This window comes from Flavobacterium erigeronis (genome assembly GCF_054075165.1).
Genome location: NZ_JBSKGP010000003.1, coordinates 1 through 57,671, shown reverse-complemented (window position 1 = coordinate 57,671; position 57,671 = coordinate 1). Strand labels below are relative to the sequence as shown.

The following is a 57,671-nucleotide window of genomic DNA, read 5'->3' as shown; positions in this document are numbered from 1 at the left end:
TTTATTTTGCTGTGCTTTTGCTTACAAAGCGGATATGCGCAGGTAGATCAGAATAAAAAAGAGCCAAAAACCAAAAAAGACAGTACGGAGATTTATACCAAAATTAGAAATTACTCTAAGAAAAATAAATTTACGCAGACCATGCATAAATTGTTTTTCAGATCTAAAAAGTCTAAGAAAAAAGAAGAATTGCTTGTTAAGATTGATTCAACCAATTACGAAGGAAAAATTATTCGAAAAATCAATATTATTACGTTAGATCCTTTTGGACATTCGGTTGCCGATACCACTCAAATGCCTAAAAATTGGGGAGAAAGAATGGGTAACCGACTTCACTTAAAAACAAAAAAAATAGCGATTTATAATTTGTTGCTTTTTAAGAAAAATACACCTTATAATACCTATAAAGTTCTGGAGTCTGAACGTTTGATTCGTGCACAGCGCTATGTTACGGCAGTTCGAATTTCGAATCAGAGCGTTGGACAAGCTTCAGATTCAGTAGATGTTACAATTCGTGTTTTGGATTCTTGGAGTACGATTCCGAGGTTTTCTATTTCGAGTAATCGAGTTTCCGTGGGTTTTAAAGAAAAAGATTTTTTTGGATCTGGCCAGCAATTAGAATATCGTTTTACAAATCGCTTTGATGATGGACGAACTGCTAATGAAGTTACTTATACGGTTCCGAATATTAAAAACACTTATATTGGAACTGTTCTCCATTATAATATGGACTTAGACAATAATTATATTAAAAGTATAAATGTTGAGCGAGACTTCTACTCTCCTCTGACCAAATGGGCTGGTGGTGTATATGTTGATGAATATTTTCGTAAAGATACCCTTCAAGCTCCCGATCTTACTTATGCTTACCAACCTGTAAAATATACGTCTCAAGATCTCTGGGCGGGACGCGCTTTTAAAGTTTTTGAAGATCCTCATAAAGCCATTACCAATCTTATTGCGACGGCAAGATTTATGAATAAAAATTTTAGTGAAACACCAACTGAAGAGTACGATCCTGATCATTTTTTTTCTGACGAAAAGCTGATTTTAAGTGGAATAGGTTTAAATACACGAAAATTTATTCAGGATAGTTATATTTTTAGAAATGGGCAGACCGAAGACGTCGCTACGGGAAGAATCTACGGAATTACTTTTGGCTATCAGTACAAAAACACTTACTGGAGGCCATATATTGGAGCGCAATATTCTTTTGGAAATTACTATCGTTTGGGTTTCTTAAGTATGAATTTTGAGGCAGGAACTTTTTTCCATCAGTCCAAAACCTATCAGACGGCATTTTTATTAGAATCGAATTATTTTACCAAATTATACACTATTGGAAATTGGAAATTGAGACAATTCGTTAATCCAAAATTTGTTATTGGTATTAATAGAGATAATATTATTGCAGATGAATTAAATATAAATGAAATTAATGGTATTCCTGGATTCAACAGTGCAGTTTACGGAACCAGTAAAGCAGTTTTATCCCTTCAAACCCAAACCTATTCGCCTCATTCTTTGTTAGGTTTTCGTTTAAACCCATTTTTTAATTATTCAGTTGCCGTATTAGGAAGTCCAGAAGTGGCTATGACCAAAAGCAAACCCTATTCTAAAATTACCGTAGGACTGCTTATCAACAATGACTATTTGGTTTTCAGTTCGTTCCAGCTATCTCTTTCCTATTACCCAAGTATTCCGCAGCAAGGCGATAATGTTTTCAAAACCAATACTTTTGAAACCACCGATTACAAATTGCAAAATTTTGAACTCGCAAAACCTAGAATTGTCGATTACAGATAATTTTTTTACTTTTTTCTTCGAATAATTAAAGTTTTAAAATTCAAACAATTACATCTTTTCGGGTTATTCTAAATTCGATAAAATGCATTTTTATTCGACGAAAAACATCTGTTTTTATTTTTTGGCACAGTATGTGAATATCCCTATTCAAGAATAACATTTAAAAAAATAAAAAAGATGAAAACGATAAAATTAGCAATCGCCGGATTATTTCTAATGGTTGCAAACGCCACGCAAGCCCAAGTATCGGTAAACGTTAACATTGGATCTCCACCGGCTTGGGGACCAGCAGGATATACAGAAATGGAATATTACTATCTTCCAGATGTTGAGGCTTACTATGATGTTCGTGCATCTCAATTCATCTATTTTGGAGGAGGAAAATGGGTAAGAGCAAGATACTTGCCTAGACAATATAGAAACTATGATTTGTATGGAGGTTACAAAGTAGTATTGACAGATTATCATGGTAGAACTCCGTACACCTACTTTGACCGTCATAAAGTAAAATACTATAGAGGTTACCACGGAGCGCCGCAAAGACCTTACAAACCAAGACCGGTTTATGGTTACAGTGAGCGTCGTCATTACGATCGTAAAGACTACAAACATTACGACAAACACGATAAACACCACGGAAGACATGACCATGACGACCACGATCATGACCATGATCACGGAAGAGGAAGAAGATAATGCTAAATTACTAGTAATCAACACAAGAGAGTATCAAAAAAATGATACTCTCTTTTTTTTATGATTTGTTTAATCTGATGTTTTGTTAAAATGTTGTATATTTAATATAAATGACTGTATAACAATAAGTTTCTCTATTAAAACCCTTGTTCAATTCATTTAAACTATATATTTGCGCCGAATTTTAAAACCCAAAAAAGAAATTTATGAAAAAGAATGTTTATTTGCTTTCATTTTTATCAATGTCACTGTTAATAGGCTGTGACGATAACAATGACAGCAATAACGGTGGACAATCGTCAGATAACATTACTATTACCTCAGATCAATCTACTTTAAACAAAAGGCTTGACCTAACTAATTCTGGGGTAATCTCGATCGAAAACGGTTCTTTGACAGGAAAAGCTGCTGAAACAGCGACTACGACTTTTCCTTTAGTTCAAATTGCCGAAGTTAAACCGCCAGTTGATGCAAGCGGTAGAACATTACAAGCTAGTCACGTAACAGTAAACGGAAATTATGCTTATGTTTCTTATATTATGAGAGGCGATGCTTATTCTGGAGCTATTGACGTTATTGATGTTTCGGATCCTTACAAACCTAAATTGGTCACTTCTGCCCTAATTCCAAATACTGATATTACTTCTCTAACTTTTTCAGGATCAAATTTAATTATTGGAGCTGCAAAAGATGTGGATAAAGATGCTCAGCTTGCAGGAAATCCGGCAATTGTATTTAATATGCCATTAAGCTCAGGATTATTGACTAGCAATTTAACTACAAATTATTTAGAAAGCAGAGTGACAACAGATGTTGCGGCTAATGCTTCTAACTATTTTGCGGTAACAGGAGACAACGGAAGTTTGTATAAAGTAAGCAGTTCTACAAAAGTAATTGCAGGAAAAGCTGCTGTAACAGATTTGCGTTCTGTTGCTCTAACAAGTGATAAAGTTGTTACTTTAAGCGGAAATAAAGGAGTTAACATCTATAATCAGTCAAATCTAGCTTTGCAAAAAAGCTTTACAACTTCTACAGATGTAAGCGGTGCAAAAAGAACGATGGATGTTGACGGAACAAAACTTTTTGTTTCTGAAGGTCCAAACGGTCTTGGCGTTTACGACATCAACAGCGGATCTAAATTGCAGACTATCGGAATTGCAACTGCTGGTGAAGACAATGTAACCAATGCCGTTTCTTACAATGACGGTTATGCATTTGTTGCAAACGGAGCTTTAGGACTTAATGTGTATCAATCTGCAACACAGCTTAATTTGTTAGGTTCTGTAGGAATCGCAGGTTCTTCAAACTACGTAAAATCAAGTGGTAACTATATTTATGTGGCAAGCGGAACAGGCGGTTTGAAAATCATTAAAATGGAAAAGCTAAATACTACTTTTGCAAGCTGTTTAACTTATGGTTTGTATAATCAAGGAAGAGATTTGATTTTAAATTCTAATGAAGTAAAATCGTACCAAGGAGCAACGGCTATTAATTCAGCAATTATTAATAATGGTGCAACTTTAACACATTGCGGTTCGATTGCCGTTTTAAGCAATTTGACTTTAAACAGCGGTGGTACATTTAATATGAGAGGAAGTTTATCTCAAGGTAAATACCAGCAATCGTCTCCAACAGAATTGATTATCAACGATAAAGCTACATTGCAAGTTGAGGGATCTGTTGTAATTTGGGGAGATTTAAGATTGAACAGCGGTGCTAAAATCAACTTTATTGGCAACACTTCTACAATTACTATTTATGGAAAAGTGACCAAAGGAAGCAATGTTACCATTACTGGAAACTACGTTGATACAGAGAACAAATTGAAATAAGCGATAAAGGCTCAAATATATATTTTCAAAAAGCTGTCAGAATTAAACTGGCAGCTTTTTTTGTTTTTATTTTCAAATAACTGTCAAATAACTGTCAAATAACGATCATTAACATTTCATTTAAATACTGTTCCATAAAATAATTAGTATTTTTGAAGCACTTTCAAAAAAAACAATTAACCAGAATATGCGAAAAATACAGATTCAAATCATTCTTCTATTTTTTATAGGTTTTCAAATTTCATTTGCACAGCAGCCACAAAAACCAAATTCAGTTGAAATTTACAATCAAATCAAAAAATTAAACTTTTTAGGTTCAGTATTGTATCTTGCCGCGCATCCAGATGATGAAAACACTAGAATGATTTCGTATTTAGCCAATGATATGAATGCCAGAACAGCTTATTTATCGCTTACTCGCGGTGATGGCGGGCAAAACTTAATTGGTCCGCAATTGCGCGAATTACTTGGTGTTATTAGAACTCAAGAATTAATTGAAGCTCGAAAAATAGATGGAGGCGAACAATTCTTTTCGAGGGCGAATGATTTTGGTTTTTCAAAAAATCCATCAGAAACTTTAGATATCTGGGACAAAGATAAAGTCTTAGCCGATGTAGTTTGGACTATCAGAAAATTTCAGCCAGACATTATTATTAATAGATTTGATCACCGTTCGCCAGGCACAACGCACGGGCATCACACTTCCTCTGCTATGTTGAGTGTTGAAAGTTTTAAATTAACGAATGATCCGAAAGTTTATCCTGAACAATTAAAATATGTTACGCCTTGGCAGGTAAAACGCCAGTTTTTTAATCCTTCTTGGTGGTTTTACGGAAGCCAAGAAAAATTTGATGCTGCCAATAAATCTAAATTTACAAAACTTGAAACCGGCGTTTACTACACAGGAATTGGTAAATCAAACCAAGAAATCGCAGCTTTAAGCCGAAGCCGTCACCAATCGCAAGGATTTGGAAGCACTGGAGTTCGCGGTGAAGAAACAGAATATCTGGAACTAATTAATGGTGAAACCCCAAAAGAACGCGATAATTTATTTGACGGAATTGACACAAGCTGGAATCGCGTTAAAAACGGAAAACCAGTTGGTGATTTGATTGCTTCTATTATCTCAAAATACGATTTCAGCAATCCTTCTGCCAGTATTCCAGATTTAGTTAAAGCCTATTCTATGATTCAAGCTTTAGACGATACACACTGGAAAAATATTAAATCTGCTGCTATAAAAAACATAATCGCCTCTTGTTCTGGCTTATACCTTGAAGCCGTTGCCAATGAACAAGAAGCAACTCCAGGAAGCACAATTAAATTAAGTATTGAAGCGATTAACAGATGTGCAGTTCGAATGCAGTTAGTTAGCGTAACAACACTTCCAGACAATCAGACTACAGCTCAAAACATTATTTTAAAAAACAATAACGATCAAAAAATCAACCTGTCGCTACAGCTTCCAAGCAATATGGAATATACGCAGCCTTATTGGTTAAAAGAAAAAGCTACTGTTGGAATGTATACCGTTTCTAATCAGGAAATTATTGGAATTCCAGATATTATTAGAGAGACAAAAGTTGTTTTTAATGTAAAAATCAATGATATCGAAATTCCGTTTGAACGTACGGTTGTGTACAAATACAACGACGGCGTAAAAGGCGAAATGTATAATTTTCTAGATATAGTTCCAGAAGTTACTACTTCAATTTTAGAAAGAGTTTTGCTTTTTAGAGATACCAAAAGCAAAATGATTCCGGTGAAAGTACGCGCAGGAAAAGACAATATTAAAGGAAATCTACAATTAGAATTGCCAAAAAGCTGGAGTATTTCTCCAAAAGAAATTCCGTTTGCTTTAGAGAAGAAAGGCACTGAACAAATCTTTTATTTTGAAGTGACACCGCCTGTTAATCCAGAAGAAGTTACAGCAAAAAGCGTTGCAATTGTTGACAATAAACGTTTTGACAAAGATCAGACTATTATAGAATTCAGTCATATTACCAAACAAATGGTTTTAAAACCGGCTGAATCAAAATTTATTAGAATGGATTTAAGAACTTCTGGCGATGCTATTGCTTACATCATGGGCGCAGGAGACGAAGTTCCTGAAAGTTTAGCGCAAATGGGATACAAAGTTTCTGTTATAAAACCTGATGAAATTACGCCAGAAAAACTAGATTCTTTCAGCACTGTAATTACCGGAATCCGTGCTTACAATACCGTAAATGCTTTGGCCAACAAGCAAAACATTCTTTTTAATTTTGTAAAAAGCGGTAAAAATATGATTGTGCAGTACAATACAAACGGAAAATTGGTAACCGATAAAATTGCTCCGTATCCGTTAAAATTATCAAATGATCGCGTAACCGAAGAAAATGCAAAAATTACTTTTCTAGCACCAAATCATCCTGTTTTAAATACGCCAAATAAAATCTCAGAAAATGATTTTAAAGGCTGGACACAAGAACAAGGTTTGTATTATCCAAATGAATACGATCCTGCCTTCACTCCTATTATTTCGTCGCACGACAAAGGAGAATCTGCTAAAGACGGAGCTTTGCTTGTTGCGCCATACGGAAAAGGATATTACATCTATACAGGTTTGAGTTTCTTTAGAGAATTGCCAGAAGGCGTTTCTGGTGCCTATCGATTATTATCGAATATTATTTCTCTAAAACAGCCAATTGAAGCTCCTAAACAAGATTTAAAGCAATAAAATATGGAAGCTAAAAAAACAAAAAAATGGAAAAAAAGCTACACTTATGTTCTGGTAGCCAATGCAATTTATATTGCTATTTTCTTTTTAATCATGCAATTATACTCATAACCTATGCAGCTATTTGACTGGATCGTACTTATTGTCACCTTATTATTTATCGTTGGATATGGCTCTTGGAAAACCCGAGGCAGTAAAAACGTAGAGGATTTCATTTTAGGAAATAATGAAACGCCTTGGTATACTGTCGGACTTTCTGTAATGGCCACACAAGCAAGTGCGATTACCTTTTTATCTACGCCTGGACAAGCCTATCATGACGGTATGGGTTTTGTGCAATTCTATTTTGGACTTCCAATTGCGATGATTGTCATTTGTGTGACTTTTATTCCGCTATATCATAAAAGCAAAGTTTTTACGGCTTACGAATTTTTAGAAAAAAGATTTGATGTTAAAACACGTTCTCTTGCCGCTATTTTGTTTTTAGTGCAAAGAGGTTTAGGAACTGGATTAACGATTTACGCGCCAGCTATTATTTTATCTGCTCTTTTGGGTTGGAATTTGACTGTAATGAATATCATTATTGGAGTAATGGTAATTATCTATACTTTTTCAGGAGGAACAAAAGCAGTAAACGTGACGCAAAAACAGCAGATGTTTGTCATTATGTCTGGAATGTTTATCACCTTTTTTCTGATTCTCCATTATCTTCCAAACGATATGACTTTTACCAGTGCGCTACATATTGCTGGTGCAAATGACAAAATGAATATTGTTGATTTTTCTTTTAATCCTGAAGAAAAATATACTTTTTGGAGTGGTATTACGGGAGGTTTCTTTTTGGCTCTTGCCTATTTTGGAACAGACCAATCTCAAGTTGGACGCTATTTATCTGGGAAATCAGTTCGCGAAAGTCAGATGGGATTAATCATGAACGGACTTCTAAAAGTACCAATGCAGTTCTTTATTCTTTTGACAGGAGTTATGGTTTTTGTGTTTTTTCAATTCAATCCGGTTCCTTTAAATTTCAATCCGAATAACAAGATTGCAATTGAAAAATCAGCTTTTAAAGAAGAATACCATGCTTTAGAACAAAAATTGGTCAAACTTTCAGAAGATAAAAAAGTGATCAATTTATTGTATATCGATCAGTTAAATCAAGATTACGACAATCCGATTTTGCGTAAAGAATTGGTTGCATTGTCTAATAAAGAAAAAGATCTTCGCGATAAAGCCAAAGACATTATTTCGAGAGCCGATAGCAATACCGAAACTAATGATAAAGATTATGTCTTTTTCCATTTTATCCTGCATTATCTGCCAAAAGGCTTGATCGGATTGCTATTAGCCGTTATTCTTTCAGCAGCAATGTCTTCTACCGCTTCTGGATTAACTGCATTGGCTTCTACAACCGCAATTGACATTTACAAACGAAATCAGAAAGAAGAAAAATCAGAAAAGCATTATTTGAATGTTACTAAGTTTTTTACTCTATTTTGGGGAGTTGTAGCGATACTTTTTGCGTGCGTGGGAACTTTATTTGAAAATCTTATTCAGCTTGTAAACATTATCGGTTCAATTTTCTACGGAACCGTTTTAGGAATATTTCTTGTTGCTTTTTATTCTAAACGAGTTAAAGCAAAACCGATGTTCATTAGCGCAATTATCAGTCAGCTGACTATTTTTGTAATTTATTATTTTATGATTTACAGCCAGGAAAAACTGGGTTATTTATGGCTGAACTTTATCGGAGCTATTTTGACAATCGTATTATCTGAAATATTGCAGTTTTTATTTTTCAGAGGAAAATCTGATCATGATAATGAAATAATTTTAGATTAAAATGAATCAGAAAGTGTTCTTATTGCTGTCATTCTTTTCATTTTTTTTGGCTGAAAGTCAAAATCTTGATGATTCTAGTACAGCTGAAGACACTTCGATTTCTGCTCAATTGTACACGAAATGCTTTGATAATTTAAATCAAGGAAATGAAATATTAATGAATTACGGATTTAAAAGTTCCAAATTTTGCTCTTTAATCAATTGTTCTTTTCTTTTATCTTGTAAAGAAATTGATTTACAAATGGCTGGCGAACAAAGACTAATAGGAATAACTACACAATTGTTTAATGAAGGAAATCCTGTTTATTTATTTAGTGGCATGGAAAGTTACTTAACTCAACAGCAAAAAAATGAAAATTTAAAAGATGATAATCATATTGTTTACATTAGCTATGGAGATTGTGTATCTCCAAATTTTCTTCATAAAGCAGCAGATATCGTTAATAAACAAACTTCATCACTAATTAAAAAATCTCTCAAGTAACACCGATACCCTAGCCCTGATGGTAGCGACATCCTTTTGTCTCGTTTCTTTAACGAGACAAAAGATATAGCGGACAGCAGGAAACAGCTCCTTAAAATTCACAAAACTATTTTCTTCAAATACAATTCTTCAATTTTTGTAAGTAAAAAAAGATTATTTTAGTGTGATATAATACTACCACTAAAACCAAACTAATTTTAAACTAAAGAAATGAAGATTTCAGACGATTTAGAAAAGCTATTGCCTTTCGGATATCTCTTCCTAATTATGATGGGAATACTTAAAGACAGCATTTATTATTATCAATTCGGAATTAATATATTAAGATATTCTACTATAATGGATGTTTTAATAAGTCCAATCGCTGAATTTACTTCAAACCCTATAATTCTGGGAGCGATAATCGTGCTCTTTGTAATTCATTTTTACCTTCCATCTTTTTTGGCTAAGTATAAAAATGTGGCGTATGTAAAAAGATCTTTTGAGTTAAAATCAACTGACGAATTAACTCCTGCAGAAACCAAAAGTTATTATAATTCTATTGCTATAAAATCTCTTGTACTTTTCTTGTTGTCTTTTTTTCTAGGTTACGGATTTGCTGGTGGTTATTTTACCACAAAAAAGTTAAAAGAAAACAGATTAGATTACAGCTATCAGATTGATTTTAATGAGGGAGAATCTAAAAATGTTTATGTTATTGGAAATAACAGTTTGTACTATTTCTATTTTGTTAAAGGGAATAAAAAGATCAAGATTACTCCTTTGGCATCTATAAAAAATATAGAGCTTATTGAAAACAAAATGATTGATTAAAGTTTTAGTAATCTAAAAAAAAGCGTTATGAAAGACCAAAAAAAATACAGCAATAAAACCAAAGCCGCTTTTATTCTGTTAGTTGTAATGCTGATTATTTTACTAGGCAATTTTAATACGCTTCGAAATTCCAAAAATGTAAATGATAATATCAATGCGATTTACAAAGATCGATTGGTTGTAGCGCATTATATTTTTCAATATTCCAAGCAACTTCATTTTATAAAAGCCGAAGCTGAAAAACTGAATTTAAGCGATAATATTAAAAAAGATGAAATTATTCATACGCTCGATATTATTCATAATATTGACGATCTGTATGCTAAAACAGTTTTAACCAATAAAGAAAAACAGTATTTTGACGCTTTTTTAAGTTCTTGCAAAGAAATCAATAAACAAGTTGAAAGTAAAAACTGGGACAAAATAGCCAATTCTAGTGCCGAAGCTTTAAAAACGTTGGAATCTCTTTCTCAAATTCAAATTAAAGAAGGAAAAGCAAAACTTGAAGCGGCAAATGCCATGTATAATAAAAACAATGTCCTTGGCCAGCTTCAAATTGCGCTGCTCATAATTCTAGGAGGAATTACTTTTTATCTTTTGATAAAGAAAATCAAAAAAACAATCAAGATTCCTGAACCGCCCTCTATGAATTAAATTCCAATATCTAAAATTCCAAATTCCAAGTTTTACTTCAAAACCATTACTTAAATTTTCTGTCTTCTTCAGAAATTTGAAGATCGTTTATACTGGCAAATCTTTTCTGCATTAAACCATTTGCATCAAATTCCCAGTTTTCATTTCCGTAAGCACGAAACCATTTTCCATCATTATCTTGGTATTCATACTCAAATCTTACTGCAATTCTGTTATCGGTATGAGCCCAATATTCTTTTTTTAACTTGTAGTTTTTCTCTTTTTTCCACTTTTCAGTCAAAAAAGGAACGATTTCATCTCGTCCGTTTACAAATTTATCTCTGTTTCTCCATTCGCTATCAATGGTATACGCTTTTGAAACTCTTTCAGGATCTTGACTATTCCAAGCATCTTCTGCCAATTGAATTTTTTCTAATGCCGTTTCTAAAGTGAAAGGAGGCAATGGTAATTTCTGTTCCATACTATTTAAATTAAAGTTTGAATTATTTTTTTTGATTGTTCTATTAACTGATCTGACTTAAATAACTGACTTTCGATAATACAGCTTTCAAATAGCAGATATACGTGATCTGATAGTAAATCATCGTTTAAAATATCTCTAAAATAAGTCCGTAAATCACTTTTATGATTCTGGATAACGCTAAGTATCTTTACATTATCTGACGGAATTTCTGAAAGTATATTTAAAAAACTGCAGCCTCTGAAGTCCTCTTTTTTATTCATAAAAATCAAAAAGTCAAAAGACATTGTAATCTTCGAATTCGAATCTTCAGCATTTACAGTAAATTTTAGTAGCTGATCAAACCAAAAAGAATGGCGCTTTTCTAAAAAAGCAACACATAAATCTTCTTTTGATTTGAAATGCTGATAAAAACTAGCCTTTGCTACTTTGGCCTCTTCAATAATCTGATTTATCCCCGTAGCGTTATAACCTTGTTTATGAAACAAGTTAAAAGTCTTTTCTAAAATTCTTTCTTTTGGTTGCATATCAAATTATTTACTCTGCAAATATAATACTTTTTAAAACAAACAGACAAGTCTGTCTATATTTATTTTTAAAAACACAAAGCTTTGCGAACTTTGCGTTATTATTACGTTCTATATTAAAAAAAACCTTGCGCCCTTTGCGTTTAAAAAAAGCAAAAAAAAATTCCAAAACCCGAAAGCTTTGGAATTTGATATTTTAAAATTGGAATTTAATAATCCGCAGCATTATTATCTGCTCCACTCTGCGATACTGTCTTTGTTCAATTTTACGTAGTCAGCGTTGTTTGCCGCTTCAGCAGATGCTAAAGAAGCTTTTGCCGTTTCTACTGCACCTTTTTTGTCACCTTGTTTTGCTTGTATTTGAGATTTTAATCTTAATACATAGTATGGTTTGTCTGAACTCATATCTAAAGCTTTGTCTACGTAAGTTCTAGCAGTTTCGATATTTCCGTTTGCTTGAAATAAATATTGAGATGCTGCAAAATAATCGTTCCAAGTTGGACCAGCCAGAGCTTTGTCGATACTTGCTGTAGCGATTTTAGCAGTTGGCACTTCAAATTTTAAAGCTACATGAGAGTTTTCCCAAGCAATATCTAAATATCCAAAATTTGGATCTAAACCGTTAATCCCAATTGTAAATGTTTCAACAGGAGTTGGCAATGCCTCTTCTTTTACCGTAGTTTTTAAAGCTACATAAGAATCGCTCCAGTTTTCTGGCAATCCCCAGTTGTCTGTAGAAAGATAGAAAATGATATCCCAGCTTTCGATTCTAGGAACGGTATAAATCGCGTATTTTCCTTTCTTTAGCGTTTTTCCATCGATTATTACATCGTCGCTAAAATTGATGATGGTATTTTCGTTAGCTCCTGTTCTCCATAGTTTCCCAAACGGAACCAAATTTCCGAACACAGCTCTTCCTCTTGCTCCCGGTCTTGAATACGTAACTTCAACATCAGTTAAACCAACAGTTTGTTTAATATATCCTTTTGGACTTGCTTGCGGTGTTTTTACTTGTGCTTCTGATGCTAATGGAGCTAGGATCAGGGCTAAAGCAATAAGTAGTTTCTTCATTATTTTAAGTTTTATTTTTTATCAAATTTACAAATTCAATCAGCTAACAAATGTTAAATTTTATATAATTCAAGCCTTTAACTGTGATATTTTTTCTGCATTTAATTCGTTAAAATGATCGATAACTAAGTCCGCTTCTGATAAATCCTGATGGTGCGAATGCTCGCTCTTGTATCCTACACAGTAAATCCCTGCTCCTTTTGCTGCTTTGATGCCATTTGTGCTGTCTTCGATAATGATGCATTCTTCTTTTGGAGCCACAGACAAGGAAGCCGCATGAATAAATATCGCCGGGTTTGGTTTTGACTGAGGGAAATCTTCTCCGCTCACAATATGGGTAAAATATTGGTGCAGATTAAATCTTGTAAAAACACGATCGATAGTTACTTTAGAAGCCGAAGAAGCTAAAATTAATTGGATTCCGTTCTTATACAAATCTTTAATTAAATCTTCAACACCATCTAGAAGATATAAATCTTCTTTAGTATCAAAAGCATCATTAAAAATAGTTCTCTTTCTCTGAATCAAATCTTCTACTTCCTGCTCAACACTCGGAAAATAACTTTTCAAAGTTTGAAACGTATTTCGAGTCGAGAATCCTGTAAATGTGGTGTACATTTCCTCAGGAACTTCGATATTCAATTCTGAAAATTGCAAATAATAAGCATAACGATGAACAGGCTCTGTGTCAACAATTACGCCGTCCATATCAAAAATTACTGTTTTAATCATTTTTTTTAAGTTGCTAAGAGGCAAAGTGACAAAGGGGCAAAGCTTGAAGTACTGAAACGAATCACATTTTGGTTACTTTGTCTCTTTGTCACTTTGAATCTTTGTTCCTATTTAGATAATAAATAACGAATCACTGTTTCAGCAGCATGCAAACCAAATAATCCAGGCATATAGCTGTTTGTTCCGTAGAATGACTTTTTGAAGTTTTTTCCGTCTGTTAATTTTAAGCTTTTTTCATCCTGAATTTCAGAAGAAAAAACCACTTTCAATTTGTTGATTTTTAACTCTCTAAGACGTTTACGAATTGTTTTAGAGAAATAACAGTTTATGGTTTTAGAAATATCCGCCACTTTTACTTTAGAAGCCAACATTTTTCCGCCAGCGCCCATACTGCTGATGATTTTGACTCTATTGCGTTTGGCACCCATAATTAAATTTAATTTTGGCGTAATGCTGTCAATACAATCTAAAACATAATCAAATTCTGGAGAAACTATTTCGAAAGCGCGTTCTGGAGATAGAAATTCTTGAACACGAGTTAAATTTAATTCTGGATTAATATCCATCAAACGATCTCCCACAATTTTAATTTTAGGCTCACCAACTGTAGAATGCAAAGCTGGCAATTGACGGTTAATATTGGTAATATCTACAACGTCTCCGTCTACAATTGTCATATTCCCTACTCCTGCTCTTGCTAAAAATTCTGCTGCAAAAGATCCAACACCTCCAAGTCCAACGACTAAAACGTTAGCTTTTTTTAAATTTTCTAATCCTTCTTTAGTAAACAAAAGCTCAGCTCTTTCTGTCCATTCTGCCATATATTCTTTCTTTGTTGTTTTTTTATTATTGTTTATTTTTTTGTTTCATGTTTCATGTTTCAAGTTTTGTCACCCTGAGCGGAGTCGAAGGGCGTTCCAATTGTTAGTTGGCTTCGACTCCGCTCAGCCTGACAAACTACATTTGACTTTTCACATTACTCAAAGACACTTTTATAATTACTTGAAATAATCTCTTGCAATTCTTTTATATCTAAATCTTTATATTCGGCCGCCAATTCATAAATCTGTACAATTGATTCTTCAATTGTATCGGTTTCTAAGAAAAAACGATCGTTTGGAACATTCTGAAAAACCATTTTTAAATCTGGATTCTTCAATAGATATTTTCCAAACGAAAGATAAAATCCAGCTGTAATTAATTGTTGTGCCAACTGATTGTTCTTTGCAAAACCATGAATAATCATTGGAACTTTTATATTCCTTTTTTTCTTAATCGCCATGATTTCCTGGAATGCGGCAACGCAATGTATAACGACTGGTTTCTTATATTCTTCTGCCAATTCTAATTGCTTTTCAAACACGGAAATCTGCAGATCAAACGGCACTTCAATTCTTTTATCTAAACCGCACTCGCCTATTGCAAGACAATTTTGCGTTTGCAGTTTTTCTTTTATAATTTTCAAATCTTCATCAATTCGATTTTCCTCAATATACCACGGATGAATTCCGATAGAATAAAACGGAATTGTAGCATCAAAATCTTTTGGATACTGGTTAACCAGCTCTAAAACATTAGATTTATTGGTAAATTGATGGGTATGAAAATTAAAATATTCCATTAATGAAAAGCTTTTACGCCTGCTTTGATTTCAATTTTTAAATCATTTTCTTGAGGCACAAGCGGACAAGAATACTTATAGTTGTAAGCACAATACGGATTATAAGCTTGGTTGAAATCAATTGCAATGGTATTTCCTTTTGGAACTTCCAAATCAATATATCGGCCTCCAATGTAGCTTTGTTTTCCGCTTGTTAAATCTGAAAAAGGCAAAAAGAGATGGTTTTTATATTTTTCCTGCACCAAAAGTTCGAGACTTTGGTAAACGGCAAGTGAAAATGATTTTCCGTTTATTTTGAAGTTTAAAGTTCCATATTTAGTATACTTTGATGTACGGGCTCCAGAAGTTTTCATGTCAAAAGCTTTTCCGCCTTTAGCTTTCACGAGCGTCGCATTCACAAAATAAGTTTCAGAAATTGGAAAAAAATCTAAGCTTTTGAAAGTCTTCAAATCTTCAGCCATTAACGGACTTGTCTTAGGATCAGCGTATTCTGAGTTGATTTTCTTTTGAAATTTTTGAGCATCAGCTTTGCTAAACTTTTTTTGAGCAAAGCCAAAATTAAAAACCAACAATAAAGCTAGGGCGTTTATAGTTTTCATCTTAGAAATTTTATGCAAAAATAGTTCAAAAGTAACAAAACGACAACCACTTAACGAGACAAAGTTTCCTAACTTTGTGACGATAATTTATCACACAAAATGCTTAAAAACGCCGTAACCCACTACATTAACAACTTTAGAGGTTTTACCCGAGAAGTTTGGATTCTTGCTATCATTACTTTTATTAACCGCGCCGGAACAATGGTTCTTCCTTTTTTATCCAAATATTTAAAAGAAGATCTTCATTTTTCGTACAATCAAGTTGGGTGGATTATGGTCGCGTTTGGTTTAGGCTCTATGTTGGGTTCTTGGCTTGGCGGTAAATTATCAGATAAAATCGGGTTTTATAAAATCATGATTTTTAGTTTATTCACCAGCGGAGTTTCTCTTTTCTTTGTACAATATATTACCACTTTCTGGTCGCTTTGCGCAGCGATGTTTGTTCTTATGACGATTGCAGATATGTTTCGCCCGGCTATGTTTGTGTCTCTTGGGGCTTATGCAAAACCCGAAAATAGAACTCGAGCACTTACACTGGTACGTCTTGCTGTAAATCTTGGTTTCGCTGCTGGTCCCGCTCTTGGAGGCTTAATTATTATGGGAATGGGTTATTCTGGACTCTTCTGGGTTGATGGAGCTTCGTGTATTATTTCGATCTCAATTTTTGCTTTGCTGGTAAAAGAAAAGAAAAAAGCAACTCACGACGATAAAGCAGAAAGCGCTACGGAAATAAAATCGGTATTTCATGATAAAATTTTCTGGGTTTTCTTATTTGTAAGTTTTATTACAGCCATGATTTTCTTTCAGCTGTTTACTACTCTTCCTTTATATCATAATGAAAAATTTGGTTTAAGCGAATTCCAAACAGGTCTTTTAATGACGCTCAACGGTCTTTTAATATTTTCTCTCGAAATGCCAACGGTTGGCTTTTTAGAACGAAAAGCTTTTCCAAAAATCCGAATCATTATTATAGGATCTTTTGTGATGGCTTCCAGTTTCTTCTTACTTCTCATCAATTTCTGGGCTGGAATTCTTGTGGTAAGCATGGTTTGCATTTCTATAGGAGAAGTTTTGACTTTCCCCTTTTCTAATGCATTTGCTTTAAGCCGTGCACCACGCGGGCAAGAAGGCCGTTATATGGCGCTTTATACTATGAGTTTTAGTTTGGCTCATATTATCAGTTCTAAACTTGGGTTCGAAATTATTACCCGATTTGGCTATCAAATTAACTGGCTATTTATGGCTTGCATTGGTGTTGTCGCTACGGGATGCTGCATTTGGATTAAGAATGCCTTAGTCAACGAGAAGATTTCATAAAATATTTTTTTAACTTTTTAAAACACTATAATTCAATTTATTACTATTAAATTTGAATGGCTTTTTTGCGCTCTAAACTCAAACCTAACTTAATTTTTAGTTAAATAACTATTTTTATAGTTGTGTAACTAAAAAAATAGTTGTAGATTTGAATTAAAATTAGAGAAGATGCAGAAGTTAACAAACAAAGAAGAAGAAATTATGATGATTTTATGGAAGCTTAAAAAAGCTTTTGTAAAAGAAATTCAAGCCGAAATCACAGAAGATCAGCCACATTACAACACCTTATCGACTATTGTGCGTAATCTGGAAGAAAAAGGATATGTGGGACACAATGCTTTTGGAAACACCCATCAGTACTTTCCAGTTGTTGCCATTGAAGATTACAGAAAAGGATTTATGAAAACTGCTATTGACAACTATTTTAATAGTTCTTATAAAAGTATGGTTTCCTTTTTTGCTAAAGAAGAAAAAATTTCAGCAGATGAATTGCGTGAGATTTTATCAATGATCGAAAATAAAAACGAAAAATAATCGGTTTATGGAAGCAGTTTTTATTTATATCGCCAAATCAAGCAGTTTAATGCTGATGTTTTATTGCGCTTATTACTTTTTATTGCGCAAAGAAACATTTTTCAATAGCAACAGATGGTTTCTATTATCTGGCTTGATTGTTTCAGCAGTTTTACCATTACTGACTTACACAAAGGTGATATGGACGGATACAGTTTCTTATGTAGATGCAAATATTTCAACGACAATCATAAATAGTCCGCAAAACGAATCGGCTGAATTTAATTGGAATTACATTATTCTTGGTCTTTATGGCCTTGGTCTTTTAATCTTTATCATAAAACTGGCAATTGATTTTTATAGCTTGAATTCTATCATTAGAGGAAAAAAAATCAAACAGCAAGCCGATTTTAAGTTTGTAGATATCAACGAAAACATTGCGCCTTTCTCCTATTTTGAATATATCGTGTACAACTCATCACTTTACACGGCTTCAGAATTAGAAAGTATAATTGAACACGAAAAAGTGCACAGCGACCAAAATCATACTTTAGATGTATTGATTTCGAGAATATTCAGCATAATTTTCTGGTTTAATCCAATTGTTTGGCTTTATAAAAAAGCAATTACTCAAAACTTAGAATTTATTGCTGATAGCGAGGCTTCTAAAAAACTTTCAGACAAAAAAGCGTACCAATACACGCTTTTAAAAATAACAACACACGAAAGCTGTGTTGCAATCACCAATCATTTTTATCAATCATTAATCAAAAAACGAATCGTCATGTTAAACAAAAATCAATCAAAAAAGAGGAATTGCTGGAAGTACTATACGGTAATTCCTGCTCTGGCTGCTTTTGTGCTATTATTTCAAATTGAAGTAGTTGCAAAAGAAAAACAGCAGAATATAAAAGTAGTTTCGAATGAAATTAAATCTATGAACGTCTTTAGAATCACGAAAAAAACTACAGATAGTGAATTTCAAGATTTAAAAAAGAACTTAAAATCAACTTATAATGTTGATTTAGAATTTTCTGACATTAAAAGAAACTCAGAAAATCAATTAACAGCTATAAAAGTTGATATTATCAATGGAAAGCAAAAATCTCAATCTATACAAAGTGGCGATCAAGCCATCAAAGATTTTGGAATTGCTATTATTGTAAACAAAGACGGCACTATAAAAGCTGGTATCAAAACTTTTGAAGAAAAAACTGCTGTCAGCAAAAAAGTAAGCGCAAATGACAAAGTAAAAAGCGCTTCAAAAATAGCTGCAAGCGAAAAATTAACTACTAATACAGAAACCAATGTTAACACTAATTCTAATACTAGTACAAAAACTGACAGTAATACTAATACAAATACTAGCACTACTGTAATTATTGATAATGATAGTAAAACGAACACTAAAGTTATTACTACAACCGATGCAAACACGGCTATTGTGGTTTCAAACGGAGTAAAAATTAATGCAAAAAAAACAGGTTTTCCACTTGTAATTGTAGACGGAAACGAAATGGCTGCTGATTTTGATATAGAAAGCCTGGGAGTAAATAGCATTCAATCTATGAAAGTTCACAAAGGAGTTGATGCTATTTCTTTATTTGGCGATAAAGGCGCAAATGGAGTTGTTGAAATTAAAACCAGAAAATAATTTCTTTTTAATAAAAGACTATTTCTCAATCATTTTAATCAAAAAACAAATCATCATGTTAACCAAAAATCAATCAGAAAAGAGAAATTCGTGGAAATATTATGTTTTGATTACAGTACTTGCAGCTTTTTTTCTGCTATTTGTAACTAAAGTTACTGCAAAGGAAAAACAACAATTTGTAGCGGAAAGTGATTCAAACATTGAAACCCAAAAATAAATCAGAAATGCAAAAACTTACCAATAAAGAAGAGGAAATCATGCACATTTTATGGAAGTTGAAAAAAGCTTTTGTAAAAGAAATTCAGGCAGAGATTTTAGAAGACCAACCGCATTATAACACTTTGTCTACTATTGTTCGTAATCTGGAAGAGAAAGGTTATGTAGCGCACAATGCTTTTGGAAATACGCATCAGTATTATCCAGCTGTAAGTATCGAAGATTATAGAAAAGGTTTTATGAGCACTGCAATAGACAATTATTTTAATAGTTCATACAAAAGCATGGTTTCTTTTTTTGCTAAAGAAGAAAAGATTTCTGCTGATGAATTGCGTGAAATCTTAGACATGATCGAAAATCCAAAAGAAGGTAAATAATCAAAATAGTTATGGAAGCACTTTTCATTTTTATCCTAAAATCAAGCGGGTTACTAGCAATGTTTTATTTTGCTTACATTTTTTTACTTCGCAAAGAAACTTTTTTCAACAGCAGTCGCTGGTTTCTAATTGCTGGATTAATTACTTCTGTAGTACTGCCTTTTGTAGTGTACACAAAAGTGATTTTGGTCGAAGCGCCGCCTGCTCCTGAACCAGCTCCAATAATTACAACTTCGTCGACAAATATTCAAAACATTCCAGCTGCAAACGATAATGTGACTTCTTATGAAGCAAAATATTCGCCTACAAGGGTAACCGTTGTTGAAGAAGAAAATTTTGAAATAAACTGGACTTTAGTTTTAACTGCTGTATACGGAATCGGTTTCTTGGCTTTCATGATCAAATTTGGACTTGATTTCTACAGCCTTAATGCTGTTTTAAAAGGAAAAAGAATCGAACAGCAGGAAGATTTTAAATTTATAGATGTCAATGAAAACATCGCTCCTTTCTCTTATTTCGATTACATTGTATATAACTCATCACTATACACAGCGGCAGAATTAGAGAGTATTTTGGAACATGAAAAAGTGCACAGCGACCAAAAGCATACCATTGATGTTTTGATTTCGAGAATCTTTTGTATCCTCTTTTGGTTTAACCCAATTGTATGGCTTTATAAAAAAGCTATTTTGCAAAACCTTGAATTTATTGCAGACAGTGAGGCTTCTAAAAAAATTGCCGACAAAAAAGCGTATCAGTACACGCTTTTAAAAATAACAACGCATGAAACTTGCGTTGCAATTACCAATCATTTTTATCAATCATTAATCAAAAAACGAATTGTCATGTTAAACAAAAATCAATCAAACAAAAGAAATTACTGGAAATATTCGGCGGTAATTCCTGCTCTTGGCGCCTTTATTCTTTTATTTCAAATAAAGACTATTGCGCAAGAAAAGAAGCAAGATGAAGCTTCAATTATTCAAAAAGACACCATTAAAGATATTAACGAAACGATCAAGATTACCAAAAACACAACAGATAAAGAGTTAAATGAACTTCCTGGAAAGTTAAAATCTAACCATAATCTTGATGTTGAAATTTCGGATGTAAAAAGAAATACCAAAGAAGAATTAACTGCGATCCAAATCAAAGTAAAATCAGATTCTGGAAAAAAACAAACCATCAAAATTGACGGTGACGAAGCGATAAAAGACTGCGAATTAGCCATTGGAACAGACGAAAAAGGTACAAAATCTATCAACATCAATACCGATAGGAACTTTAAAATGCCAGTGATAATTAGAAACGAAAGAGTTATTGTTCGCAATCACGAAGGAGCTGATGTTGCTGCTCCCGTACCACCATCACCTCCAGCATTTCCTTCTGGTCCACTACCGGCTGCTCCGGCAATTGATATGTCAAAAATGCCAAAACCTCCAGTTGCTCCTAAAAATCCAAAAGATAAAGTAGCGATGGCAAATTTTGAAAAACAAATGGAAGTTTTTGAAAAACAGATGGAAGCATTTGAACCGCAAATGGAAGCTTACGAAAAACAAGTAGAAGCTATTATGTCTCAAAGATCTGAAATTTATGAAAAAGAAATGGCTAAATATGAGATTGCCATGGAGAAATTTGCTGCCAATATGGAGAAATTCAATTTTGATTTTAAATTTAATTTTGACAATAAGAACCTCGAGATTGATATGAAGCAATACGAACAAGACATGAAACAGTATGAGCTTGATATGAAGCAGCACGCCAAAGATATGAAACAGCATGCTAAAGACATGAAGCAACATGAAAAGGATATGAAGCAGCATGAGAAAGACTTGAAAGAAATGGAAAAACAGAATAAAAAAGCGTAACCAGTTCATTTTACTTTAAAAACCAGTGTTTTATTCACTGGTTTTTTTATCCCTAAAATTATTAACGTATTAAATTTTATAGATGAAAAACACAATCTACAGCTTTGCTATGGTCTTTATTTTCCTAAATTTTTCATTTGGACAAAATAAAAGCAATAAAGAAACAGAACAAAAAATTGATCAATATTTAAAAGAAATAATAGAGATAAATGAAATTCCAGGTGCAGCTGTAGCTGTAATAAAAGACGGCAAAGTTATTTATGAAAAGTACTTCGGAAAAGCTTCTTTAGAAGAAAATATACCAGTTGATAAAACGACCAGTTTTAAGGTCTTTTCTACCACTAAATTAATTACAGCTGTCGGAATTTTTCAATTGATAGAAAAAGGCAAAATCGCCTTGAACGATCCAGTTTCTAAATATTTGAGCGATCTTCCAAAAGAATGGCAAAATGTACAAATAGGCAATCTTTTATCACATTCTTCGGGGCTTCCAGATTATTTCAAATATACAGACTTCCCATATACAGCTCCTTTCCCTGAAAGAATATCTTTTTTAGGTCAAAAACCAATACAATTTACTCCAGGAAACCAGTATAGTTACAATCAAACCAATTATTTATTGTTGACCAAAATAATTGAAAAAATAACAGGGCAAACTTTCGAAGATTATATTTTTCAGAACCAGTTTCCAGATCACGGATCTGATGTTTTCTTTTGTTCCGATTTTACAAAATTAACTTCGAGTGCTGTTCGTTACACTTATAATAATGACACCAAAAAATATCAGCAGATTACTTTTAACAGCGGTCCAGACTCTCATTCGGCAAATGGTTTAAACATAACACTTTCACAATTAATTAAGTGGAATCAAAATTTAGATGAAAATTTGTATTTAAAAAAAGAAACAAAAGCTGCTATGTGGTCACCTTTCCCATTTACTAACCAAAAAGATGTTTTTGCTTATGGCTGGGAATGTCAGCCTGTAAACAATCATTCTTCGTACGGATTTAGCGGCGGAAATGTAACAGCATTTAGAAAATTTCCAGACAACAATCTGACTGTGATTTTTTTATCAAACAGCAATAAGTATATGTATTTGCCTGCTTTTGATGATGTAGTTTATCGAATTGGCGGTATAATTGATCCTTCGCTTATCAATTTGAAAGAGGAAGAGAAAGAAAACATAACCATTAATTTCTTAAAGCAAGATTTTACTAAAGCAAAAGACTATTATTTCGTTGTAAAAAAGCAGCATCCAGATTGGGATTTTGAACAGCGTTTGAATTTAATTGGTTATTCTTTGATGAGAAGCGATCGCTTAAAAGAAGCTACTAAGATTTTTGAATTGAATGCAATTGAACATCCAAATTCTGGAAATGTTTATGATAGTTTAGCGGAAAGTTATTTTAAAAATAATCAACTGGAACTTTCTAAAGAAAATTATAAAAAATCATTAGCGCTTACGCCAGAAAATTCGAACGCGAAAGAAATGCTCAAAAAAATTGATGAATTATTAGCCAAATAAAAATCAATTAAAATAGTAACCAAAATGAAAAAGTATCTCTTACTTCTATTTTTGTCTTTTACTGTTTGCGCTCAGCAAAACAAAGCCGAAAAAGATATTTTTATAGCAATGGACAAAACTGCTTCCATCCTTTCTGAAAAATCTAAAGCAAATTCTATTTCAATTGGTGTGGTCAAAAATGGCAAAACCTATACGCGCCATTATGGGGAAATAGATAAAGGAAAAGAAAACATTGCCAATAATAATACTGTTTTTGAAGTTGCTTCCATCACCAAATTGTTTACAGGACTACTTACTGCGCAAGCCGTTATGGAAGGAAAACTGAATCCTGATGAGGATATCAGAAAATATATTACAGGTTCTTATCCGAACTTAGAATACAACGGAACGCCAATAACGATTAAAGATTTGGTTTCTTTTAGAACTGGTTTTGCTAAAGATTTGCCTGATACTGATGAATTGCGAAAAAATAGAAATGACAGCAGTTATTTGGCTTTCAAAAGAATTGATGAATCGTATACTCGCAAAAAATTCTTTGAAGATCTTAAATCTATGAAATTGGATACTTTGCCTGGAACTAAATTCAAATACAGCAACGGAAGTCTTAATCTTACAGCTCATATTTTGGAGAATGTCTATCAGAAAAGTTATGAAACCCTTTTGAAGGAAAATATTTTTTCGAAACTAGACATGAAATCAAGTGGTATAAATCTTAGCGCAAATACTGTTATTGCAAACGGTTATAATCTCAAAGGAGTTTTAATGCCTACTATTTCAGATAATCTTTGGGGAGCTGCTGGAAGATTAAAATCTACTTTAGGTGACTTAACTAAATTTATTAATTATGAAGTAAATACGAAGAATAAAATTGTTCAAGAATCTCAACGAAATCTCCTAAATAGCCCAACAACTTGGAATGGTTATTTCTGGGATTATATTCAAGTTGACGAAAACGGAAAAAACTGCTGGAAACATGGCGGTGCATTCGGAACTCAAAATATGTTGGTTGTTTATCCCGAACGTCAGCTAGGCATTTCTATTATTGTAAACATCAGTGATGAAAATACCGGAAATGCAATTGGCGAAGCTATTGTAAGACTTTCTAATGATTTATTGAGCGAAAATAAAAAACAAACAGGAATTTACGGCTATAAAATCATTGGTGACAATGTTGTTTTTGTTTACGAACATGGCAAGAATTTAGATTCTAGTTTAGTTAAAAGCGTATCCATAGCGGGTTCTTTCGATAAATGGAATCCAAACGACCAGAATTTTCAAATGATAAAGAAAAACAAAAATACATTTGAATTGGTCATTCCGAAATCTCAATTTGAAAAAAACACGACTCATCTTTTTAAGTTTGTCATTAATAAAACAGGCTGGATGGAAGCACCAAAAAATGCTATAAATCGCCAAACTGAAGGAGACGAAAATCTCATTCTCAAGCTTTAAACACAATGCATCTTACAGCTCAAAAGACTTTGCTTCAAACACAAAGTCTTTTTTTATATCTTTGAAAAAACAAATCTATCATGTATAAATTATTAGCTAAACTAAATAAAATACTTCTGCCGAGTTTTACCAAGCAAGGCTTAGATATTTCAAAAGCAAAAAAATGGCAAATGGCAATAATTGGCTATCGCGCTTATGTTACTAAAAAAGCTTTAGGTAATTAAATGATTTTCTTTAAAAACGCCACTAAAAATATTGCATTTATTTTAGCATCAATGTTATGTCTTAGCAGTTTGAATGCTTTTGGACAAAAAATTGAAGATCAAATTAAGTCAATCAATTCCATCGATGAAGCCAATCAATTTATTCTTGTTAATGAAAATATTGATGCTCAAATTTGGACAATAGCCCCACAAATAGACGAGAACAAAAGTTCTAGAATATTTAAAAACAGAACTATCGGCGATATCTTTTCAGATGGCACTAACCTTTATAAAATCATTGATTCTAGAAAAACAGTAGCTCTTCGTGTCAGCTACATATTTTTAGACGGAAATAAAATTTCTTTGCAAGCTATAAATGACCTTCGCAAGAAAATTGTAAATCAATATAAAAATGGTGCTAAATTTTCTGACCTAGCAAATCAATATACTATGGATTCTGCAAAAGATGGCGACCTTTCATGGTTCACTGAAGGAACGATGGTAAAAGAATTTGAAACCGCAATTAAAAAACATAATAAAAATGACATTTTCACTATTGATCTTACAAAAGAAAATTGGTACTACGTGGCTCTAAAAACTTATCAAGATCAGATAGTAGAAGAATTAACCATATTAAAAGTAAAAAGCTAATCTTAAATGAAAAACCGAGAAATTAGCCTCCCTCCCGTTCCTGCCGTATTGTTAGCTATTATAAGTGTTCAATGCGGAGCGGCAATTGCAAAAACATTATTTCCAACAATTGGCGCAGCGGGCACGGCATCTATACGTATTGGTGTTTCTGCATTAATTTTATTATTAGCTTACAGACCAAATTTTAAAGCCATAACAGCACAGCAATGGAAAATTGTAATTCCGTACGGCTTGTCTTTAGGTGCAATGAATCTGATTTTCTATTTTGCTATAGAAAGAATTCCGATTGGCTTGGCTGTAACTTTAGAATTTGTTGGACCGTTATTGCTGGCTATAGCTGGTTCAAAACGTTTGGTTGATTACTGCTGGGTTTTACTGGCCGCTATTGGTATTTTATTAATTGCACCTTGGACAAACGATCGCTTAGATCCGTGGGGAATTCTATTTGCACTTATGGCCGGAGGATTCTGGGCGGGTTATATTGTTTTAGGCGGAAAAATTTCTAAAATAATGAATGATGGTTATGCGGTAACAACAGGAATGTTATTTGCTGCACTTTTAGTTTTGCCTTTTGGTTTTCTAGAAAACGGTTTATCCAATCTAACGCCAAAATTATTCGGAATGGGTGTTGCACTTGCTCTTTTATCTAGTGCAATTCCGTTTACATTAGAAATGAAAGCTTTAGGAAAACTTCCACCGCGTACTTTCAGTATTTTGATGAGTTTAGAACCTGCAGCAGCCTCTATTTGTGCTTTTATATTTCTTCAGGAAAGTTTGAGCTTTTATGAGATATTGGCAGTTGTTTGTGTAGTAATTGCTTCAGCTGGAAGCACTTTGACTGCAAAAAAATAAAGTTTAAAAAATAAAGTTTAAAAAATTCCAAATAAAAAATTCCAAATTCCAATTTAAGCTTGGAATTTGGAATTTTTTATTTGGAATTTATTTGCTTTTAGGAAGCAAAACAGCGTCTACAACATGAATCACACCATTCGACTGATTAACGTCTGCGATTGTCACTTTAGCTTTGTTTCCATTCTCATCACTGATATATAGATCCTTCCCTTTCATCCAAGCAGTTAATGAACCGCCACTAACCGTTTTCAAAGTTGCTTTACCTTTTCCTTCTTTAATTGCAGCTGCGATATCAGACGAATTCATTTTACCTGCAACCACATGATAGGTTAAGATCGTTTGAAGCATTTTTTTATTTTCTGGTTTTAAAAGAGATTCTACAGTTCCTTTTGGCAATTTGTCAAATGCAGCATTCGTTGGAGCAAAAACAGTAAAAGGACCTTTCCCTTTCAAAGTTTCTACCAAATCTGCCGCTTTTACTGCTGCAACCAAAGTCGTATGGTCTTTTGAATTTACAGCATTTTCTATAATATTTTTATTTGGATACATCGCTGCGCCACCAACCATTACCGATTTTTGTGCATTTGATGTAAATGCAAATCCTAAAGCTAAAACTGCAAGAGCTAAAAATTTTCTAGTTTTCATATTTAATAATTTTAAGTTATAAGCTCATTTACGCCTTAAAATGCTCTTTGGTTTTATAAACTTGAAATATAATTTTATGAAATCATATAAATCTCTTTTATCACAAGGCTTTACAGTTTAAAATATTTTTTAGCATTTTATGAAATTGAACTCATTTTCGTTACTATTTTATTATTAACTTTAGTAAAAATTCATTCAATATGAAAAACCTACCTCAAAAAGTTAGAAGTAAAAAGTTAAGTTCGAGAGTTGATTTAACGGCTATGGTTAGCGTTTCTTTTTTGCTGATCATATTTTTTATGGTTACAATTGAATTGTCGAAATCTAAATTTAGAGAATATCCTATTTATAATGAAGGGTGTGGACCAATCCCAGAATGTGGCAAACCTGACGAAAATAGAACTATGACAATACTTCTTGATGAAAACGACAGAATAATTACTTATTCAGGATTATTATTTGTTCCTGTAGAAGCTCCAAAAGAAGTTGTTTATGGAAAAAATGGTATTCGTAAAGAATTGTTCCGAAGAAATAATATGGTATTATCTTATTCAGCTAATTTAGGAAAACTAGGAAGAGGTGTTGAAGTAATTGTTAAACCCAGTAAAAAATCTAATTTCAGAAATCTAGTAGACATTTTGGATGAAATGAAAATAGCAGGAATAAAATCTTATGCTATTGTCGACCAGTTTACTCCAGAAGAATCAAAATTATTAGCCTCAAACTAAAATTTCAAACTTAAACCTTAATTTTATGAAAAACCTATCTCAAAAAGTTAGAAGTAGAAAGTTAAATTCAAGAGTTGATTTAACGGCAATGGTCAGTGTTTCTTTTCTACTGATTATATTTTTTATGGTTACGATTGAATTGTCTAAACCAAAAGCCGTAGATTTAAGTTTACCCGATAATGGATGGACTTGTGGCCGCTGGTATGGTGGCTGTGGAGAAAATCGTTCTGCAACCATTATAATTGGAGATGATGATAAAGTAGTGTTTTACGAAGGACTTTTGGCTTTGCCTAAAGTAGCTCCAAAAAAACTAGCTTTTGGAAAAGAGGGAATTCGTAAAGAACTAGCAAAAAGCAACAAAAGAATGCTAGCTTATTCTACTGCCATGGGAAAGCCTAATAGAGGTCTAGTAGTAATTATAAAACCAAGTAAAAAATCTAATTTCAAAAATCTAGTTGATATTCTTGATGAAATGGCTATTGCTAACATAGATACATATGCCATTGTACCAGAATTTACTCCAGAGGAAACAAAATTATTGGCTTCCAAATAATTATCAATTTCACTTCAGATAAATAGCAAAAAAAGTCCCAAATTAATTTGGGACTTTTTTTTATATCTTGATAAACTTCATACTCGAACTTCCTTTATCAGATTTGACTCTTATAAAATAATTACCAGTCCTAAGCCTCGAAACATCAATATTTGATACGAAACCTGCATTGGGAACTGCAATTACCAATTGCCCTAAAATATCATATATTTCAAAAGACTTAATTTCTAAATCCTGATTCTGAGCAATATTCAAAACTCCTGTTGAAGGATTAGGATATAAAGTAAAGTACCTTGAAAAATCAAAATCCTGATTGGATAAGTTAGCTTTAAAAGTTGATGTTGCTTTGTTTGTCACAATCGGAAAATTGTAATCGAAATATATATTAGCATCATTAGTAAACGAATCTCCAACTTTTAATGTTGGTTTTGTCTTTATTTTGAAAGCAATATAACCATCATTATTGGCATCATAAAAAGGAAGATTGATGTTTTCGAAAATAAACTCTACTCTATTTCCTTCTGAAATTTTGGTTACAAAAGAATGACTGGAACTGGTAGGGATTAAAGTCGAAATATCAAATTTAGACAAATCGATCATGTCTTTTACGACAATATTTTGAGCCGGATAAGTTCCGGTATTTTCAAAACGAATCATGTAATGAACGTACTCGCCTATTAAACTTGGCGTAACAATAGAACCCTCCAGACACGTTTTATCATTTGGATCGTAAGAACCTACAACAGTTTGATTTAAAGTGAATGTATTATCAATTGGCGTTTCGTCTGCATTTTGTGATTCTATTGTTGTGACATATTTTAATAAATCACCGTTGTTTACCGCAGGTATTTCTATTGGCGAATTTACATTTAGCATAAAAGTAATTTCTCTAGTCTCAAATGGTTTAAAATTAGAAAAATTCCAGGATAAGTTACTTTCGGTTTGACTAGAAGCTGTAGGATTAGCAACAACCAAATCCAAAATCGCATCGTTAAATTGTAAATTAATTGTTCCGTTTTCTATTCTATTTCCTTTGTTTTTGTAGATGATTTTATAATTAGAATCAAAACCTGGTCTAGCAACATTAATAGGAACAACTATTATTTCAACATCATGTTTGTCAAAATTAGTAACACAGAAATTCTGAATAACTGGACTAGTTTGTGCTGAGAAATTAACCGTTAGATTTTGAGGAGTTACAGAAAAATAATCTGGATTTTCTAGTAACGGTGTCAGTGTGTATTCTCCAGCTTGTACAGGAATATAATAGGATCCAAAATTGTTCGCAAATAGTATTTGAGTAGAAGTATCATCAGTTAATAAATATTTGGAATATGGAATTACATTATCATCATTATCACAACCGTCATTTAAGAAATCCAATTTTTGATTACCTTCAATAGTATAAAACTTACCTCCAGGTGTAAAACTGCAATAAGTATTTACATGACAATTAGGTAAAGTGGAAGTCTCCTTCTGAACCATCGGTAAATCTTCTTCATCTGAACATATATATTTTAAATATCGTTCACCATTATGAATAAAAAATTTTGTCCAATTATTAGTGTTTCCGTTCTTAATATTTAAAAATTCTAATTTATTATAAAAAGATACTAACCAATTTAAATTCGGGCAGTTTGACACATCTAATGAAGTAAGTTTATTATCTTGACAGGAAATATTTTCCAAGCTTACATTGTTAGAAACATTTAGCACAGTTAAATTATCAGATATACAAGTAAGTGTTTTTAAATTAATTAGATTAGATAAGTTAACTTGATTTAAGCTGCCAGTATTATAATTCATTTGAAATTGTACTAAACTTGGAATTGAGTTAACTTCAGATAAATTTGATATTTTATTATTATGGCAAATAAGTGTATGCAAATTACTAAAATATGACAAGCCTGTTAAATCACTAATATTAGAATCAGAGATATCTAATGATTTAATTAATAATGCTTCGCTAATTTGAATTTCACCATCATTATTTGTGTCAATCTTATTGAAATAACTTGGATAACCCGGATTAAAATATTGTACAGATGCAACCCGTACAGTATTTCCGTTAGCTGCAGTTAAAAGTTTTGCTTTTAAGTTAGCATCAGGAAAATTAATTATCTGCGCATTTAAAGCATTAAAAAAAATTAAAGCAAAGACAAAGTAAAGTTTTTTCATGTATCGTATTTTCATACAAAAATAACTTTTAAAGACAATAACACAACTTTATTTGTTAAAATTTTGCAAAATATAAAACCATAAAACAAAAAAAGTCCCACATTTCTGTGGGACTTTCTATTTATAAAAAAGCTAAGAATTATTTTTTCTCAGTTTTTTCCATTTTAGCTTTTAAAGCAGCTAATACATCATTGTTATCTCCTAAAGTTGCAGCTGGTGCATTAGTAGTAGAGTTAGATGAAGTATTTTCAGCAGCAGCTTTCACGTTTTTCTCTTCTTCTTCTCTGAAGATAGCAGTGTGAGAAGCAACTACTCTTTTGAATTCTTTGTTGAATTCAATTACTTTGAAATCAGCTGTATCACCTTTTTTCAATTTCTTTCCGTCTTCTTTTTCAAGGTGACGAGTAGGAATGAAAGCAACGATATCATCTCCGAATTCTACAGTAGCTCCTTTGTCAACGATTTCAGAAATTTCACCATTGTGGATAGTTCCTACAGCGAAAGAATCTTCGTATTGATCCCAAGGATTAGCAGTAGTTTGTTTGTGACCTAAAGATAATTTACGTCCTTCAACATCTAATTCTAATACTACAACATCAAGTTTTTCACCAACGTTTACAAACTCAGATGGGTGTTTAATTTTCTTAGTCCAAGATAAGTCAGAGATGTAGATTAATCCATCAATTCCTTCTTCTAATTCTACGAAAATACCAAAGTTTGTAAAGTTTCTAACGATACCTGTATGTTTAGAACCTACTGGGTATTTAGAAGTAATGTCAGTCCATGGATCTTGAGTCAATTGTTTGATACCTAATGACATCTTACGATCGTCTCTGTCAAGAGTTAAGATAACTGCCTCAACAACATCTCCAACTTTTACGAAATCTTGAGCAGAACGTAAGTGAGTTGACCATGACATTTCTGAAACGTGGATTAAACCTTCAACACCTTCAGCAACTTCGATAAATGCACCGTAATCAGCGATTACAACTACTTTACCTTTAACTTTATCACCAACAGTTAAGTTAGCATCTAAAGCATCCCATGGGTGAGCGTTTAATTGTTTCAATCCTAATTGAATTCTTGTTTTCTCATCATCGAAATCAAGGATTACAACGTTTAATTTTTGGTCTAATTCAAGAACTTCACTTGGGTGGTTGATTCTACTCCAAGAAAGGTCAGTAATGTGAATTAATCCGTCAACACCACCTAAGTCAATGAACACACCATAAGAAGTAATGTTTTTAACAACACCTTCTAATACTTGTCCTTTTTGTAATTGACCGATGATCTCTTTTTTCTGTACTTCAATATCAGCCTCGATAAGAGCTTTGTGAGATACAACAACGTTTTTGAATTCGTGGTTGATTTTTACCACTTTGAATTCCATCATTTTGTTTACATATACATCGTAGTCTCTAATTGGCTTAACGTCAATTTGAGATCCTGGTAAGAACGCCTCGATACCGAATACGTCAACGATCATACCTCCTTTAGTTCTACATTTAACAAAACCGTTAACGATTTCTCCAGTTTCATTAGCTGCAATAACTCTATCCCAAGACTTAATAGTACGTGCTTTTCTGTGAGATAATACTAATTGACCTGTTTTGTCCTCACGGATGTCGATTAATACTTCTACTTTGTCACCAACTTTTAAGTTAGGGTTGTAACGGAATTCGTTTAAAGAAATAACACCTTCAGATTTAGCATTGATATCAACGATAACGTCTCTATCTGTAATTCTAACAACAACACCTTCAACTACTTCTTCTTGATCTGTAGCGATGAAAGTTTTTGATACTAGTTCTTCAAACTCTTGTAAGTTTTTCTCATCTACTGCATCAATTCCTTCTTGGAAGTTATGCCAGTTAAAATTTGCTAAAAACTCTTCTTGTGATTTTAATTGTTCAGACATGCTGATAAAAAAATTTGTATTCTGCTTTTCTCGAGTTTCTCTATGCGATAGAAAATACAGAAGTTGTTTTACATAAATGGTTGATTCCTAATGGAAACTCTTCTCTGCCAAAAGGACTGCAAAATTACTACATTTTTCTGAATTAACAAAACAAAACCGATATGATTATCAGTAGATTGATTAGAAGCACGAGAATTCGGGTTTTCAAGACGTTTAGTCCCGCTATCGCCTTTATCTTTTTCTATCTAAAGAAGCCAGAAAAAGGATATCGGCTCTATCGGGGCTAGTTTAGAAAATTTAGTTTTCATAACAACTTAATAAACGAAACCCGACAGGTTTGAAAACCTGTCGGGTTTACGGCTTGTAACTATCTATGTCAATTTTAAAACTTTAACATAGATTTCTCCAAATCAAGTTCAAACAATTTTGGGTTATCAAATTTACTCTCGTCGAGCTGAAAGTTTTTATCGTAAAATTTCCATGGTGAATTGGCAAAAAAATACATTTTATTTTTCACCAATGCCGCCAAGGCTGGCTCATTAAAGGCTTCTCTATTATTATCCAAAACCTTAAAGTCAACTATTTTTGTTTCAGTTTCATTCAGTTTAAACGCTGCAATCCTAATAGGTACTACTCCATTCTGAATGGCAATCAATGATTTTTTATAAAAAACCAATCCGTCAATTCCTTTTCTTGAAGCGTCATTTGGAAAAACTAACCAAGATTCCTTTTTATTCTTTATATCGATTACTGCAATTCCTTTCAAATAATCGGCAACAAACAATTTTGATTCATCTTTATTAAATGTAATCCCCTGTAGATTAAAAGCTTGATTTGTCAAATCTTTCCACAAAACTAAATTCTCTTTTTCAATTTTATAAATTATTGGCTCAGTACTATCTGAAATATAAACTTCGTTAGATGTACTTATTACAAGATCACCAAAAACATGATTTCCTTCAATAGAATATCTTTTCACCACTTTTTTCGAAGCAATTTCAATTTTTAAGATCTCACTTTTTCCATCCAATTCTTTTTTAAAACCTTTCATTTCAGGAATTGCAGAACAAGCGACAAACAAATATTTTTCATCACGATCTGCCTTTAAAGCAAAAACCGAATACAAACAATCTGTAAACCAATCAGAAATTTTTCCAGACGCATCAAAAGAAACAATCTTTTTATCTCTAATGCTCGACGACAGCCAAAGCTTTTGTTTCTCCAAATAAAATAATCCTTCTGGATGCAGTTCTTTTTCAGAAAGGAGAACTTTTTCAACTGAATTCTCTATTTTCTTAGATTGCAAAATTTTAAGTGATTCCAAATCCTTAAATGCCTTATCGTTTTTGATAGAAGTAAAATCCGTATCCTCTTCAAAAGAAACAGTATTATTTGCTAGAACCATATTTTTCAAAACAGATAAAGCTTCCTCTTTTTTTCCATTCAAAGCATAAGCCGAAGCTAAATTATAAGTAAAAGAAGGATGCATTGGTCGAATACTATCCAATTGTTTTGCCAATCGGAGAAACAAAGCATAATCCTTACTTTTATATGCTTCTATACCTTTATCATACAAAGCTTTGTTTTGAGCAAACCCCAAAGCACCAATCAAAAGCAAAATATAAAATTTCAGTTTTAGCATCTTTTATATTATTAATAACGAGATACTAAGTTATTATTTTATTTAATACAGAATCACATCAAACGGCAAACCCGACAGGTTTTAAAAACCTGTCGGGTTTAAATCTTAATCCATGAATTTCGAATTTCCTGCAAGGTTTCCAAAACCTTGTAGGTATTTATTTTTCGTATTTATTGTAATTTATCACCGTTTAGTAAAAACTTTTTAAAACAGTTAGACTTAAAGACCTAATTAGGTTTTCGATATACCTACAAGGTTTCGGAAACCTTGCAGGATAACGTTTTAAACAAAAAACCGGGTTCTAGAAACCTGTCGGGTTTACTATGCGCAATTATTATCAAATATCTAATCTATTTAAGCTTAGAAATAACCTTATGAAGTTTCTTCTCATATTTATCTCTTTTTTTAGTCCCAATTTTGCCAATTAATTTGTCTTTCATTTCAGAAAGAGAATATGATTTTATTGCTTTCTTTTTCATAATCATCTGTTATTAAATAGAAAACCACAAAAGTTTCTGAAAATAGAAACTTTTGTGGCATTTTATATTTTATTAAAGTGTTTCTCTGTACTATTCTTAAATCTTTTTCATCTAAGAATTTAAAAAATTAATGACTCAAATTTTCAATCTCCTTTGGATCATGTTTATGTTTAAACAAAACAGCAAACGCAATTGCAATTACTAAAGCATAAATCGCAAATGAAAGCCAAATGGTATGCCAGTCTTTCATTAGAACTGGATTTGTAAAGACTCCGTCAGTAATTGTATTTCCTTGGCTTTTTACAAATTCAGCCATTTTTTCGTTAGAAGGATCTGTTTGTAAAAATCCAGCTAATTCTGTAGTGGTATTAAAAGATTTTGTAAAGAAACGATCAATTGCCCAGCCTGAAGTCAAACTTCCTAGAACTGCTCCAACTCCGTTGGTCATCATCATAAACAAACCTTGCGCAGAAGAACGAATTTTAGAATCGGTATTGCTTTCTACGAATAAAGAACCAGAAATATTAAAGAAATCAAATGCCATTCCGTAAACGATACATGATAAAATAATCATCCATAAACCATTTACAGGATCTCCAAACGCAAATAATCCGAAACGCAAAACCCAAGCCAGCATACTAATTAGCATAACTTGTTTGATTCCGAAACGTCTTAAGAAAAATGGAATCGCTAAAATAAACAATGTCTCAGAAACTTGAGAAATTGACATAATAATAGTCGAATACTGAATTACAAAGGAATCTGCATATTTTGGAAAATGTTTGAATTCATCCAAAAATACATCTCCGTAAGCGTTTGTCAATTGCAATGCTCCTCCTAAAAACATAGAAAACACAAAGAACAAAGCCATTTTGTAATTAGCAAACAATTTGAAAGATTCTAAACCAAAAGTTTCTATCCAAGTAGCATTTTCTTTAATTAAACGCTGTGGCTCACATTTTGGCAAAGTAAAAGCGTAAACTCCAAGAATTAAAGCTCCAATTCCAGCAATATAAAACTGGTACTCTGTCGCTTTACTTCCGCTTAAATTGGTGATCCACATCGCAACAATAAAACCAATTGTTCCCCAAACGCGAATTGGCGGGAAATCTTTTACGATGTTTTTATTGTTTAATTTAAGTGAAGTATACGATATCGAATTACTCAAAGCAATTGTTGGCATATAACAGCACATTGCCAAAAGCATTACAATAATAAAAGTATCTGGCGTTGTAACTTGTGCAATTCCAAATAAAACTACTGCATATAAAATATGAAGAACTCCATATAATTTTTCAGCGTTTACCCATCTGTCGGCAATAATTCCGGTTAATGTAGGCATAAATAAAGAAGCAATTCCCATGGTTCCAAATACTAAACCAAATTGTGTTCCTTCCCAATTTTTGGTTCCAAACCAATAATTTCCAATTGTGATAAGCCAAGCTCCCCAAACAAAAAATTGAAGAAAGCTCATAAAAATCAACCTGTTTTTAATTCCCATATAATGAAATTGTCTTTAAAGTAAAATGAAGCGGTAAAACTACCATTAAAAATAATATCTGCAAAAAATTATATCGTTTTAACAACATCATTCACTAATTCTAAAACAGCTGTAAATTGTTCTTCTTTATTTAAGTAAGAATTATCAATCTCAATTGCGTCGTAGGCGATTATTAGAGGAGAATCTTCACGATGCGTATCCATGTAATCTCTATCAACTACATTTTTCAAAACTTCTTCATAAGACACATTATCTCCTTTTTGTTGCAATTCATCAAAACGTCTTTGCGCGCGTGTTTCTGCACTTGCCGTCATGAAGATTTTCAATTCAGCGTTAGGGAAAACCACCGTTCCAATATCTCTTCCATCCATCACTATAGCTTTATTCGTTCCCATTTCTTGCTGTTGTTCTACCAACTTCGCACGAACCTCTGAAACGGCAGCAACTGTGCTCACAAAATTAGAAACTTCAATAGTTCTAATTTGTTTTTCGACATTTTCACCATTCAAATACATTTCAGCAAAGCCTAAATCAGCATTAAATCTAAACTCTAATTTTATATCTGCCAATGCTTCAATCAAAGCCTCTTTTTTAAAGAAGTCTGCATTTATCAAATCATGCTGCATAGCAAAATAAGCTACTGCACGGTACATCGCTCCAGTATCTACATAAACATATTCTAACTCTTTTGCCAATTGTTTGGCAAGAGTACTTTTTCCTGTAGATGAAAATCCGTCGATAGCAATGGTAATTTTTTTCAATTTTTTATTTTTTAATTTTTTATTCTTTTAAAGACTGGTGCTAGTAATAAATGCTCATCAAAATATCTGACTCAGAACTATCAATTAGGTGTGATATTCTATCAAAATATTTTTTATTTACCATTGGGCAGCCAAAACTATTGCAAATGTAGCCATCTTTCTCCTTATATGGAACATCATAATAGTAATGAAAAACGATATCGCGCTTAAAAGCATTATTATTGGTTTCGTCTAATCCATACAACCTATAAGCCTTTCCGAATTTGCCATAATAGGAATTTCCAATAGAATATTTTCCTAATGAAGTACTTAAAGAATTTGGGACATTGCTAAAACGAAGTTTCCCTTTAACACCAGTTTCAGAACCAGAGCCATGAGCCACCAAACCTTTATCAATAATTTTATTTGTTTTTAAATCATAGACAAAAAATCTATTCTTTCCTGAAGGAATCTTCATGTCGACAAAGAAGGCGATTTGGTTATTATAGCCAGGATTTTGATTTATCAGTTTTTTTACTGCTCTAATTTGAGATTCAATTCGTTTATTATCAGAAGATAGTGAACCAATTTCTTTAACATCATAAAACAATAAATATGCAGCAGAAAGCACCAGAATAAAAAGAAATACAATTATTACTTTTTTCATTGGTTTAAGACTCAAAAAAAACTAATTAATAGTAAATATCCATAAGAATATTAGATTTAGAATTATCTATAATCTTTTCTATTCTTTTAAAAAACTGTTCATTAATCATCGGACATCCATGACTATTGCTTATGTAGTAATCTTGCTCTTCATAAGGAACCGCAGAATAATGGTGCAGTACAATGGCTCTTTTCAAAGCATTATTATTCGTTTCTTCTAAGCCAGCCAATCGATACGCTTTTCCAAAAATACCTTTATATGTTTTTCCAATAGCATATCTGCCTAGAGAAGTGCAGTTAGAATTTGGAGCATTACTAAATTTTAATACTCCCCTTACTCCTGTTTCTGAGCCAGAACCGTGCGCCACAAGTCCTTGATCGATAACTTCATTTTTCTGTAAATCGTAAACAAAAAAGCGATTCTTACCTGAAGGAACTTTCATATCAATAAGAAATGCAATTTTTTGATTGTATTTAGGATCAGCACCAATCATGCTTTTAATGCTAGTGATTCTGCTGTTAATTCTTTCCAATTCTACAGTAGAAATAGCTTCTTCTTCTTTAAAAGAAAGTTTAGATCCCGTAAAAAAGCTTACTGTCATAAACAAAACCAAATAAAACAGTTTCATGCAGTTATTGAAAATTTAATGTTAAACCAAAAAGACTTGTATTAGCCGCCAAAGTATATCTAGAATACGAATAGTTAAATCTTAACTTATTCATTTTTAAACCAAAACCTAATGAAACTCCAGAAAAATTACGCTGTTCTTCTACCCTCAATTCCTCACCTCTTCTAAAATTATATCCGATTCGAAAATTAAATGCTTTTTTAGGAAAAAGTTCAACACCAAAAGTCACATGTCGCAAAGCATTGTTTACAAAAGACACTTTTTCATCGCTTGTAGATCCGTCGATGTTGGTTTCTCCGCGAACAGGATTCGAAAAAGAGATATTCCACTGCTGTAAATTCTCCAGTGTAAGATGCCAGCGAATGGGTACATGCTCTAATTCTTGTGAAATACCTGCAACGATCTCAAATGGAAGATTTTCTTTAATTCCTGAATAAGTTGTGAATTGTGTTCCCATGTTTCTAAAAACAAGAGCAAAATTGAGATCATTTCTTACGTCTACATACAAAAAGCCTAAATCGGCTGCGCCACCTATAGAATTATATGTTTCTAAAGATGATGTAATTAGTTTTGCGTTCGCTCCAATGTAGAAATCGGTAAACGGAATATTGTATGCATATCCGAGTGATAACGCACCTTCACTTCCAGTAAAGTTAGAAGTTGCCTGTCCGTTTTCGTCGTAACCTTCAAATGTACCGTAATTCACATAGGTAACTCCCGCGTAAAAAGTCTGCAGATGCCTGTCATATGTATAAGCATACGACGCTGTGCCATAAGAGGCTTCACCATAATAACTTCCGTAATTTAATGCCAAATGATTGTCCATGTCTGCGTTTATAAGAGCGGGGTTAGACATGGCCTGATTAACATCTTCGTCATATATTGTAATAACGTCTCCTCCTAATGCTGCTTGCCTTGGCGAAGTGGTTAGGTTTAAAAATTGGTAGGTGTAGCGCCCTCCGACTTGTCCGAAAGAAGACGAACAAATTAAGATTATAAAAAATAAACCAACTTTTTGAAGCATTTGTTTTTGGCGGCACCTATATGGCAATAACGCAATTGCAAATATAAAATTATATAACACCAAAAAAATAAATTATTGCATCAAATAAATTCTTAGAAAATTCCAATAAAAAAATCCAAATTCCAAACTGCCTGTTGAGCAAATTGGAATTTGGATTTTAAAAATATTTGAAAGTTAACTTTTGAAAGTTATTTCAGTTCTTTAGCGTTTTTTACTTTCTGATCTGTTAAAGCGATAGCTAAAACTTCGCTCATTTCTTTCACATAATGAAAACTCAAACCTTCTAAGTATTCTGCTTTTATTTCGTCAATATCACTTTTGTTTTCATGACAAAGAATAATTTCTTTGATACCAGCTCTTTTTGCTGCCAAGATTTTTTCTTTAATACCACCAACTGGCAATACTTTTCCACGAAGGGTGATCTCTCCTGTCATAGCAAGACTTTTCTTGATTTTTCTCTGAGTTAAAAGAGAAACTAACGAAGTAAGCATAGCAATACCAGCACTTGGTCCGTCTTTTGGAGTTGCTCCTTCTGGAACGTGCAAGTGAATATTATATTTCTGGAAAAGCTCAGTGCTAACACCTAATTTCTTAGCATTTGCTTTAATATATTCTAACGCAATTGTGGCAGATTCTTTCATTACAGTTCCCAAATTCCCTGTAATTGTTAGAGCTCCTTTTCCTTCCGAAATTAAAGATTCGATAAACAAAATATCACCACCAACACTTGTCCAAGCTAAACCTGTTACAACACCGGCAACATCATTATTTTCGTATTTATCTCGTTCTAATCTAGGCACACCTAAAATAGCTACAATATCTTCGTCGGTTACTTTTTTGTTGTACTCCTCTTCCATTGCTACAGATTTTGCAGCATTTCTGATTACTTGAGCAATTTTAGTTTCTAAATTACGAACACCAGATTCACGTGTATAGCCTTCTACAATTTTTTCCAATTGCTTTTTACCAATTGTCAAATCTTTAGATGTTAAACCGTGAGCTTCTAATTGTTTTGGAAATAAATGTCTTTTAGCAATTTCAACTTTTTCTTCAATCGTATAGCCTGACATTTTGATTACTTCCATTCTGTCACGCAAAGCCGGCTGAATAGCTCCCATGTTATTTGAAGTAGCAATAAACATTACTTTAGATAAATCGTAACCCATTTCAAGGAAATTATCATAAAAAGCATTGTTTTGCTCTGGATCTAAAACCTCCAATAAAGCTGAAGACGGATCGCCACTATTTCCACTTGACAATTTATCAATCTCATCTAAAATAAATACCGGATTTGAAGTTCCTGCTTTTTTCAAACTTTGAATGATACGCCCTGGCATAGCTCCAATATACGTTTTTCTATGTCCGCGAATCTCTGCTTCGTCACGTAAGCCTCCAAGAGAAATACGAACATACTCACGGCCTAAAGCTTCTGCTACAGAACGCCCAATTGATGTTTTACCAACTCCAGGAGGCCCAGTTAAACAGATAATTGGCGATTTCATATCATTTCGCAATTTTAAAACTGCCAAATGCTCGATCATTCTTTTCTTCACTTCGTCAAGTCCAAAGTGATCTTTATCTAAAATTTTCTGTGCATGTTTTAAATCGAATTTATCTTTAGAATATTCGCCCCAAGGCAATTCTAAAAACAGCTCCAAGTAATTTCTCTGAATTCCAAAATCAGGAGATTGCGGATTCATACGACGCATTTTTGACAATTCTTTTTCGAAATGTTTCTGCGTCTTTTCGTCCCACTTTTTAGTTTTAGCTTTCAGCCCCATTTCGTCCATTTCCTCTTCCTGAGAAACACCACCCAATTCTTCTTGAATGGTTTTCATTTGCTGGTGAAGGAAATATTCTCTTTGCTGCTGGTCTAAATCAAAACGCACTTTTGACTGAATATCGTTCTTCAATTCTAATTTTTGAAGTTCAACATTCATATAACGTAAAGTCTCTAAAGCACGCTCTTTTAATCCATTAATTGATAAAAGACCTTGTTTTTCTTTTACGGATAAATTCATATTAGAAGAAACAAAATTGATCAAGAATGATTGGCTTTCAATATTCTTAATCGCAAAAGTAGCCTCCGAAGGAATATTTGGGCTTTCTTTAATAATTTGTATCGCTAATTCTTTTACCGAATCTAAGATTGCAGTAAATTCAGAATCGTTTTCATCTGGACGTTCTTCGGCAACTTCTTTTATAGTTGCTGTCATGTATGGTTCTTCTAAAACAACTTCGTCAATTTCGAAGCGTTTTTTTCCTTGAAGAATAACCGTAACGTTACCGTCAGGCATTTTTAGGACACGTAAAATACGCGCCACAGTTCCTACTTTATGAATATCATCTTTTGACGGATCTTCGTCTTCTTCATTAATTTGAGAAACTACACCAATTATTTTTCCGCCTGCATTCGCATCATTAATCAGTTTGATAGACTTATCTCTTCCTGCAGAAATCGGGATAACAACTCCTGGAAATAAAACGGTGTTGCGTAAAGGTAAAATTGGAAGCGAAACAGGAAGTTCTTCATTATTCATTTCCTCCTCGTCTTCTGGAGTCAACAATGGAATTAATTCTGCCTCTGAATCGAATTCTTGAAGTGACAGATTGTCAATAGTAAGTATTTTATGGTTTGACATAATAAAATATAAGTCTTTTTGTCATTAAATTTTTTGCACTATCTATAAACATTGTATTGCTTATTGAAGTTTAACTGAAAAACCGTTTTGTTTTTCAATTACAAGATAGGCCATAAAAATAGACAATCATTATGCCAAAAGCAAAAGAAGTCAGGTCTAAAAAAATATATTTTCACTTTTCATTTCATCCGAATTAAAAAAAAATAAAATTAATTTTATAAAAGTGTAACAAAGAAAAAAAAGTACTGTCCTTATTTAAAACCAAAAGCCACTACTTGAGTATAAATAACCTAAATATCGAAGAATTGATTGCGCTTTGTAAAAGCAACAATCAGAAAGCGCAATTCGAAATATACAATCGCTATTGTAAAGCGATGTATAATGTGGCTTTTCGTATTGTAAAAGACGAACATTTTGCACAAGACGTCATGCAGGAAGGTTTTTTAAAGGCTTTTACAAAAATCAATGACTATAAACAAGAAGTGGCTTTTGGAGCATGGTTAAAAAAAATAATCATCAATTATAGCATCGATTTTTACAAGAAAAACAATTCTTTTCATGTAGAAGATTTAAGTAAACAGCTTTATAAAATTGAAGAAAATGACGGAATTATTTCTGAAAATATTGACTTAAACTCGCTAAAAGTAAAACAGGTTTTGGATACCATTTTGCAGCTGAAAGATAATTACAGAATGGTGCTCACGCTTTTTTACATAGAAGGTTATGATCAAGAAGAAATCTGCGAAATTTTAAACATCACTTATGCAAATTGCAGAACGACCTTGAGCAGAGCCAAAGACAGTTTGAGAAAAAAATTGGAAGAGATATAAAATGAATTGGAATTATGAAAAATGAAAAAGACAATTTAGACGAATTATTCAACAGATTTGAAAACCAATGGGATATTCAGGAATTAAATCCTGACCATCAAATGGATTTTCTACAAAAATTAAACAAAAAAGAACCTAAGAAAAGATATTGGGTCGCAACCGCTATTGCCGCTTCGATTGTATTAATGCTTGGAATATCTCTTTTTTATAAAAATGAAAAACCAAAAGAATTCAAATTTGCTTCTAAAGAAACTAAACGCACCGATTCTATTTTCAATATTCTAATTGACAACGAACTGGTTAAATTGAAAGAGAAAAGCTCGCCAGAAAATCAGCAGATTATTAATGATGCCATGAACCAGATGAAAACTTTTGATGCTGACTATCAGAAAATAATAAATGAACTGCAAAAAAATGGAGAGAACAAACAAATTATTTATGCGATGATTAGCAATCTCCAAACGCGAATTTCTTTTTTGCAAACCGTTTTGAAAAGAATTGAAGACAATGAAAAACTAAAAAACAACTCTAATGAAAAAACACTATAACTTACTAATCTTACTTCTTTTGATTCCTTTTTTAGGGTTTTCAAACGACGACACTTTTATAACTAAACAAAAAAATATTAAAAAGACCTATATCGTAAATTCAAATGCCGGAATCGATATTGAAAATAAATATGGCAGTATCACTGTAACAACGTGGGATGAAGACAAGATTGATCTCGATATTACAATCAAAGTGAATGGACCAAATGAAAATTGGGTAAACGAACGATTAAACAGCATTGATGTTGAAATTACTGCTCTTAAAGGATTGGTTTCTGCGGTAACAACACTTGGAAATTCTACTCTTAAAAGCAAAGGAAGCAACAATAGTTTTGAAATTAATTATGTGATTAAAATTCCGAAAAACGGGTCGATTAAACTGGCGAATAAATATGGTAATATTTCGGTACCAATTGCAGAGTCTTCTACAGAAATTGACTGCAAATATGGTAAAGTCACTTTGGGAAAATTAAACGGATCTAATAATCAAATCTCAATTCAATATTGCCAAAGTTCAAGCATCGATTACATAAAAGCAGGAAATGTTGATGCTAGATATTCGAATCTTAAAATTAATGATTCTGGTAATTTGAATCTAAATGCAAATTATACAGATGTCAACCTTAATGATGGTCAAAACATTAAAGCTGATTGTAGTTACGGAACATTTAAGTTTCAAAAAATCAACTCTTTAAGCGGATCTGGTAATTATTTAACTTTTATTATTGGAGAAATTTCAAGTAACTTTAGCTACGATACCAATTACAGCAAAATCAGTATTGGAACTGTAAATGAAAGAGCTGGAAATATCACAATAAACTCAGGATATACGGATATCAATATTGGTTACGTACCAAATTATGCTTTTGATTTTGATATTTCAGCCAGATATTCGAACATTAAACATGATAATTCTTTAGACATTTCTGTTTCTGAGGTTAAGAGCAACAGCAAAAGAATTGCAGGTTTCTACAAGAAAAAAGGACAGAATAAAATCAATATTAATTCGAACTATGGAAATATTTCGCTAACAAAAAATTAATCATCTAAAAAATCAAAACAATGAAAAAGTCAATTTTATTACTAGCATTTGCAACGCTTTTTGTAGGCAGTTTAAATGCGCAAAACAAACTTCAAGGAAATGGAAAAGTAGTTACAGAAACTAGAACTACTGGAGATTACGACGGAATTAAAATTTCAGGCTTCTTTGATGTTGATTTAGTTGCTGGAAAAGAAGGCAAAATTACTATCAAAGGAGAAGAAAATCTATTGTCTGCCATCAAAGTTGAAGTGGAAGATAATTCATTAAAAATTTACATTGAAAAGTTTACAAACATTAGAACGAGTTCTGGTAAAAACATTCAGATTACGGTTCCTTTCGAAAAAATCTCTGAATTGAGTTTAGCTGGTTCTGGAGATATTCAATCGAAAGACGTAATCAAAAATGAGAAGTTTTTAGTTAAATTGTCTGGTTCGGGAAATTTTACTTTACCAGTTGATACTAATAATTTAGAACTAAATGTAAGCGGTTCTGGTAATGTACGTTTAAAAGGAACTGCTGATAATTTCTCTGCTAAACTTTCTGGCTCTGGGGGCATAGATGCAGCCGATTTGAAGTCGAAAAATGTTGAAGCAAATGTTTCTGGATCAGGAAACAGTAAAGTGGCTTGCGATGAAAGTTTAACGGCAAGAGTTTCTGGTTCTGGAAACATTAGATATGTGGGAAATCCTGAAAAAAGAGATGTTAAAGTTTCGGGATCTGGAAGTATTTCGAAAAGCTAATTTCATTCAAAAAAAAAATATCACGAATTACAAAATAATCATCAATCAAATAATAATCCTTGCAATTCGTGATATTGTTATTATAACGACGTTTCAATTAGTTTGAAACGTCTTTTTTATGTACTCTTCTTAAAAGGAAAATAGCCGTTATAAAGAATATGGCCAAAATTACAATTGCTGCACGCGGACTTCCTGTAATTTGATCGATAATTCCGTAAACACACATTCCAATTACAATTCCTACTTTTTCTGCAACATCATAAAAACTAAAAAAGGAAGTCGTATCTTCTGTTTCTGGAAGCAGTTTCGAATAAGTTGAACGAGACAAAGCTTGAATTCCTCCCATAACTAATCCCGCAACTGTTGCCATAATATAAAAATGAATTGGCAAAGTAATAAAGAATGCAAGCGCACAAAATACAGCCCAAATCGCATTTATAAAAATCAAAGTAGGAACGTTACCAAATTTCTCTGAAGCTCTAGAAGTCAATATAGCTCCTACAACAGCTACCAACTGTATTATTAAAATACAAATAATTAATCCGATTGTGCTTTGTTCTTTTGTTTCCCATTGAATTTCTTGCGCACCAAAATAAGTTGCTACAAGCATTACAGTTTGTACTGCCATACTAGAAACAAAAAAACCTCCTAAATATCTTTTTAAAGGAATATTTTGCTGAAGTAGAACCCAAACCTTTTTCAATTCTTTAAAACCATTGAAAACAACAGATTTTGTCAATTTTTGACCACTTCCTTTGCTTCCTTTTGGCAAATAATAATAAGTATATTGGCTAAATAAAATCCACCATACACCGACCATAATAAAAGAATAACGCATTGCTTTCATTGCTGCCTCACCATCTGTTCCTGTAATTCCAAAAAGTTTTGGTTTCATGATCATTGCTAGATTGATAATCAGCAAAATAACACTTCCAACATATCCTAAAGAATATCCTTTTGCACTAATTCTATCTTGCTGCTCTTCAAAAGCAATATCTGGAAGGTATGAATTGTAAAAAACTAAACTTCCCCAATAGCCAAGCAATCCTAAAAAGTAAAATAAAAGTCCAACATAAATGTTATCTAAGTCAAACCAATATAATCCCATACAAGATAAGGCTCCTAAATAGCAGAAAAATTTCATGAAGGATTTTTTATTCCCAACATAATCGGCAATACCAGATAATAAAGGCGAAATAAAAGAAACCACTAAAAACGCCGCAGCAGTAATAAAACTAATTAAAGCCGAGTTTTTAAGATGCATACCGAAAACATCGATATAATGATCGCGGTCGCTGAATAAAGCTTCGTAAAAAATTGGAAATACAGCAGAGGCAATAGTCAAAGTATAAACTGAATTTGCCCAATCATAAAACGCCCAGGCATTTAAAAGCTTCTTATCTCCTTTTTGTAGGTTTTTCATAGAAATGGTTTTGTTAAATAGGCTACGAATTTATCTATTTTTTATGATAAACAAATAGAAATTCTTTAAATCGTATATTATTAAATTATGAATTACATTATAGCAAAAAAGCCATTCAAAAATGAATAGCTTTTAAGTATATTTTTCTTGCAGTATCTGCATTATTTGATAGTTCCTACTTTAAGCGCAATTGCTCTTGCTTCTGGAATTAAGGCTTTAATATTCGCAATTCTAGTAGCATCAGAAGGGTGCGTGCTCATAAATTCTGGTGTTGAAGCTCCGCCTGATTTTGCAGACATTCTTGTCCAAAACGCAATCGCATCATCTGGATTATATCCTGCAATTGCCATTAAAGTTAAACCAATTTTGTCTGCCTCACTTTCGTTACTTCTGCTAAAAGGAAGCATTACTCCCACTTCTGTTCCCATACCGTAGGCTTGCGAGAAAATTTCTCTTGTTTGTGCTGTTTTGTTTGCTGTTGCAGCATCTAAAACCGCTCCTCCTATTTGCTGCAATTGAGCTGCACTCATTCTCTGCGCACCATGATTGGCTAAAGCGTGAGAAACCTCATGCCCCATAACCGTTGCCAGACCAGATTCGTTTTGTGTTATAGGCAATATTCCTGAGTAAACCACAATTTTTCCTCCAGGCAAACACCAAGCATTAACTTCTTTATTATCAACCAGTTTATACTCCCAGCGATAATCTTTTAAATATTGTGATTGTCCTAAATAAGTCAGATATTTTTCGGCTGCCAATTTAATTTTCAACCCAACATTTTCAACAAGTTTCGCATCTGCTGTACCAGTAATAACTTTGTTTTCAGACAAAAAAGTACTGTATTGCTGAAAAGAAGTTGGAAACAATTCGTTATTTGAAACAAAATTCAAGTTTTGTTTTCCAGTAATTGGGTTTGTTGCGCATGCCATCACAAGTGCAGCAAAAGCCCCTAAAAACATATATTTTTTCATAATTCTAGCTATTTTCTAGCAAAAATACGATTAAAAAAAATAAAATATTTTACACAATAAGTCAAAAAAATATCAAAATTTAACTACTCTCCTACAATGTGAAGTTCATTAAACTCTTTATCAACTATTAAGAAATTATTTTGCTCAAAACTAATTTTATCAAACTCAATTTTTTCGTTGTCAATTTCAATTTCAGAAACTTTAAAAGGCAGTCCGATAAGGTTTATTTTGTACTTGCTGTAAGGCGTTGTATATTTTCCTTCTTTATGAAGCTGAATAATAAGTTCTTTCTCTTTTCCAGTGTTTCTTAACGATAAATAACTATAACGTCCTTTTTTATAATCGTAACCATCTTGCGCATCTTCATAAACAGCTGACTGTTCTTTTCCGTTTTTATAATAAACATCCAGCGTTAGTTCATCAAATTCTATTTCGCCTACATACTGCTGAACTGGATATTTCGGAATAATTGCTCCTGCTTTTATGAAAACCGGAATTTCGTCAAATTTAGTATCAATCCAGATCTCTCTTCCTCCAATAAACAATTCATTTGTCCAATAGTTATACCATTCGCCTCTAGGAATATACATACGTCTACCTACAGCATTAGGTTCAAGTATTGGGCACACTAATATCTGGTTTCCAAAGATAAATTCATCATTTCTATAATGTGTCTGAGTATCGTCTTGATCAAAATAAACCAATGGTTTTAGCATCGGAATTCCCTCTTCGATATACTGCCAAAACATGGTATATAAATAAGGAAGCAATTGGTAACGAAGGCTCACAAATTTTCTAGTGATATTGATTACTTCTTCGTCAAAAGCCCAAGGTTCCTGATTTCCGTGATCTCCAGAAGAATGCGTTCTGCAAAAAGGATGAAAAACGCCTAATTGAATCCAGCGAGCGTATAATTCTCCTGTTGGCTGTTCTGCAAATCCCCCGATATCAGAGCCTGTAAATCCCATTCCCGAAATTGACAATCGTTGCACCTGAATATTTGCAAGCCACAAATGTTCCCAAGTTGCCACGTTATCGCCTGTCCATGAAGAAGTATAACGCTGTGCTCCAGCATAAGCCGATCTTGTAATTACAAATGGTCGTTTTGGATAAGCAAATCGTTTTACACCATGATAAGTAGCTCTCGCCATCTGCGTGCCGTAAATATTATGTGCTTTTCTATGACTGCAAGGATTTCCGTCATAAATATGGCGTACATCCATCGGGAAAGTTTTATTCGGCACTTCCATTACAGCAGGTTCGTTCATGTCATTCCAAACTCCCTTTACCCCAATATCTGCAACTAATTCTTTAAATAATCCTGCCCACCATTCTCTAACTACGGGATTTGTATAATCTGGGAAATTGCATTCTCCTGGCCAAACTTTCCCTTTCATATAAGGTCCATCGGCTCTTTTGCAGAAATAATCTTTTTCTAAAGCCTCTTTATAAACCCAATAATCTTTATCGATTTTAATTCCGGGGTCAATAATTACAACGGTTTTAAAACCATCTTCGGCTAATTCAGCAACCATTCTTTTTGGATCAGGAAAATAGTTTTTATTCCATGTAAAACATCTAAAACCATCCATATAATCGATGTCCAAATAAATAGCGTCACAAGGAATCTGCAGTTCTCTAAATTTCGAGGTAATTTCTTTGACTTTGCTTTCAGGATAATAACTCCATTTGCACTGATGGTATCCTAAAACCCAAAGTGGCGGTAATTCTGGTTTACCTGTTAAATCTGTATATGTTGTGACAACATCTTGCATTTGAGGCCCATAGACAAAATAATAATTCATTTCGCCACCTTCAGCCCAAAAACTGGTAACGTTTCTTCTTTCCTGACAAAAATCAAAAAACGTTCTAAATGTATTATCGAAAAATATACCGTACGATTGTTTGTTATGCAATCCGATATAAAATGGAACTACTTTATAAAGAGGTTCCTGATCTTTCTGATACGCATATTGATCTGTAGCAAAATTTTCTAGTCTTTTGCCTTTAAGATTCATCTGAGTTGCTTTATCGCCAAGACCGTAATAACATTCGCCATCTTTAGCATATTTACTCATTTTTACAATATTTCCGCCATATTCATAGCTTTCTTCCCAATGAAAACCAAGTTCATCTTCAAGAATTAGAAAATCGTTTAAATCATAAATAGAAAGACGAAGATCTGCCTTTTGTATTTTGCATTTTACTTTACTTGTTCTAATTTGAAAGTAGCTTTCTTCTTCTGTAACTTCTAGAAAATTGTAACCATGAAGCTGGGTTTTATCAATAGCATACGAAAAATCGTTGCTAAAATATCCTTTTGTAGTAAAACGAAATCGGATTAAACTGTCACGAAGAATAGTGACTTTTAAGATTACTTTGTTATCCGTATTAAAGAAAATAGAATCTCCTTCATGTTCATAAGAGATAATTTTTGATGGATATAAATCGCCTTTGTATTCTAATGATGTGTTTGTAATCATATCTCAAATGAATTAATTTATAACATTTTCCTTCTAATCAAACATACAAAAAAAGTTCATAACACCCTATGAATAAAAGGTTTATTAACGAAAACGTTTTTTCTGAACGACTTTCAAATTACCAAACAAAAAATCAACAATTTGATAATTTTGAAACGATAAAATGATAAAATCTTACTCTCAAAAAATGATATCAGAATTTTATTAAACCAAAGAATACACAGTTACACCTAAAGGCGGTAAAATTAATTCAACAGAAAAATCTCTTCCATCATAAGCTATTGCATCCACTTTTATTGTTTTTGGATTTTCTGTTCCGCTTCCGCCGTAAATCTTGGCATCACTATTAAAAATCTCCTGCAAAGTGCCTTTTTTAGGAATGCCAATTCTATAATTTTCTCGAACAACTTGAGTGAAGTTGCAGACTACGATTAAATTCTCATCTGGATTATTTCCTTTTCGAATATAGGATAAAATAGCATTCTGATGATCTGAATAGTTGATCCATTCAAAACCATCGCCTCTAAATTGCTTTTCATACAATGCTGGCTGCGATTTATACAATTGATTCAAATCTGTAATCAATCTCTTTATTCCAAAGTGAAAATCATATTGCAGCAAATGCCAGTCTAAACTTTGTTCAAAATTCCATTCATTGGTCTGAGCAAATTCAGCACCCATAAACAGAAGTTTTGTTCCAGGATGCGTAAACATATACCCGTACAATAATCTCAAATTGGCAAAACGCTGCCACTCGTCGCCAGGCATTTTATAAATAAGAGATTGTTTGCCATAAACCACTTCATCATGAGAAAACGGAAGCATGAAGTTTTCAGTAAAGGCATACGTCATCGAAAAAGTCAAATCATTTTGATGATACTTTCTATAAACGGTTTCTTTCTGAAAATACTTTAAAGTGTCGTGCATCCAACCCATCATCCATTTCATTCCAAACCCTAACCCCCCAAAAGAAGTCGGTCTTGAAACCATCGGGAATGAAGTACTTTCTTCTGCAATAGTTTGAACTCCACTAAAATTAGAATATATTACTTCATTAAATTCTTTAAGAAAACTTATCGAATCAAGATTTTCTCTTCCTCCAAAAATGTTGGCTTCCCATTCGTCATCTTTTCGAGAATAATCCAGATAAAGCATTGACGCTACAGCATCAACTCTAAGTCCGTCGATATGATAATTTTGAAGCCAAAAAACAGCATTACTTATTAGAAAGGCACGAACTTCATTTCGTCCGTAATTAAAAACCAAACTTTTCCAATCTGGATGATATCCTTTTCTGCGATCTGGATGTTCATATAAATGCGAACCATCAAAATAACCTAAGCCATGTGCATCGTCTGGAAAATGCGACGGAACCCAATCTAAAATTACACCAATACCCTCTTGATGCAGTTTATCTACCAAGACCATAAAATCCTGTGGTTTTCCAAAACGGGAAGTTGGTGCAAAATATCCTGTCAACTGATAGCCCCATGAAGGATCATAAGGATATTCCATAATCGGCATGAATTCTACATGCGTAAAACCAGTTTCTTTGACATATTTTACCAAATCATCAGCAAGTTCGAGATAAGTCAAAAAACGATTATGATCTGCTCTTTTCCAAGACCCTAAATGCACTTCGTAAACCGAATATGGCTTATCTAAAGCATTAAAATCTTGACGATTCTGCATCCAATTTTCATCTTTCCACTTATAATCCAAATCCCAGACTACAGATGCGGTGTGCGGCGGTTTTTCGCAGTAACGCGCAAAAGGATCGGCTTTTTCAGTAATTACACCATTTATATTAGATTGAATCTTGTATTTATAAAGCGCTCCTTTTGAAATCTCAGGAATAAACCCTTCCCAAATTCCAGAAGAATCCCAACGAACATTTAAAAGATGTTCTCCTTGTGTCCAATAATTAAAATCGCCAACAACCGAAACCGAATGGGCCGTAGGAGCCCAAACAGCAAAGTAAACGCCTTTTACCCCATCAACTTCGACTAAATGTGCTCCAAGTTTTTCATATAATCTGAAGTGTTTTCCAGCTTTGAATAAATCGATGTCAAAGTCGGTAAAAAGAGAATGTGGGATTACTTTACTCATATGTTGTTTTCTAGAATAATTGGATTTGGAATTTGGAATTTTTAAATTATTTTTTTTTTTTGATTTTATTCTTTTACTCTATTCTAAAATTGTCTGAAAGCGTAACGCCTTTTTTGATGACCACAATTCCGTCTTTTATACTGTACAATTCATTGGTAAAATTATCCAAATGCTTTCCGCCGCTAATATGAACATTGTTTCCAATACGCACATTTTTATCGATAAGAGCATTATTAATAAAGCAGTTTTCTCCAATACCAACATGTATTTTATTAATACTGCTTTCGTAATTCATTTCATCCAAATCCTGATAGAAATCGTTACCCATGACATAACAGTTCTCCAAAACAGTACCCTCGCCAATTCTAGAGCGGATACCAATTACAGAACTTTTAATCTCTTTCGCATTAATAATACAACCTTCAGAAATCAAAGATTGATTTATAATTGAATTTCTAAACTTAGAAGGCGGTAATAATCGCGGTCTTGTAAAGATTTTATTTTCGTTATCGAACAAATTAAACTCTGGAATATCTGCAGTTAAGCCAATATTAGCTTCAAAAAAGGATTCAATATTTCCGATATCTGTCCAATATCCTTCGTACTGATAGCTTAAAATTTTATGTTTCCCAACAGCTTGTGGAATAATTTCTTTACCAAAATCTTTCGTTTCAGGATCAGCCATCAATTCTTCCAAAAGAGGCTTATTAAAAATATAAATTCCCATTGAGGCAAGATATTTTTTGCCTTTTTCTTGCATTTGTTCGCTCACTTCAGATTCCCAATCTGGCAATAGTGACGCGTGCGGTTTTTCTATAAAAGCTTCAATAACACTTTCATGGTTCGTTTTTAGAATTCCAAATTCTGGAGCATCTTTAGCATTTACGGGTAAAGTTGCAATAGAAATTTCGGCATCAGCAGCGATATGAGCTTCGAGCATTTCATTAAAATCCATCTGATACAGCTGATCTCCAGAAAGAATCAACGCATGATCAAAATCGTGTTTTAAAAAATGTGACATGCATTGTCTAACTGCGTCTGCCGTTCCCTGAAACCATGTTGGATTATCAGGAGTTTGTTCTGCTGCCAAAATATCAACAAAAGACTGGCTGAAAATGCTAAAATTAAAAGTGTTCTTAATGTGAGCATTTAGAGAAGCAGAATTAAATTGTGTCAAAACAAATATTTTAAAAATATCAGAATTGATGCAATTAGAAATCGGAATATCGACCAAACGATATTTTCCTCCAATCGGAACTGCTGGTTTTGATCTTGTTTCTGTCAATGGAAATAAACGTGAACCTTGTCCACCTCCTAAAATAATGGCAACTACATTTTTCTTTTTAAATTTCATTTTGCTGAATTATTAAGTTGTATATTTCGATATATTCTTGGCAAACACTTTCCCAGGAATGATCGGCTGTCATTCCTCTTTTTAAAACTTTATTAAAATTCATTCTATCTTCATACAACCTAACCGCACGATTTATTGAATAGCAAATGTCGGCTACAGAAGCTTGATCGTGACAGACTCCATTTCCTTCATCTCCAAAATCAACAACCGTGTCTCTTAACCCTCCAGTTCTTCTAACAATCGGAATTGTCCCGTAACGCATGGCATACATCTGATTTAAGCCGCATGGTTCAACTCTAGAAGGCATTAAAATATAATCTGAACCCGCATAAATCAAATGCGCTAAATTTTCATTATAACCTATAAATACATTGTAATTTCCTTTATAATCATTTCTCAGCTGAGTTAACTGCGATTCAATTTCTGAATTTCCTGATCCTAAAATCAGAATATTAATTTCCTCAAAATGTTCCGACAAAGCTAAAGCAGAAGCATGCGGCAGCAAATCGCCTCCTTTTTCTTCAAATAATCTTCCAATAAAACTAAATAATGGTTTTGAAGGATCTAAGTCAAACTCTTCACACAATTTTTCTTTATTTTTTCTTTTGCCTATTTCGAAATCATCAATAGAATAGTTTTCAGCAATCATTTGATCTTTAGCTGGATTCCACACCTCAATATCAATTCCGTTTAAAATTCCCTTAGATTTATGTCGAACCGAGTTAAACAATGATTCTAATCCATTTGCTGAAATATTAATTTCATTTAAATAACTTGGTGAAACCGTAGTCACAGCATTCGCGCATTTAATACCTACAGCGAGAGAATTTATAGAATTGCTCCATTCTAAAAACCCAACATGTTTCAAGTCAAACTCTGGCAAATAATACAGTTTATCAAAGCCAAACCATCCCTGATATAATCCATTATGTATTGTAATAACCGTTTTTATATTCTTTAAACTTTCATATTTATAAGCAAACTGAAGCAAAAACGGAATAACACCTGTGTGATGATCATGACAATTGATAATGTCTGGAACTTGATTTCGAGCTAGAATCCAATCGAGGGTCGCAATCTGAAAAGATAAAAATCTTTCTATATCGTCCTCATAACCATAAACATTCGGACGATTAAATAACTCATTAATTTCTATTAGATATAATTCAAAACCTAGCTTATCTGTTTTTTCTTTTAAGACGCTAAACGGAAAATTAAAACTTCCTAACTTAACACTTCCCCAATGTACACATTCAAAATCATTTTCATTTTTGAACTTTGTGTCATAACAAGGAAGTACAACCCTAACATTATGCCCTGCAGATTGCTGATATTTAGGCAATGCCCCAACGACATCACCCAAACCGCCAACCTTTGCTACTGGATAACATTCTGCACTAATATGAAATATTTCCATTTCAGAAATTAATTTATGATTATATATAAGCAGCAATCATTTATTACTACTTTTATGCTTTTTTAAATTTAGCAAAAAAACAAGCAAAATCCTTCCTTTAAATAAGTTTTATTGAAATGGCAAAAAAGGCAACCAATCCTACTAAATCATTAAAAATTCCTAAGATTATTATAATTTCTGCGAAAATCTGCGCTTTTATATCTACAAAATTAGTCACAAAATTTGCTGCAAAGATTTTCACAACACCAATAAAACATAAAGTTCCGAAACGTGAATTAGAAATGGATTCCAAAAGCATTCAAAAATTAATTCATGTTCCTGCAATTGATAAAAGTGTAGTTACATATTCATTTGGGCAAAGTGAGCGCAAAGTATTATTAGTTCACGGCTGGTCTGGAAGAGGGACTCAGCTCTTTAAAATTGCCGATGAGCTTTTGGCTAATGGCTATTCTACAATTAGTTTTGATGCACCAGCACACGGAAAATCAGAAGGCAAAACGACAATAATGTCGGAGTTTATAGCTTCTATTTTAGAAATAGAAAAACAATTTGGTCCTTTTGAAATTGCAATCGGACATTCATTAGGTGGAATGTCGGTTCTTAACGCTATTAAAGACGGACTTAAGGCGGGAAAAGCAGTAGTTATTGGAAGCGGAGATATTGTTCAGGATATCTTAGATGAATTTACTTTTAAATTGGGCTTAAAGAAAGAAATTAGCTGTCGTCTTAGAGATGAATTTGAAAATAAATACCAAGTTAAAATGGATGATTTTTCGGCTTACAGAGCAGCTCAGAAAATAAAAATTCCTGTTTTAGTAATGCATGATAATGACGATCCAGAAGTTTCTGTGAAAGCTGGAATTCATATACATGAAAACTTGGAAAATGGAACTTTGTATTTAACCGAAGGACTAGGCCACAGAAAAATTCTAGGAAATCACAGCGTTATTAAAAAAATTCTTGAGTTTATTTAAAATTCGTAAATTTATAATGCAAAAACCTAGTTTTCAATATTTTAATTTTGAACGAAATGGATTTATTTGGTGAGACTTCGGATTGGGAAATAAAATTAAAACCCATTTTAAAAAAATATAAAGGAAAAAAGCATCCTTTAGAATACGAAAACACATATCAATTACTTGTTATGGTGATCCTATCTGCACAAGATTCAGATGCTAATATAAATAACATAGCTCCGATTTTATTCGAAAAATATCCAACGTTAAAAAGCATTTCAAAAACCGATTTAGAAACTTTTACAACTTACATCACTAAAGTCCGAAATCATTCTACAAAAGCAAAATGGATTTTAGAAATTGCAAATACTATTAAAGACGATAAAGATATTCCACTAACAATGAGCGGATTGACAGCTTTAAAAGGTGTGGGAAGAAAATCTGCAAATGTTATCCTGAGAGAAACCAATAAACCTGCCGAAGGAATTATTGCTGATTTACATGTCATCAGAGTCTCTCCAAGAATTGGAATTGTAAAAGAAAATAAAGACGGAAATAAAATTGAGAAAGATTTAATGCAGGTTCTTCCAAAAAGTATTTGGTCTGAAATTGGAATGGCAATATCTTTTTTAGGCAGAGAAACATGCAGACCCAAACCAAAATGTCCTGAATGTCTTTTGACTGATATTTGTTTATATTACAATACCGAAATACTTAAAAATTAATTATTTTCTTCTTGTATCGATTATATAAATAATCTTCCACGAATCTTTTTCTTTAAACAGTGTAAAAGCATTTACTCCAGTATGGCTTAGTTTATCATTTATGTAAAATTCGTAAGGAGTCCAAACATGAGCCATTGTTCCATCAATTTGAATGTTATAACTCAATATTTTTTCTTGAAATTTTATATTTGAAGGAATTGATGCGATAGATTTATAAAATTCTTTCGCACTTTCATTAGAAAGTCTATTTTCTTTAGCTGCACTTTCACTAATAGATTGCAAAATCATTTTGTCTGAGCATACTAATTTAATCTTTGCAGAATCGCGCTGATGAAATCCTTCGAAAAAAGATTCAATACATTTTTGCGCATCTTCTTTTTGAGCATAAGAAGAAATTCCTAAAAGCAGAAAAAAAATAATTGTATAAATTCTCATAGCTATAAAGTTTTAAACTCCAAATTGTGAAAAATGATGATCCAAATGTTTAGCAAACATATTATTCCATTCTTTTGAAGATAATTTTCCAAAAGAAAGAGATTCTTTTCCTTCAAATTCACTTTCGCCCAAGCTTTGGGTCTTATTGATGTAATTAATGAGTCTATTTTTTTCAAGATCAAAATCTCGATCACCTTTAACAATAAACTGTGGAGCCGTTTTAATATTTCTAGAATAAGGAGTATCGCCTACAACTGCTTTTTTAGCTAATGTCTTTAAAAGAAATCTCATAAAAGCATTTGGTTTCGCATGAATATCATCAAATACCATTTCATACGTCACATTACAATGTGCCAACATCTGATCTACCGACATTTTGCCCCAAAGCGGTTTTGAATCGGGCTCAAGCTGATTGATTCTATTTATAAATTGATCACAATCTTCTTTAAGAAAAACATTTTGCATAGTTAAACGATATTATGGTTAGCAAGAATAGTGAAGTAAAAATATAAAATTTAGTGATTTATCTAAATTTTAGGCAAAAAAAAACTTCAATTAGCTTTTGCTAATTGAAGTTTTGTACTCAGAGCGGGACTTGAACCCGCACGAACATTGCTGTTCACTGGATTTTAAGTCCAGCGTGTCTACCAATTTCACCATCCGAGCATGATGTGGTACCTCCAGGGATCGAACCAGGGACACATGGATTTTCAGTCCATTGCTCTACCATCTGAGCTAAGGTACCATATTGCTTATATTTCTATAAGCAAAAGTTAGAATAAAAAACCCCGTTATGAAACAGGGTTTTT

At 32.8% G+C, this 57,671-nt stretch carries 53 protein-coding genes and 2 tRNA genes (1 of these 55 running past the window's edge); 27 read left to right on the top strand and 28 right to left on the bottom strand.

All coding sequences use genetic code 11. From position 1 onward, the window contains the following. The 8 genes from ACWA1F_RS06775 to ACWA1F_RS06740 form a co-directional block, all read left to right on the top strand. A protein-coding gene (locus tag ACWA1F_RS06775) for a hypothetical protein (RefSeq protein ID WP_456892702.1) crosses the window boundary here: on the top strand, positions 1-1,806 show its 3' portion. The gene continues 27 nt to the left of window position 1, outside the view; the window shows 1,806 of its 1,833 coding nt (coding positions 28-1,833); the start codon falls outside the window, past its left edge; the stop codon is at positions 1,804-1,806. 177 nt (positions 1,807-1,983) lie between these two features. Next, on the top strand, positions 1,984-2,502 hold the full coding sequence (locus tag ACWA1F_RS06770; RefSeq protein WP_306154917.1) for a hypothetical protein: 519 nt from the start codon (positions 1,984-1,986) through the stop codon (positions 2,500-2,502). Between the two features lie 206 nt (positions 2,503-2,708). Further along, positions 2,709-4,334 carry an LVIVD repeat-containing protein gene (locus tag ACWA1F_RS06765; protein ID WP_456892700.1) on the top strand — a complete coding sequence of 542 codons (1,626 nt, stop codon included), beginning with the start codon at positions 2,709-2,711 and terminating at the stop codon, positions 4,332-4,334. Positions 4,335-4,521: 187 nt separating this feature from the next. Further along, a complete protein-coding gene (locus ACWA1F_RS06760; protein ID WP_456892698.1) occupies positions 4,522-7,053 on the top strand; it encodes a PIG-L family deacetylase in 2,532 nt (843 codons plus the stop codon). 114 nt (positions 7,054-7,167) lie between these two features. Next, positions 7,168-8,895, top strand: a complete 1,728-nt coding sequence (locus tag ACWA1F_RS06755) for a sodium:solute symporter family protein (RefSeq protein ID WP_456892696.1) — start codon at positions 7,168-7,170, stop codon at positions 8,893-8,895. 46 nt (positions 8,896-8,941) lie between these two features. Next, on the top strand, positions 8,942-9,379 hold the full coding sequence (locus ACWA1F_RS06750; protein WP_456892694.1) for a hypothetical protein: 438 nt from the start codon (positions 8,942-8,944) through the stop codon (positions 9,377-9,379). A gap of 210 nt (positions 9,380-9,589) precedes the next feature. Further along, positions 9,590-10,192 (top strand): hypothetical protein, encoded by a 603-nt coding sequence (locus tag ACWA1F_RS06745; protein ID WP_456892692.1) that lies wholly within the window; start codon positions 9,590-9,592, stop codon positions 10,190-10,192. A 27-nt stretch (positions 10,193-10,219) separates the two neighbouring features. Continuing rightward, positions 10,220-10,846 (top strand): MCP four helix bundle domain-containing protein, encoded by a 627-nt coding sequence (locus tag ACWA1F_RS06740; protein WP_456892690.1) that lies wholly within the window; start codon positions 10,220-10,222, stop codon positions 10,844-10,846. Positions 10,847-10,892: 46 nt separating this feature from the next. On the opposite strand, the gene ACWA1F_RS06735 is transcribed toward ACWA1F_RS06740, so the two are convergent. The 7 genes from ACWA1F_RS06735 to ACWA1F_RS06705 form a co-directional block, all read right to left on the bottom strand. Continuing rightward, a complete protein-coding gene (locus tag ACWA1F_RS06735; RefSeq protein WP_456892688.1) occupies positions 10,893-11,306 on the bottom strand; it encodes a DUF1348 family protein in 414 nt (137 codons plus the stop codon). 5 nt (positions 11,307-11,311) lie between these two features. Continuing rightward, on the bottom strand, positions 11,312-11,833 hold the full coding sequence (locus ACWA1F_RS06730) for a TetR/AcrR family transcriptional regulator (RefSeq protein ID WP_456892686.1): 522 nt from the start codon (positions 11,831-11,833) through the stop codon (positions 11,312-11,314). Positions 11,834-12,061: 228 nt separating this feature from the next. Then, the gene (locus ACWA1F_RS06725; protein WP_456892684.1) at positions 12,062-12,904 is read right to left on the bottom strand and encodes a DUF2911 domain-containing protein; all 843 of its coding nucleotides are present in this window, start codon (positions 12,902-12,904) and stop codon (positions 12,062-12,064) included. A gap of 69 nt (positions 12,905-12,973) precedes the next feature. After that, positions 12,974-13,636, bottom strand: coding sequence for an HAD family hydrolase (locus ACWA1F_RS06720; RefSeq protein WP_456892682.1), 663 nt, complete (start codon positions 13,634-13,636; stop codon positions 12,974-12,976). A gap of 107 nt (positions 13,637-13,743) precedes the next feature. Next, complete coding sequence (locus tag ACWA1F_RS06715; protein ID WP_456892680.1) at positions 13,744-14,457, bottom strand: tRNA threonylcarbamoyladenosine dehydratase; 714 nt, start codon at positions 14,455-14,457, stop codon at positions 13,744-13,746. 155 nt (positions 14,458-14,612) lie between these two features. Beyond that, entirely contained in the window at positions 14,613-15,257 is a 645-nt protein-coding gene (locus ACWA1F_RS06710) for a TatD family hydrolase (RefSeq protein WP_456892678.1), read from the bottom strand. Then, the gene (locus tag ACWA1F_RS06705) at positions 15,257-15,856 is read right to left on the bottom strand and encodes a DUF1684 domain-containing protein (protein ID WP_456892676.1); all 600 of its coding nucleotides are present in this window, start codon (positions 15,854-15,856) and stop codon (positions 15,257-15,259) included. The genes ACWA1F_RS06710 and ACWA1F_RS06705 overlap by 1 nt, the downstream gene beginning before the upstream one ends. 99 nt (positions 15,857-15,955) lie before the next feature. On the opposite strand from ACWA1F_RS06705, the gene ACWA1F_RS06700 reads away from it, so the two are divergent. The 11 genes from ACWA1F_RS06700 (at position 15,956) to ACWA1F_RS06650 (ending at position 26,484) form a co-directional block, all read left to right on the top strand. After that, on the top strand, positions 15,956-17,173 hold the full coding sequence (locus ACWA1F_RS06700) for an MDR family MFS transporter (RefSeq protein WP_456892674.1): 1,218 nt from the start codon (positions 15,956-15,958) through the stop codon (positions 17,171-17,173). Between the two features lie 168 nt (positions 17,174-17,341). Further along, positions 17,342-17,707, top strand: coding sequence for a BlaI/MecI/CopY family transcriptional regulator (locus ACWA1F_RS06695; protein WP_125720928.1), 366 nt, complete (start codon positions 17,342-17,344; stop codon positions 17,705-17,707). A gap of 7 nt (positions 17,708-17,714) precedes the next feature. Continuing rightward, positions 17,715-19,340, top strand: a complete 1,626-nt coding sequence (locus ACWA1F_RS06690) for a M56 family metallopeptidase (protein WP_456892671.1) — start codon at positions 17,715-17,717, stop codon at positions 19,338-19,340. A gap of 55 nt (positions 19,341-19,395) precedes the next feature. Beyond that, positions 19,396-19,557: a hypothetical protein gene (locus ACWA1F_RS06685; protein ID WP_456892669.1), complete on the top strand. Its 162-nt coding sequence runs from the start codon at positions 19,396-19,398 to the stop codon at positions 19,555-19,557. A 7-nt stretch (positions 19,558-19,564) separates the two neighbouring features. Then, a complete protein-coding gene (locus tag ACWA1F_RS06680; protein ID WP_008468912.1) occupies positions 19,565-19,933 on the top strand; it encodes a BlaI/MecI/CopY family transcriptional regulator in 369 nt (122 codons plus the stop codon). Positions 19,934-19,944: 11 nt separating this feature from the next. Further along, positions 19,945-21,801, top strand: a complete 1,857-nt coding sequence (locus tag ACWA1F_RS06675) for a M56 family metallopeptidase (RefSeq protein ID WP_456892666.1) — start codon at positions 19,945-19,947, stop codon at positions 21,799-21,801. Positions 21,802-21,883: 82 nt separating this feature from the next. Further along, entirely contained in the window at positions 21,884-23,326 is a 1,443-nt protein-coding gene (locus tag ACWA1F_RS06670; RefSeq protein WP_456892664.1) for a serine hydrolase, read from the top strand. A gap of 24 nt (positions 23,327-23,350) precedes the next feature. After that, positions 23,351-24,778: a serine hydrolase gene (locus ACWA1F_RS06665; RefSeq protein WP_456892662.1), complete on the top strand. Its 1,428-nt coding sequence runs from the start codon at positions 23,351-23,353 to the stop codon at positions 24,776-24,778. A gap of 80 nt (positions 24,779-24,858) precedes the next feature. Continuing rightward, positions 24,859-25,002: an SsrA-binding protein gene (locus tag ACWA1F_RS06660; protein ID WP_229355984.1), complete on the top strand. Its 144-nt coding sequence runs from the start codon at positions 24,859-24,861 to the stop codon at positions 25,000-25,002. Then, the gene (locus tag ACWA1F_RS06655; RefSeq protein WP_456892660.1) at positions 25,003-25,632 is read left to right on the top strand and encodes a peptidylprolyl isomerase; all 630 of its coding nucleotides are present in this window, start codon (positions 25,003-25,005) and stop codon (positions 25,630-25,632) included. 6 nt (positions 25,633-25,638) lie between these two features. Continuing rightward, positions 25,639-26,484, top strand: coding sequence for an EamA family transporter (locus tag ACWA1F_RS06650; RefSeq protein WP_456892658.1), 846 nt, complete (start codon positions 25,639-25,641; stop codon positions 26,482-26,484). A gap of 87 nt (positions 26,485-26,571) precedes the next feature. Here ACWA1F_RS06650 and ACWA1F_RS06645 read toward each other — a convergent pair whose 3' ends face one another. Continuing rightward, a complete protein-coding gene (locus ACWA1F_RS06645) occupies positions 26,572-27,129 on the bottom strand; it encodes a fasciclin domain-containing protein (protein ID WP_456892656.1) in 558 nt (185 codons plus the stop codon). Positions 27,130-27,329: 200 nt separating this feature from the next. On the opposite strand from ACWA1F_RS06645, the gene ACWA1F_RS06640 reads away from it, so the two are divergent. Both ACWA1F_RS06640 and ACWA1F_RS06635 read left to right on the top strand, forming a co-directional pair. Continuing rightward, on the top strand, positions 27,330-27,857 hold the full coding sequence (locus ACWA1F_RS06640) for a biopolymer transporter ExbD (protein ID WP_456892654.1): 528 nt from the start codon (positions 27,330-27,332) through the stop codon (positions 27,855-27,857). 25 nt (positions 27,858-27,882) lie between these two features. Beyond that, on the top strand, positions 27,883-28,410 hold the full coding sequence (locus tag ACWA1F_RS06635; RefSeq protein ID WP_456892653.1) for an ExbD/TolR family protein: 528 nt from the start codon (positions 27,883-27,885) through the stop codon (positions 28,408-28,410). 60 nt (positions 28,411-28,470) lie between these two features. Here the strand turns inward: ACWA1F_RS06635 and ACWA1F_RS06630 are convergent, their stop codons facing one another. The 10 genes from ACWA1F_RS06630 to lon all read right to left on the bottom strand — a co-directional run bounded on the left by ACWA1F_RS06630 (position 28,471) and on the right by lon (position 41,829). Next, on the bottom strand, positions 28,471-30,588 hold the full coding sequence (locus ACWA1F_RS06630) for a DUF7619 domain-containing protein (protein WP_456892651.1): 2,118 nt from the start codon (positions 30,586-30,588) through the stop codon (positions 28,471-28,473). 139 nt (positions 30,589-30,727) lie between these two features. Next, the gene (gene rpsA / locus ACWA1F_RS06625) at positions 30,728-32,506 is read right to left on the bottom strand and encodes a 30S ribosomal protein S1 (RefSeq protein ID WP_456892649.1); all 1,779 of its coding nucleotides are present in this window, start codon (positions 32,504-32,506) and stop codon (positions 30,728-30,730) included. A gap of 382 nt (positions 32,507-32,888) precedes the next feature. Then, on the bottom strand, positions 32,889-34,148 hold the full coding sequence (locus tag ACWA1F_RS06620; protein WP_456892647.1) for a TPR end-of-group domain-containing protein: 1,260 nt from the start codon (positions 34,146-34,148) through the stop codon (positions 32,889-32,891). A 350-nt stretch (positions 34,149-34,498) separates the two neighbouring features. Next, positions 34,499-34,627, bottom strand: coding sequence for a hypothetical protein (locus ACWA1F_RS06615; RefSeq protein WP_456892645.1), 129 nt, complete (start codon positions 34,625-34,627; stop codon positions 34,499-34,501). 127 nt (positions 34,628-34,754) lie between these two features. Then, the gene (locus ACWA1F_RS06610) at positions 34,755-36,128 is read right to left on the bottom strand and encodes a nucleoside permease (RefSeq protein WP_456892643.1); all 1,374 of its coding nucleotides are present in this window, start codon (positions 36,126-36,128) and stop codon (positions 34,755-34,757) included. Between the two features lie 68 nt (positions 36,129-36,196). Next, positions 36,197-36,889 (bottom strand): (d)CMP kinase, encoded by a 693-nt coding sequence (cmk, locus tag ACWA1F_RS06605; protein ID WP_456892641.1) that lies wholly within the window; start codon positions 36,887-36,889, stop codon positions 36,197-36,199. A gap of 40 nt (positions 36,890-36,929) precedes the next feature. Beyond that, a complete protein-coding gene (locus ACWA1F_RS06600; protein ID WP_456892639.1) occupies positions 36,930-37,535 on the bottom strand; it encodes a murein L,D-transpeptidase catalytic domain-containing protein in 606 nt (201 codons plus the stop codon). A gap of 25 nt (positions 37,536-37,560) precedes the next feature. Then, positions 37,561-38,163, bottom strand: a complete 603-nt coding sequence (locus ACWA1F_RS06595; RefSeq protein ID WP_456892637.1) for a murein L,D-transpeptidase catalytic domain-containing protein — start codon at positions 38,161-38,163, stop codon at positions 37,561-37,563. A 4-nt stretch (positions 38,164-38,167) separates the two neighbouring features. Then, positions 38,168-39,187 (bottom strand): type IX secretion system protein PorQ, encoded by a 1,020-nt coding sequence (gene porQ, locus ACWA1F_RS06590; RefSeq protein ID WP_456892635.1) that lies wholly within the window; start codon positions 39,185-39,187, stop codon positions 38,168-38,170. 188 nt (positions 39,188-39,375) lie between these two features. Further along, positions 39,376-41,829, bottom strand: a complete 2,454-nt coding sequence (lon, locus tag ACWA1F_RS06585; protein WP_306154877.1) for an endopeptidase La — start codon at positions 41,827-41,829, stop codon at positions 39,376-39,378. 275 nt (positions 41,830-42,104) lie between these two features. Between lon and ACWA1F_RS06580 the strand changes: the two genes are divergently transcribed. From ACWA1F_RS06580 to ACWA1F_RS06565, 4 genes are read left to right on the top strand one after another with little or no spacing between them, the layout of a single operon-like run. Next, entirely contained in the window at positions 42,105-42,659 is a 555-nt protein-coding gene (locus tag ACWA1F_RS06580) for an RNA polymerase sigma factor (RefSeq protein WP_456892633.1), read from the top strand. A 14-nt stretch (positions 42,660-42,673) separates the two neighbouring features. After that, positions 42,674-43,207 (top strand): anti-sigma factor, encoded by a 534-nt coding sequence (locus ACWA1F_RS06575; protein WP_456892631.1) that lies wholly within the window; start codon positions 42,674-42,676, stop codon positions 43,205-43,207. Beyond that, positions 43,191-44,249: a hypothetical protein gene (locus ACWA1F_RS06570; protein ID WP_456892629.1), complete on the top strand. Its 1,059-nt coding sequence runs from the start codon at positions 43,191-43,193 to the stop codon at positions 44,247-44,249. The genes ACWA1F_RS06575 and ACWA1F_RS06570 overlap by 17 nt, the downstream gene beginning before the upstream one ends. Before the next feature lie 20 nt (positions 44,250-44,269). Then, a complete protein-coding gene (locus ACWA1F_RS06565; RefSeq protein WP_456892627.1) occupies positions 44,270-44,989 on the top strand; it encodes a head GIN domain-containing protein in 720 nt (239 codons plus the stop codon). Between the two features lie 97 nt (positions 44,990-45,086). On the opposite strand, the gene ACWA1F_RS06560 is transcribed toward ACWA1F_RS06565, so the two are convergent. The 6 genes from ACWA1F_RS06560 to ACWA1F_RS06535 form a co-directional block, all read right to left on the bottom strand. Beyond that, positions 45,087-46,412 carry an MFS transporter gene (locus ACWA1F_RS06560; protein WP_456892625.1) on the bottom strand — a complete coding sequence of 442 codons (1,326 nt, stop codon included), beginning with the start codon at positions 46,410-46,412 and terminating at the stop codon, positions 45,087-45,089. Positions 46,413-46,573: 161 nt separating this feature from the next. After that, on the bottom strand, positions 46,574-47,383 hold the full coding sequence (locus ACWA1F_RS06555; RefSeq protein WP_456892623.1) for a M48 family metallopeptidase: 810 nt from the start codon (positions 47,381-47,383) through the stop codon (positions 46,574-46,576). An 83-nt stretch (positions 47,384-47,466) separates the two neighbouring features. Then, positions 47,467-49,866 (bottom strand): glycoside hydrolase family 31 protein, encoded by a 2,400-nt coding sequence (locus ACWA1F_RS06550; protein ID WP_456892621.1) that lies wholly within the window; start codon positions 49,864-49,866, stop codon positions 47,467-47,469. Between the two features lie 204 nt (positions 49,867-50,070). Beyond that, complete coding sequence (gene glgB, locus ACWA1F_RS06545) at positions 50,071-51,975, bottom strand: 1,4-alpha-glucan branching protein GlgB (protein ID WP_456892619.1); 1,905 nt, start codon at positions 51,973-51,975, stop codon at positions 50,071-50,073. A 73-nt stretch (positions 51,976-52,048) separates the two neighbouring features. Then, a complete protein-coding gene (locus tag ACWA1F_RS06540) occupies positions 52,049-53,329 on the bottom strand; it encodes a glucose-1-phosphate adenylyltransferase (RefSeq protein WP_306154868.1) in 1,281 nt (426 codons plus the stop codon). Then, complete coding sequence (locus ACWA1F_RS06535; protein ID WP_456892617.1) at positions 53,319-54,746, bottom strand: glycogen synthase; 1,428 nt, start codon at positions 54,744-54,746, stop codon at positions 53,319-53,321. The genes ACWA1F_RS06540 and ACWA1F_RS06535 overlap by 11 nt, the downstream gene beginning before the upstream one ends. A gap of 116 nt (positions 54,747-54,862) precedes the next feature. Between ACWA1F_RS06535 and ACWA1F_RS06530 the strand changes: the two genes are divergently transcribed. Beyond that, entirely contained in the window at positions 54,863-55,720 is an 858-nt protein-coding gene (locus ACWA1F_RS06530; protein WP_456892615.1) for an alpha/beta hydrolase, read from the top strand. A 56-nt stretch (positions 55,721-55,776) separates the two neighbouring features. Then, positions 55,777-56,427: an endonuclease III domain-containing protein gene (locus ACWA1F_RS06525; RefSeq protein ID WP_456892613.1), complete on the top strand. Its 651-nt coding sequence runs from the start codon at positions 55,777-55,779 to the stop codon at positions 56,425-56,427. Here the strand turns inward: ACWA1F_RS06525 and ACWA1F_RS06520 are convergent, their stop codons facing one another. The 4 genes from ACWA1F_RS06520 to ACWA1F_RS06505 all read right to left on the bottom strand — a co-directional run bounded on the left by ACWA1F_RS06520 (position 56,428) and on the right by ACWA1F_RS06505 (position 57,607). Next, entirely contained in the window at positions 56,428-56,862 is a 435-nt protein-coding gene (locus ACWA1F_RS06520) for a nuclear transport factor 2 family protein (protein WP_456892611.1), read from the bottom strand. A 12-nt stretch (positions 56,863-56,874) separates the two neighbouring features. Next, the gene (locus ACWA1F_RS06515) at positions 56,875-57,327 is read right to left on the bottom strand and encodes a DUF1569 domain-containing protein (RefSeq protein ID WP_456892609.1); all 453 of its coding nucleotides are present in this window, start codon (positions 57,325-57,327) and stop codon (positions 56,875-56,877) included. 115 nt (positions 57,328-57,442) lie between these two features. Beyond that, positions 57,443-57,528, bottom strand: a tRNA-Leu gene (locus ACWA1F_RS06510). A 6-nt stretch (positions 57,529-57,534) separates the two neighbouring features. Continuing rightward, positions 57,535-57,607, bottom strand: a tRNA-Phe gene (locus tag ACWA1F_RS06505). Positions 57,608-57,671: the final 64 nt, after the last annotated feature.

Coding starts and splice junctions, on each gene's coding strand:
- ACWA1F_RS06770 (WP_306154917.1), top strand. CDS start 1,984: ATGAAAACGATAAAATTAGCAATCGCCGGATTATTTCTAATGGTTGCA.
- ACWA1F_RS06765 (WP_456892700.1), top strand. CDS start 2,709: ATGAAAAAGAATGTTTATTTGCTTTCATTTTTATCAATGTCACTGTTA.
- ACWA1F_RS06760 (WP_456892698.1), top strand. CDS start 4,522: ATGCGAAAAATACAGATTCAAATCATTCTTCTATTTTTTATAGGTTTT.
- ACWA1F_RS06755 (WP_456892696.1), top strand. CDS start 7,168: ATGCAGCTATTTGACTGGATCGTACTTATTGTCACCTTATTATTTATC.
- ACWA1F_RS06745 (WP_456892692.1), top strand. CDS start 9,590: ATGAAGATTTCAGACGATTTAGAAAAGCTATTGCCTTTCGGATATCTC.
- ACWA1F_RS06740 (WP_456892690.1), top strand. CDS start 10,220: ATGAAAGACCAAAAAAAATACAGCAATAAAACCAAAGCCGCTTTTATT.
- ACWA1F_RS06735 (WP_456892688.1), bottom strand. CDS start 11,306: ATGGAACAGAAATTACCATTGCCTCCTTTCACTTTAGAAACGGCATTA.
- ACWA1F_RS06730 (WP_456892686.1), bottom strand. CDS start 11,833: ATGCAACCAAAAGAAAGAATTTTAGAAAAGACTTTTAACTTGTTTCAT.
- ACWA1F_RS06725 (WP_456892684.1), bottom strand. CDS start 12,904: ATGAAGAAACTACTTATTGCTTTAGCCCTGATCCTAGCTCCATTAGCA.
- ACWA1F_RS06720 (WP_456892682.1), bottom strand. CDS start 13,636: ATGATTAAAACAGTAATTTTTGATATGGACGGCGTAATTGTTGACACA.
- ACWA1F_RS06715 (WP_456892680.1), bottom strand. CDS start 14,457: ATGGCAGAATGGACAGAAAGAGCTGAGCTTTTGTTTACTAAAGAAGGA.
- ACWA1F_RS06710 (WP_456892678.1), bottom strand. CDS start 15,257: ATGGAATATTTTAATTTTCATACCCATCAATTTACCAATAAATCTAAT.
- ACWA1F_RS06705 (WP_456892676.1), bottom strand. CDS start 15,856: ATGAAAACTATAAACGCCCTAGCTTTATTGTTGGTTTTTAATTTTGGC.
- ACWA1F_RS06700 (WP_456892674.1), top strand. CDS start 15,956: ATGCTTAAAAACGCCGTAACCCACTACATTAACAACTTTAGAGGTTTT.
- ACWA1F_RS06695 (WP_125720928.1), top strand. CDS start 17,342: ATGCAGAAGTTAACAAACAAAGAAGAAGAAATTATGATGATTTTATGG.
- ACWA1F_RS06690 (WP_456892671.1), top strand. CDS start 17,715: ATGGAAGCAGTTTTTATTTATATCGCCAAATCAAGCAGTTTAATGCTG.
- ACWA1F_RS06685 (WP_456892669.1), top strand. CDS start 19,396: ATGTTAACCAAAAATCAATCAGAAAAGAGAAATTCGTGGAAATATTAT.
- ACWA1F_RS06680 (WP_008468912.1), top strand. CDS start 19,565: ATGCAAAAACTTACCAATAAAGAAGAGGAAATCATGCACATTTTATGG.
- ACWA1F_RS06675 (WP_456892666.1), top strand. CDS start 19,945: ATGGAAGCACTTTTCATTTTTATCCTAAAATCAAGCGGGTTACTAGCA.
- ACWA1F_RS06670 (WP_456892664.1), top strand. CDS start 21,884: ATGAAAAACACAATCTACAGCTTTGCTATGGTCTTTATTTTCCTAAAT.
- ACWA1F_RS06665 (WP_456892662.1), top strand. CDS start 23,351: ATGAAAAAGTATCTCTTACTTCTATTTTTGTCTTTTACTGTTTGCGCT.
- ACWA1F_RS06660 (WP_229355984.1), top strand. CDS start 24,859: ATGTATAAATTATTAGCTAAACTAAATAAAATACTTCTGCCGAGTTTT.
- ACWA1F_RS06655 (WP_456892660.1), top strand. CDS start 25,003: ATGATTTTCTTTAAAAACGCCACTAAAAATATTGCATTTATTTTAGCA.
- ACWA1F_RS06650 (WP_456892658.1), top strand. CDS start 25,639: ATGAAAAACCGAGAAATTAGCCTCCCTCCCGTTCCTGCCGTATTGTTA.
- ACWA1F_RS06645 (WP_456892656.1), bottom strand. CDS start 27,129: ATGAAAACTAGAAAATTTTTAGCTCTTGCAGTTTTAGCTTTAGGATTT.
- ACWA1F_RS06640 (WP_456892654.1), top strand. CDS start 27,330: ATGAAAAACCTACCTCAAAAAGTTAGAAGTAAAAAGTTAAGTTCGAGA.
- ACWA1F_RS06635 (WP_456892653.1), top strand. CDS start 27,883: ATGAAAAACCTATCTCAAAAAGTTAGAAGTAGAAAGTTAAATTCAAGA.
- ACWA1F_RS06630 (WP_456892651.1), bottom strand. CDS start 30,588: ATGAAAAAACTTTACTTTGTCTTTGCTTTAATTTTTTTTAATGCTTTA.
- rpsA (WP_456892649.1), bottom strand. CDS start 32,506: ATGTCTGAACAATTAAAATCACAAGAAGAGTTTTTAGCAAATTTTAAC.
- ACWA1F_RS06620 (WP_456892647.1), bottom strand. CDS start 34,148: ATGCTAAAACTGAAATTTTATATTTTGCTTTTGATTGGTGCTTTGGGG.
- ACWA1F_RS06615 (WP_456892645.1), bottom strand. CDS start 34,627: ATGAAAAAGAAAGCAATAAAATCATATTCTCTTTCTGAAATGAAAGAC.
- ACWA1F_RS06610 (WP_456892643.1), bottom strand. CDS start 36,128: ATGGGAATTAAAAACAGGTTGATTTTTATGAGCTTTCTTCAATTTTTT.
- ACWA1F_RS06600 (WP_456892639.1), bottom strand. CDS start 37,535: ATGAAAAAAGTAATAATTGTATTTCTTTTTATTCTGGTGCTTTCTGCT.
- ACWA1F_RS06595 (WP_456892637.1), bottom strand. CDS start 38,163: ATGAAACTGTTTTATTTGGTTTTGTTTATGACAGTAAGCTTTTTTACG.
- porQ (WP_456892635.1), bottom strand. CDS start 39,187: ATGCTTCAAAAAGTTGGTTTATTTTTTATAATCTTAATTTGTTCGTCT.
- lon (WP_306154877.1), bottom strand. CDS start 41,829: ATGTCAAACCATAAAATACTTACTATTGACAATCTGTCACTTCAAGAA.
- ACWA1F_RS06575 (WP_456892631.1), top strand. CDS start 42,674: ATGAAAAATGAAAAAGACAATTTAGACGAATTATTCAACAGATTTGAA.
- ACWA1F_RS06570 (WP_456892629.1), top strand. CDS start 43,191: ATGAAAAAACACTATAACTTACTAATCTTACTTCTTTTGATTCCTTTT.
- ACWA1F_RS06565 (WP_456892627.1), top strand. CDS start 44,270: ATGAAAAAGTCAATTTTATTACTAGCATTTGCAACGCTTTTTGTAGGC.
- ACWA1F_RS06560 (WP_456892625.1), bottom strand. CDS start 46,412: ATGAAAAACCTACAAAAAGGAGATAAGAAGCTTTTAAATGCCTGGGCG.
- ACWA1F_RS06555 (WP_456892623.1), bottom strand. CDS start 47,383: ATGAAAAAATATATGTTTTTAGGGGCTTTTGCTGCACTTGTGATGGCA.
- ACWA1F_RS06550 (WP_456892621.1), bottom strand. CDS start 49,866: ATGATTACAAACACATCATTAGAATACAAAGGCGATTTATATCCATCA.
- glgB (WP_456892619.1), bottom strand. CDS start 51,975: ATGAGTAAAGTAATCCCACATTCTCTTTTTACCGACTTTGACATCGAT.
- ACWA1F_RS06540 (WP_306154868.1), bottom strand. CDS start 53,329: ATGAAATTTAAAAAGAAAAATGTAGTTGCCATTATTTTAGGAGGTGGA.
- ACWA1F_RS06535 (WP_456892617.1), bottom strand. CDS start 54,746: ATGGAAATATTTCATATTAGTGCAGAATGTTATCCAGTAGCAAAGGTT.
- ACWA1F_RS06530 (WP_456892615.1), top strand. CDS start 54,863: ATGGCAAAAAAGGCAACCAATCCTACTAAATCATTAAAAATTCCTAAG.
- ACWA1F_RS06525 (WP_456892613.1), top strand. CDS start 55,777: ATGGATTTATTTGGTGAGACTTCGGATTGGGAAATAAAATTAAAACCC.
- ACWA1F_RS06520 (WP_456892611.1), bottom strand. CDS start 56,862: ATGAGAATTTATACAATTATTTTTTTTCTGCTTTTAGGAATTTCTTCT.
- ACWA1F_RS06515 (WP_456892609.1), bottom strand. CDS start 57,327: ATGCAAAATGTTTTTCTTAAAGAAGATTGTGATCAATTTATAAATAGA.